The organism is Bradyrhizobium sp. BTAi1 (genome assembly GCF_000015165.1).
GTDB lineage: Bacteria > Pseudomonadota > Alphaproteobacteria > Rhizobiales > Xanthobacteraceae > Bradyrhizobium > Bradyrhizobium denitrificans.
This window is the reverse complement of the sequence record NC_009485.1, coordinates 4,396,886-4,454,556: the sequence shown is the minus strand read 5'-3', so window position 1 is coordinate 4,454,556 and position 57,671 is coordinate 4,396,886. Positions and strand designations below refer to the sequence as shown.

Below are 57,671 nucleotides of genomic sequence, written 5' to 3'. Positions count from 1 at the left end.
GAAGTCCTCGCCCAGCGTCCACTTGTTGAACACGAACTTGATGTCGAAGGCGGTTGGCAGCGCCTTCTCGACCTTGGCGATGGCCTCGTCGGTGAAACCCTTGGCCTTCAAGGTCGTGGCGTTGACGCCGGGGGCGTTCGACAGCGAGCCGTGACCGACCGCATAGGCCTCGATCTCGGCGATCTCGCTCTCGCGATAGCCGAGCACGCGCAGCGCCGCGGGCACCGCGCGGTTGATGATCTTGAAGTAGCCGCCGCCGGCCAGCTTCTTGAACTTCACCAGCGCGAAATCAGGCTCGATGCCGGTGGTGTCGCAATCCATCACCAGGCCGATCGTGCCGGTGGGGGCGACCACGGTGACCTGGGCGTTGCGATAGCCATTGACCTCACCGAGCGCCAGCGCGTCGTCCCAGGCCTGGATGGCGTGGCTGACCAGCGAGACCTGCGGGCAATGAGCGTGATCGAGCGGCACCGGGTTGACCGACAGCGCCTCATAGCCGGTCGCTTCGCCCTTGGCGGCACGGCGGTGGTTGCGGATGACGCGCAGCATATGCGCGGCGTTCTTCTTGTAGCCGGGGAAGGGGCCGAGCTCGCCGGCCATCTCGGCGGAGGTCTTGTAGGCAATGCCGGTCATGATCGCCGACAGGGCACCGCACAGCGCGCGGCCCTCCTTCGAGTCATAGGACAGGCCCATGGTCATCAACAGGCCGCCGATATTGGCATAGCCGAGGCCGAGCGTGCGGAACTCGTAGGACAGCTCGGCGATCGCCTTCGACGGGAACTGCGCCATCAGCACGGAGATCTCGAGCACGACGGTCCAGAGCCGGCAGAGATGCTCATAGGCGCCGACGTCGAAATGCTTGGTCTCGGTGTTGTAGAAGGTCAGCAGATTGGCCGAGGCCAGATTGCACGCGGTGTCGTCCAGGAACATGTATTCCGAGCACGGATTGGACGCGCGGATGTCGCCGGACGCCTTGCAGGTGTGCCAGTCGTTCATCGTCGTGTTGAAGTGCAGGCCGGGATCGGCCGAGGCCCAGGCGGCGTGGCCGATCTTCTCCCAGAGGTCCCTGGCCTTCAGCGTCTTGACGACCTTCTTGTTGGTGCGGCCGATCAGGCTCCAATCGCCATCGGTCTCGACCGCGCGCAGGAAGTCGTCCTTCAGCGACACCGAATTGTTGGAGTTCTGGCCGGACACCGTCAGATAGGCTTCCGAATCCCAATCCGTGTCGTAGATCGGGAAGTCGATGTCCTTATAGCCCTGCTTGGCGAACTGGATCACCCGCTTGATGTAGTTGTCGGGCACCAAAGCGCGGCGCGCGAGCTTGATCTCGCGGCGCAGCGCCGGGTTCTTCTCGGGGTCGAAGCAGTCGTCGCCGGAGCCCTCGCAATTGACGCAGGCCTTCATCACGGCCTTGAGGTGCTTCTGGTTGATCTTGGAGCCGGTGACGAGGGCTGCGACCTTCTGCTCCTCCTTCACCTTCCAGTCGATATAGGCCTCGATGTCCGGATGGTCGGCGTCGACCACCACCATCTTGGCGGCGCGGCGGGTGGTGCCGCCCGACTTGATCGCGCCCGCGGCACGGTCGCCGATCTTGAGGAAGCTCATCAGGCCGGACGAGCGGCCGCCGCCCGACAGCTTCTCGCCTTCGCCGCGCAGCCTCGAGAAGTTGGAGCCGGTGCCGGAGCCATATTTGAACAGGCGTGCCTCGCGCACCCACAAATCCATGATGCCGCCGTCATTGACGAGGTCGTCCTCGACGCCCTGGATGAAGCAGGCATGCGGCTGCGGATGCTCGTAGGAGGACTTCGACTTGGTCAGCTTGCCGGTCTTGTAGTCGACGTAATAATGGCCCTGGCCGGGGCCATCGATGCCATAGGCCCAGTGCAGGCCGGTGTTGAACCATTGCGGCGAGTTCGGCGCGACCATCTGCTTGGCGAGCATGAAGCGCAGCTCGTCATAGAACGCGACCGCGTCCTCTTCCGACGAGAAGTAGTTGCCCTTCCAGCCCCAATAGGTCCAGCAGCCGGCGAGGCGGTCGAACACCTGCTTGGCGGAGCGCTCGCTGCCGTAGCGTTCGGTCTCGGGGAGGGCGGCCAGCGCGTCGGTGTCGGGCACCGAGCGCCACAGCCAGGACGGCACGCTCTCTTCCTCGACCTTCTTCAGGCGCGCGGCGACGCCGGCTTTCCGGAAATATTTCTGCGCCAGCACGTCGGAGGCGACCTGCGACCAGAATTCGGGGATCTCGACATTCTCGAGCCGGAACACCACCGAGCCGTCCGGATTCTTGATCTCGGACGTGGTCAGGCGGAAGTCGATCCCTGCATAGGGTGACTGTCCTTCGGTGGTGTTGCGCCGTTCAATCCGCATCGCGAGCCCCAATTGTTCTTGCCGGACCGCGTTCGCGGCCGGGATCATTGCATCCAAGGGCGGCGGCTGGCGAGTCCCGATCCCGGGACACCCGCCTGCCGCCGCAGTTCAACCGGTCGCCCGGCCCGTCTCTGTTCTGCCTCGAAGGCGGCAGGCCGCCGCGCCGTTGTCCGGCGTCTCGCCCCGTCTTCGTCGTCGGCGCGCGCAGCCCGTCCGCTGCCCGCTCCGCCTCATGTCTCAACGCCTCACGTTCTCGACGCCTCACGCTCACAACGCACCAGGCGCGCCATCCTGCTCCCGTCTCGCTGCAGAGGAGCCCCCACATCTAGTGGGTTCCCCTGCAGGACACCGTCCGCTTCCGTCCCGGCGCGGGACAGCCGAGGCCGCGCACGCCGGGCCTTGTGGCCGGATGACGTGGTTGTCCTCGAACCCTTCTGGGAAGCGGCCGGCGAGACTTCAAACGCGATCAAGCGCCGAACCGGGCCGGAAGCTAGGACGACTCCGCTCCGCCCGTCAAGGACTAGTACGGGTTCCTAAACCAAACACTAAATATGGGGGAAAGTGGGGGATAACAGGCCATTTGCCGGTATCGTGATGGCCGTAACTATCGGCGAGTCCTTGCGGATTCGAAACTGAAAAAATTTGCCGGCGATGTCATCCACAGGGCTTCGCCCCGCTGTTCACAGGGCAGGAATTTATTCGTCTGCGAACGATGTGTTCCGGTTGCATCGGCGCGACTCACGGCCACTTACGGGCTGGTGCGGGGCAGGCATGCCCCACAATCCCTGGTGTGGCCGGGAAAACGCCGGCAAGCTGCAAATCCTGCAGACCGCGCCGGTGATTCCATGACAGACACGCCGAAGGCCAGCGGGCGGATCACGCCCGCCGGGCTGATGTTTCTTGCCGTGACCTCGCTCGGCTGGGGCTTCAACTGGCCCGTCACCAAGCATCTGGTCGGCGTGCTGCCACCGCTGACGCTGCGCGGCAGCACCGGCGTGGTCGGCGCGGCGCTGCTGGCGCTGCTCGCGATCCTCAGGAGCCAGAGCTTGGCCGTGCCGCGCGAGGTCTGGCCGCGGCTGATCATCGCCGGGCTGCTCAATGTCACGGTGTGGATGGTGCTGATGGGGCTGGCGCTGCTGTGGCTGCCGGCCGGCGAGGCGGCGCTGATCGCCTATACGATGCCGGTCTGGGCGTCGATCCTGGCCTGGCCGATCCTCGGCGAGCGGCCGACCTGGCTGCGCGTGCTCGCGCTGCTGCTGGCCTTCGCCGGGCTCGCCGCGCTGATGGGCGGCAACGGCCTGGCGGCCAGCCGCGACAAACTGCCGGGCATCCTGATGGTGCTCGGCGGCGCCTTCGGCTTCGCGCTCGGCGCGGTGCTGGCGAAGAAGCTGCCGATCCGGCTGCCGCCGCTGTCGGCGGCGGCCTGGCAGATCGGCATCGGCTGCGTGCCGATCGTGCTGGTGGGCGTCGTCATCGAACAGTCCGACTGGAGCAGGCTCGACCAGCTCGACTGGGCGCTGATGTTCTACTCGACGGTGATCCAGTTCTGCGTCGCCTATGTCACATGGTTCGCGGCGCTGGCGCGGCTGCCGGCCTCGGTGGCGGCGATCGGCACCATGGCCGTCCCGGTGATCGGCGTGGTCGCCTCGGCGATCGCGCTCCGCGAGCCGCTGGGGGCCGGGCAGCTGGCCGCGCTGGCGCTCACGCTGGCCGCAGTGGCGCTGGCGACGCGGGGCTGAGCGCCCGCCGCACCATCTGCGCGAGCTCGGCGCGGCGATACGGCTTGGTCAGCAGCAGTGCCTCCGAGAGCAACTGGCCGTGCTCGAGGATCGCATTGTCGGTATAGCCGGACGTATAGAGCACGCGGACCGATGGGCGCTTGGCCTGCACCGCCTCCGCCAATTGCCGGCCGCTCACGCCACCGGGCATGATGACATCGGTGAACAGCAGCTCGAACGGCTGGTCGCCATCGACGATCGCCAGCGCCTCGCGGCCGCGCGCGGCCGACAGCGTGGTGTAGCCGAGGCTCTGCAGCTGGGCCAGCACGAAGCTGCGCACCAGCGGGTCATCCTCGACGACGAGGATCGTCTCATGGCCGGTCGGCAGCGCGATGTCCGGCTCGGCGGCGACCTGCTCCGCCGCCTGCGCCGGCGGCAGATACAGCCGGATCGTGGTGCCGCGATGCTCCTCGCTGTAGATCTTGACGTGCCCGCCTGATTGCTTGGCGAAGCCGTAGACCATGCTGAGCCCCAGGCCGGAGCCCTTGCCGGCCTCCTTGGTGGTGAAGAACGGCTCGAAAGCGCGGTTCTGCACCTCCTGCGGCATGCCGCTGCCGGTGTCGCTGACGGCGACCATGATGTAGCGGCCCGGCACCACGCCGGGATTGGCGGCAGCATAGGTCGCATCGAGCGCGGCACTCTGCGTCTCCAGCAGCAGCTTGCCGCCATCGGCCATCGCGTCGCGGGCATTGATCGCCATGTTGACCAGCGAATTGGCGAGCTGCGCCGAATCGACATGGGCGACCAGCTCCTCCTCGGCGAGAATCGCCTTGATCTCGATCTGCTCGCCCAGCGTCGGCCGGAGCAGCTTGGCGATGTCCTGCACGGTCGCATTGACGTCGATGTCGCGCGGCCGCAGCGGCTGCTTGCGCGCGAAGGCCAGCAGATGGCGGATCAGCTCGGTGCAGCGGTCGGCGGCCCTGCTGATCAACGCCGCCAGCTCGGCGGCCGCCGGGCGATCCTGCACCGTGTCGATCAGCACCTCGATCGACCCGGTGATGATGGTCAGCATGTTGTTGAAGTCGTGCGCGACGCCGCCGGTGAGCTTGCCGATCGCATCGAGCTTCTGCGCCTGCTGCAGCAGTCGCTCGGTTTCATGCACTTCGGTGACGTCGTGATACACCAGCACGGCACCGCTGATCGCGCCCGCAGAATTGCGCAACGGCCGCCCGCTCACCATCAGCCGCGCCTGTGCACGACCATCGGCCGGCTTCACCACCACCTCGCGGCGATCGAATGACAGGCCGCGCAGGGCGGTCGCGATCGGCAAGTCGTCGTCCGGGATCGGTGTGATGCCGTCGTTCTCGAAGAACCGGTTCTCGACCACCATCTGGGCGAATGTCCGGCCTGTTTGCGTTCCGAGAAAATCGCCGACGGCCGGGTTCGACAACACGATGGTGCCGTCCGGATCCACCACCAGCACGCCTTCCGCCATGCTGTTGAAGGTGTTCTCCAGGATCGCCGAGGATCGCCGCAGCTCGTCATAGGCGACAGCGAGTTCGCCACGTTGCTGCAGGGCCTGGGCCTCGAGCGACATTGCTGTGGCCTGCGACCGGCTGAGCGACGAGCGCAGCGTTCGATCCGACATGTAGGCGCGCCGAATGAGGTAGGCTGCGATCAGCAGCAGCACCCCGACCCCTGTCAGGTCGATCATCAGCAGCCACGCGCCGGTGCGCTGCGAGGTTTCCGTGCGCGCCGCGAGCAGCCGCCGCTCCTCCGCATTGAAGGCGTCCAGCGTTGCGGTGATCGTCGCCATCGCCGCGCGTCCGGGTCCACCCGCGAGCAGGTTGTCGAGCGCTGCCTGATTGTTCGCGGCCCGAAGCTGGATGAGCCTGCCCGACAAATCGAGGCGGCGCTTCACCACCTCGTCGATGGATGTCAATCGGGTGACCTGGGCCGCGTTGTCGTTCACCGCGTGGAGCAGATCCGCGAGCGCCGCGGGAACCCGTTGTCGCGCATCCTGGAACTCGGCCACGAAACGATCGTCAGCGGTGAGCGCGAAGGCCCGCGAGGCGCTCTCGACCTGGCGCAGCAACAGCCGCAGATCGGACGATTTTTGCAGCACTTCCATGGTGTGATCGACCAGGGCTGCGTCATCGCGCGACTTCAGGTCGAGGGCCACGGAGGCGGATCCCACCGCAAGCAAGGTTCCCAAGCCCAGGCCGATCGCCACGCGCCGGCGTATCATGGCAAGAGCTCTTCAGCGCGCTGCGCGTGGGATCGATCAAGCATTGTTGTGATGGAGGGCTCGCCGCCTCTGCGCAGCTAATAAGGCTATTAGGAATGACGATTCCTAAGCAATATATGGCGCTCTGCCAATTCTTCTTTGCGGTTCCATGCCGATTATCCAGAGCCGGCGCCGATCTGGCGCGACGTCAATTCGCAGCGTGCTGGCCGGGCATCAGCCGGCGAGAGCGCCGCCGACGGCGGCGGGCGGTCCGGCATCCGCGCCCGACAGCAGCGCCAGGCGGACCATCTGCGCGAGCTCGGATTTGCGATAGGGCTTGGTGAGAAGCAGCGCGTCCTGATCGAGGCCGCCATGCTCGATCATGGCGTTATCCGTGTAGCCCGACGTGTAGAGAACCTTCATGCCGGGACGTTGCCGCAGCGTCTCCTCGGCGAGCTCCTTGCCGTTGACGCCACCGGGCATGATGACGTCGGTGAAGAGAAGGTCGAAGGTCTGCCCGGCCTCGATCTTCGCCAGGGCTTCGACTCCGGTAGATGCCGTGATGGTCCGGTAGCCCAGGCTCTGCAGTTGCGCCACCACGAAATCCTGCACCAGCGGATCGTCCTCGACGATGAAAATCGTTTCGGTGCCGCGGGGCGGCGGCGGATCAGGCGCCGTCGGGGCTGCGGGTTGCCCCTTGGGTGCGGGAATATAGAGCCGGATCGTGGTGCCCTTGCCTTCCTCGCTATAGATCTTGATGTGCCCACCGGATTGCTTGACGAAGCCATAGACCATGCTGAGCCCGAGGCCTGAGCCCTTGCCGGCCTCCTTGGTCGTGAAGAACGGCTCGAACGCGCGATCTCGGACCTCTGTCGACATGCCGGTGCCGGTATCGCTGACGGCGACCATGACATAGGCGCCGGGCTCCACGCCGGCATTGGCGGCGGCATAGGCGGCGTCGAGCACGACCCGGCGCGATTCCAGCAGCAGCTTGCCGCCATTGGGCATCGCATCGCGGGCGTTGATGGCCATGTTGACGAGTGAGTTGGCAAGCTGCGCCGAGTCGATATGAGCGATCAGCTCTTCCTCATCGAGGATCGAGTTGATTTCGATCTGCTCACCGAGGGTCGGTCGCAGCAGCTTGGCGATGTCGAGGATCGTGCTGTTCACGTCGCTGTCGCGCGGATGCAGCGGCTGCTTGCGTGCGAAGGCGAGGAGATGCCGGATCAGCTCGGTGCAACGGTCTGCGGCTTGGCCGATCAGGGCTGCGGTGGCGGCGGCAGCTGGGCGGTCTTGAACCTCTTCGGCGAGGGTTTCGATCGTGCCGGTGATGATCGTGAGCATGTTGTTGAAATCATGCGCGACACCGCCCGTGAGCTTGCCGATCGCGTCGAGCTTCTGCGCCTGATACAGCAATCGCTCGGTCTCATGCGCCATCGTGATGTCGTGATAGACCATCGCCGCCCCGGTGATGGCGCCGGCGGCGTCACGCAACGGCCGGCCGCTCACCATCAACCGCAAGAACTCGTCGCGCTCTTGCAGATGGACGATCAGTTCGCGACGGTCAAATGCCTCGCCGCGCAGGGCGCGCGGCGTCGGCAGGTCATGACCTGCGATTTGCGTCACGCCGTCGCTTTCATAGACGCGAAGCCGGGCTCGAACTTCGGACAGCTTCCTGCCGGGACGGTAGCCGAGCAGACGCTCCACGGCGGGGTTCGAGAATACGACCGTGTCGGCGGAATCGATCACCAGCACGCCCTCGGCCATGCTGTTGAAGGTGCTTTGCAGGATCTCGGCGGAATGGCGCAGCTTCTCATGCGCCGCCATCAGATCGCGGTGCTGTTCTTCGGCCTTCTCGGCCAGCGAGACGGCTTCGGCCTCGGAACGGAGCAGGGAGGCGCGGAGCGTGCGGTCGTCCTGATAGGTGCGTCGGATGAGGTATCCAGCGATGAGCAGGAGCACCGCAAGCCCGCACAGGTCGATCGCCAGCAGCAGGGAGCCGGTCGCTTTGGAGGTCGCCGTCCGCTGCGCCAGGAGCTGACGCTGTTCGGCAACGAAGCGATCGAGATTGGCCGTGATCCTGGCCATGATGGCCGGGCCTTCGGCGCGACTGCCAAGCGCGTCGAGCCCGGAGCGATCCGATGCCGCGCGCAGACGGATCAATTCGGCGGCGAGATCAATCCTCCGGTCGATCAGCGCGGCCGTCTCGGCAAACAGGTTCCTCGCGGAGGGACTGTCCGCCGCGCTTCGCTGCAGATCGGACAAAGCCGTGGGAATTTGGGCCCTGACGTCGTTGAACTCGGTGTTGAACTGCTCCGCGCCGGTGAGCCCGAAGCCGCGTGAGGACGCCTCCACCTCGCGCAGGAGCAACCGCAGATCGGATGCCTTCTGCAGAACGTTGAGCGATGAATCGACCCAGGCTGCGTCATGGCGCGACTTGATGTCGAGCGCCGTCGATGCCGCTCCGATCGCAAGCAGAGTTCCCAGCCCGAGCCCCAATGCGAGGCGATGGCCGATCATCCGGTGCGCCCGGTCAGCGACATATCAACCCGGAGGGTGGTCGAATGCCACTGGCGCCTCTTCCGGGCAGCAGGGTGGAGTTGATGTTCGATGCAGCGATGACGTCTTGGCAAGGTGCGCCTCCTTGATGGAAAGTCCGGGCGCGTTCGACGGCGATAGGCGCAAACGCTGAATCGCCGCGGGTGAGAAGGCGCGGGACGGCAGAAACAGTCTGTGCATCGGCAGCAGAGCGATACCCTTGCGAGCAGCCCATTCCCTGAGGAAAGAAGAATCAAGGCCGAATTGGATATTGGACCTGTTCGCTGAATTCATCTGCACGCCGGACGGCACAATGTGGAAATTTCGTTCAAAATCAATCTGCGACGTGGCGGCCTGGACACACAACGCGCAATGATGAGGCACGAGCAACTATGAGGCACTCTACACGCGACAAGGCGGCGGGTGATCACCCCGCCGCCTTGTTAGAGCAGTGCCGTCATTGCCGGACGCTTACGGACAGGGATGACGCAGACCGTCATAGCCCAGATAGGTGCCCGACGCAGGATCGTAGGATCGATAGCGCCGCGCGCAGTAGCTGGGGTCGACGCCTTCCGTCCCGACGACGGCGACAGGCGCAGAGTCGTCATAATAGGAATAGTCGTTGTAGTAGTCCGATCCGTAATAATACGGGTCGTTGTAGTAGGCATAGGAGCCGCCCAGCGCGCCGCCGATGAAGGCGCCCGTTGCTACGCCCGGCCAGAAGCCGCCGCCGCGATGATGCCAGCCACCGCCATGTCCGCCATGCCAGTTGCCTCCGCCGCCATGCCAATTGCCGCCGTTCCAACCGCCACGGCCGCCACCGCCATTGTTGATGGCGACGTTCGCGCCAGCCGCCGGACCACGGCCGGCAAAGACGTTGGCGCCGCCTGCTGCGGCCCGGCCGGCAAAACCGCCGCCGCCCATGCCGCCGGGCCCTGGACCCGCCGAGAAGCCGCGACCGCCACCGCCGATCGCTCCACCACCGCCGCCCATGGCCCCACGGCCGCCACCGCCGCCCATGGCGCCGCCGCCACCACCTCCGCCACCGATGGCTGCGCCGCCGCCCGCACCGCCGGCGTGACCGCCCGGACCTGGGCCTTGCGCAAAGCTCGTGCTTGCTGCCAGCGGCAGGATCAGCGCCACGGCCGCCGCGGCGCTCAATGTCTTCAGGTTCGTCATCGGTGTCGCTCCATCAGGGGAAAAAGATCTAACCGCAGCCGGAGAATGTGGTTCCCCCGGCTGAACCGGCCGGATCGCCGCGGCCGTCAACACTGGACAAGTGGCGGGCGCGGTGGCATCAGAGCCGTGATCTTCACAACACCGGCCCGCGCGCATGAAACAGTTCTTCCTGAAGCTCTTCACGTGGTGGAACGGCCAGACCTTCGGCACGCAGCTGTGGACCTGGCGGTTCGGCGAACTCGTGGGCCAGGACGGGCAGGGGAACCGCTATTACCGAACGGCCGGCGGCAAGATCGATCCGGTCCTGCATTTCGAGCGCCGCTGGGTGATCTATAACGGCCTCGCGGAAGCCAGCCGCATCCCCCCGGAATGGCACGCCTGGATGCACCACATGGTCGACGTGCCGCCCACCGAGGACGGCTACAAGCCGCGCGAGTGGGAGAAGCCGCACCAGCCCAATTTGACCGGCACGCCGCTCGCCTATCGTCCCGCGGGATCGACCCTGGCCAGCGGTCGCCGCCCGAAGGCCACCGGAGACTATCAGCCCTGGACGCCCGGCAGCTGATTCGCTGCAGCCGCTGACCGTGGAATTCGACCCGACCGTCCGGACCTCCGGGCGGTCTTTTCTTGTGGGCAACCTCGAGCGTTCGGCGCTAGCCTGCGGTCCTCGCGAGCCGGCTGGCTGCGCGTTCGGCTGCCTCGACGCGACGCGTCCGGAATGGAGCGATCCGTTCAAGCATCCGTGACAGCACCTCGGGTGGCGCCGTGTCCGGCGAACCAGCCGTGAAGGGCGGCGCTGGATTGTATTCGAGCCGGAGTTGGATGGCTTCGGCCGTCGGCCGGTCGAGCAGTTGCGACACGACCGTCAGCGCGAAATCGATGCCGGCGGTGACGCCGCCGCCGGTGATGCGGTTGCGATCGATGCACACCCGCTCGGTGCTGACCGTGGCTCCGAACAATGCGAGGCACTCGCGCGCGCTCCAATGGGTCGCGGCGCGATAGCCGTCGAGCAGGCCGGCGGCGCCAAGCGCCAGCGAGCCGGTGCATACCGAGGTGATGTAGCTGGCGCCGGCGGCCTGGCGGCGAATGAAGCCGATCACCTCGTCGTCGTTGAGAATGGCGTCCACGCCGAAGCCGCCGGGGATGCAGATGATATCGCTCTGCGGACAGTCCGCGAAGGTCGTCGTCGGCAGCAGCGTGAGCACGGAATCGGTGGGCACTGGCGCGATCGTTTTCCAGGCCAGATGCAGCGTCGCGCCGGGCACGCTGGAGAACACCTGCACGGGACCGGTGAGATCGAGCTGCGTCACATGCGGGAAGAGGACAAAGGCAATGGAAAGCGGTTCGGCCATGGCTGCGCTCGCTGCGATCGGGGTTGACGGTGATCATCCTGCATGATCCGCTCTCTGGCTCATATGCCTAAGTTCCCTCGTTTCCAGACATGGCGGCCGCGGAGCTCCCAGATGATCGGCGTCCTGATCTTTCCGAATTTCCAGTTGCTCGATGCCGCCGGGCCGATCTCGGTGTTCGAGATCGCCGCGCGCTATGCGCGCGTTGTCCCGGCGCTCCGGGTGATGGCGGCGGAGCCGGGGCCGGTGCGCTCCTCGTCGGGCGCCGAGATGCTGGCGCGCAAGTTCGGCCCGGCGTCGGCGCTCTCGACATTGCTGATTGCCGGCGGCGACGGCGTGGAGGCGGCGAGCCGCAGTTCCTGCACGATCAACTTCGTCCGGAAGGTCGCGCAACGCGGCACCCGCATCGCGAGCGTCTGTTCCGGAGCGTTCGTGCTGGCCGAAGCGGGCCTGCTCGACGGCCGGCGCGCCACCACGCATTGGCAGCGAACGCGGCAGTTCCTGCGCAGCTATCCGAATGTAAGGCTGGAGCCGGACAGCATCTATGTTCGCGACGGCCAGGTGTGGAGCTCGGCCGGGATCACGGCGGGCATCGACCTCGCGCTGGCGATGGTGGCCGAGGATCATGGCGAGGAGATCGCCCAGAAGACGGCACGTCAGCTCGTGCTGTATCATCGCCGCAGCGGCGGCCAATCGCAATTCTCCTCGCTGCTCGAACTGAAAGCGCCGAGCGGCCGCTTCGCCGATCTCCTGACCTGGGCACGCGAGCATCTCGATGCGCCCCTGACCGTCGATGATCTCGCCGAGCGTGCCGGCATGAGCACACGGCATTTCACCCGCGCCTTCGTCGCCGAGACCGGCACCACGCCCTCCAAGGCGATCGAACGCCTGCGTCTCGAGGTCGCGCGCGATCGCGTTCAGGCCTCGCACCAGCCGATCGAACGGGTCGCCGAAGCCACGGGCTTTCGCGATCCCGAGCGGATGCGCCGGGCGTTCATTCGCGCTTTCGGCCAGCCGCCGCAGGCGTTGCGGCGGGCGGCGAGGGCGGGATAGTCTTGCGCTGTCGATCGCGGAGATGGCGTGATGGCCGGCAATTCCATGGGGTTTGGGATCATCTTTCCATCCCCTTATGTGATCGAGCTGTCGAAGCTGCGACAGCAGCTCGAGCGGGCGCATCTCGCCTGGGCCATCGAATCGAAGCGGCAGCAGCAGGCGTTCGTGATCGAGAACATCCGCTTCGCGCATGATCCGCGCTGGAACGAGCGTGTCTTCAGCTTGCAGGCGGCGCGTGACGGCAAGACCTGGGTGTGGCGGGCGACCCGTATCGTCCTGACCTGCAGTGGATTGTCGGTCTGAACAGGGGCGTCTGCGGAAGAGATTTGCGGTAGACGATCAGCTCACACAGCTCATTTCCGCGCCGGACTGACCAGGTCCTGATCGCCGTCGACGGTTGACGGCGGCTTGCGCAGCCGTTCGGCGAACGGCCGCAGCAGCTGTGGCGCGAGGTGGATCGGAAACTGACTCATCGCGAAATACAGCCAGGTGGTGCCCGGGATCGCGCCTTCGGTCGCTGCCAGCATCAGCCCCATGTTGCGCAGTGAGACCATCATGCCCAGCGCCATCGCGCGTTCGCGGCCACAGCGGCGGAACAGCAGCATCGTGGTCCCGAGCAGCAGGAAGAACACAGCGAAGGCGAGCGCTGCGAGGCCCAGCATGCGCAACGGAGTTGCGACGAGGTCGGCCAGCACATGGGCCATGATCGCGGACGCGAACACGAACAGGATGCAGATGTTGAAGCCGTCGATCGGCGCGCGATGGCGGCGCACTGCTGCCAAGCCGAAGGCCAGGCGGATGAGCGTGGCGACGACGCCCGCGCCGGCGAGGATGCCGGCGAGCTTCAGCCCAAGCGTTGCGGGTGACAGCGCCAGCGTCTGGCCCAGGAAGACATAGGCGAAGAACGGGGCCGTCAGCGGCACCAGCGCGGTCGAGGTCACCAGCGTGATCAGCACCAGCGTCGCGTCCAGCCCCATCAGGGCGGCGAGCGCGGGCGAGGCCATCATCGGCGAGGCGGTCGCCTGCAGCATCAAGGCGAGATGCAGGTCGGGCGTGCCGGCCTCCACCCCGGTGACGCGCGTGAGCATGCCGACCAGAAGCGGCACGGCGATGGTGGTCCAGGCGGTCGCGGACAGCACCAGCAGCGGCCGGCGCAGATGCGCGCGCAGCATCGCGACGTCGACGCGCATGAAGGAGATGCAGAGCAAGAGGAAGATCGCTTCGGTGACGTAGGGCCGCAGCAGCTCGCCAAGCGGCGGCACCGCGATTGCGGCCAGGAGCACGGCGACGATCGCGCGCGTGCCCTGATTGCCGAGCCAGTTCAGGGCCTGCAGCGGAACAGCGAGTGGCCCGGAATATGGCATCGGATGTCCGACCGATCTGAATCAAAGAACGCGCGAACCATGAAGTGGCCGCGCGCTCCTGCAAAGTCACATCTCTTTACCGATGATGACCGACGACGGCGCCCTGATCGATCGGGCGTAGGCTCTGCGCTATTGCGCCGTCGAGCCGCCCACCACGATCTTTTCGTTGAGCTTGAAATCGACGGTCTGCACCGTCTGGTCGATCTCGGCGCTGGGCATGCCGAGCTGCTGGGCGATCAGCTTCACCAGCAGGTCGACGCGCTCGATGAACGGCGCGCCGGCGGCCACGGCCCGCGCAGCCGAGGACGGCTTCAGCAGGCTCTCGGCCGCCTTGGCGTACTTCTCGAACGGCACCTGGTCGCTCGGATCGGCGCCGAGCTTGCGCGCGATCGCGTCGACATGCTCGTAGATCGCCTTCGAGCGGGCGAGGTCGCCGTGCACGGCATCGCGGATCGCCTGCGGCTCGCCGCGGGTGATGCAGCGGTAGTTGCCGGTCAGCAGCATCGACCATTTCGCCAGCGGAACGAACAGCGAGTCGAACACTTTCAGCTTCACTGGCACGTCATGGCCGTCGAGCGTCACGGCGTCGATATCGCGCTCCAGCTCGCGCAGCAGCGCGGTATGCTTGTCGTCCGCGAAGGCAGCCGCCTTGAAATTGGTCGGCAGGCCGACATGCAGCACGTTGGCAGCTTCCTCCGGCGGGCGGAAGGCCTGCGGATCCGGCGAGCACAAGGTCACGAGGCCCGGCGTGAAGCGCTCCCACACCGCGGCGTTGGTATAGGCCTCGTCGAGATCGCTGTTGGCCAGCGCCGGAATGCGCTTCAGATAGGGCAGCGGCGGCATGTTCATGATCGACAGGCAAGGCAGCTTCGCCTCGGCGATCTTGACCATCAGCATGCGGATCGTGTGGTTGGTGTATTGCGGCTCCTGCATCGCAAGGCCGACGAGGTCGTAGCGCGACAGATCGACTTGATCCGGCGAGGCGGCGTCGAGCTTGCCGGGCAGATCGCGCGAGAAGATCGAGCGATGCGCCGGTTCGTCGCGCAGCTTGATGCGGACCTCGGTACCCTCGCGATTGATCAGCTCGGCGGTCTTCTTGCGGCAGACCAGCGTGACATTGTGGCCGGCCATCAACAGCTTGGTGCCCAGCAGGGAGCCGTAGGAGGCCCCGAGGATCAGAATATTGCGTGCCATACCTTGGTCTCCCCAGAGATTGGTTTTGCGTGCGAGATTTTTTTATTGGCGGCCAGTCGCACCGAAGACTCCGTCGGACGCTCCGAGGAGCGGACGGAGGCGGCAAAGCCTTGCCTCGGCTGCTGGCATACCAGAGCTTCATCACATGGAATGAGCCGTCTGGCAAGTGCAGCGCACCAGAAGCGGGGCGGTGCGGTGGTTCTCCAGGTGGGACTTGGACAGGCGAAGGCCGGTCGCTTCAGCTCAGCGCCATATAACGGCCGGGCTTGTGATTGATCGCGATGATGATGTTCACGATCACGATCCCCAGGATCGACAGCGCCAGCCTGTTCGCCGGGATGACGAAGAACGCGCCGAGCATGATCAGGGTGTCGACCGCGAGCTGGAAATAGCCCGCGCGGATCTTCCAATGCTCCTGCAGATAGAGCGCCAGGATGTTGATGCCGCCGAGGCCGGTGCGATGGCGGAACAGCATGAGCAGCCCGGTCCCGGTGAGGCCTGCCCCGATCACCGTGGCATAGACCGGGTCGATATGGCTGATGTCGATCCAGCCTGTTGTCAGGCGCGAGAACACCGCGACAAGGCCGACGGCGACGAAGGTGCGGATCGTGAACGGCCAGCCCATGCGCTTGATCGCCAGCACATAGAAGGGCAGGTTGAGCAGGAAGAAGCTGATCCCGAACCCGTAGCCGGTGACGTAGCTCAGCAGCAATGACAGGCCGGCGGTGCTGCCCACCAGCAGCACCGTCTTGCTGTAGATCAGCATGCCCAGCGAGACGAACAGCGTGCCCAAGGTCATCGCCATCACGTCTTCGTAGAGCTTGTGACGCTCCTGCACCACCTCAGCCACGCCGTCGGTCCTCTGTCTGCAGCGAGGTCAGAGCGCCTTGAACAGTCCGGCGACGCGCGCCACGTCCGCAAGCTTCAGGCCGGCGATGTTGATCCGGCCGGAGGTCGGCATGTAGACGCCGTGCTTCTCGCGAAGGGCCATGACGTCAGCCGGCGTCACTGGCAGCAACGAGAACATGCCTTCCTGCCGGCCGATGGCCAGGGAGTTCGACCAGCGGTCGCCCAGCGCGTCGGCGAATGCGCGTCGCAGCGTGGCCAGACGTTGCCGCATGGAGTCGAGCTCGCTGCGCCAGTCGTCGTAGAGGTCCGGCGTGCCCAGGATCGTCTTCACGATGGCCGAACCATGGTCCGGCGGCATCGAATAGCTGGTGCGGGCGATGGCGACGAGGTTGGAGCGCGCGGTATCGGCTGCGGCCTGTGCGGCAGCGACGGCGTAGAGCGCGCCGGTGCGCTCACGATAGAGACCGAAGGATTTCGAGCAGGACACCGCGATGAGCGCTTCGGGGATGGCTGCGATCATCGCCCGCAAGCCGGCGACGTCGCCGTCGAAGCCGGCGCCGAAACCCTGATAGGCGGAATCGATCAGCGGCACGAGACCCCGCGCGGCGATCACGGCGGTGACGCGCGCCCAATCCTCGGCGCCGAGCGGGGCCCCTGTCGGATTGTGGCAGGACGCATGCAGCAGGACCGCATCGCCGGGCTCGGCGCGCTGGAGCGCCTCGATCATGCTGTCGAGCTGCAAGCTCTGCGACGGGACGTCGAAATAGGGATAGGTTTCGATCTTGAGCCCGGCGGCGGCGAAAATGCCGGCATGGTTCGGCCAGCTCGGCAGTCCAAGCCAGATCTTGCCGGTGCCGGCCTGGCGGATCAGATCGGCAGCCAGCCGCAATGCGCCGGAGCCGCCGGGGGTCTGCACGCCGGCAGCATGCACCGGCGAGGCGGTGCCGCCGACCATGGTCCAGAGCAGGTCGAGGTAGGTCTGGTCGCCTTCCGGCGCCACATAGGCCTTGCTGCTCTGGCTTTCCCAGATCAGCCGCTCGGCGGCCTTCACGGCGCGGAAGATCGGGGAATGGCCGGCTTCGTCGCGATAGACGCCGACGCCGAGATCGACCTTGTCGGCCCGCGGATCGGCTTTGAAGATGCCGATCAAAGCGAGCAGGGGATCGTCGGGCTGGCGGCTCAGGCGTTCGAACATCGGGGCAATCCTGTCGGAGTAGGGCCCACCGGCCAGCCATGGGCCGTCCTCGCGGGCGACGGGACACTATCTTGGTTGCGGCGCAATAACAGCGGAAATTTCGGTGAGGCTCGGTTTCGTCCGGCGCATGGAAGCTGCCCGTGCCCGTCCGGACGCCTCGCGCGCTCGCGAGGCGTCCGGTGGAAGCTCGGCCGGAGGCCGCTCAGATGCCGCTGGGCCGATCCAGCTGCTTCAGCCAGGCGCCGATGTCGCGCGCCGCGACATTGGCCTGGTCGAGCAGCTTGCCCATGGTGAAGAAGCCGTGGAATTGGCCGGGATGCGTCCGGTGCGTCACCGGCACGCCGGCCTCGCGCAACCGCCGCGCATAATCGTCGCCTTCATCGCGCAGCGGATCGGCGCCGGCGGTCAGCACGTAAGCGGGCGGCAGGCCGGCCAGCGTCTCGGCCTTGGCCGGCGAGGCGCGCCAATCGTGGATGTCGGCGGCGCTGTTGAGATAATGGTCGCGAAACCAGCGGATGACCGAATGGGTCAGCAGCACGCTGGTCTCGGGCTCGCTGTGCGAGGGATGGTTCATCGAGAAGTCGGTGGCCGGATAGATCAGGACCTGGCCCGACAGCTTCGGCCCCTGGCCATCGCGCGCCGACAGCGCGACCACGGCCGCCAGATTGCCGCCGGCGGAATCGCCGCCAACGCTCAGTCGGGTGTCATCGATGCCGAGCGAGGCAGCCTGATCGGCGACCCATCGGGTCGCCGCGACGGCGTCGTCGACCGCGGCGGGAAACTTGTGCTCGGGCGCAAGACGGTAATCGATCGAGACCACGATCAGTTCGCCCTCATGGGCCAGCGCGCGGCAGACCACATCGTGCGAATCCAGATTGCCGATCACCCAGCCGCCGCCATGGAAGAACACCAGCGCCGGTGCGAGGCCGCCATTGTGCCGTATCGTCTTCGGCCGATACAGGCGTGCCGGGATCGCGCCATGCGGGGCGGGGATGGAGAGTTCCTTGACATCGGCGAGCTCCGGCGGCTCCGGATTGCTCACCACGCGGGCGGCCAGATAATAATCCCGCGCCTCCTGGGGTGTCAGCGTTTCATAGGCCGGGCGGCCGGCCTCCTGAAACGCCTTGTAGACGGCGGCAGCATCGGCATCGAGTTGAACGGGCATGGGCAAGTGACCTATCGCGTTGAATGACGTGGTGGATGACGGGTGTTCAGGCCGCGGTGCGGCCGCCATCGACGGTGTAGGCGGCGCCGGAGACGTAGCTCGCATCGTCGGAGGCGAGGAACGCGACGATGGCGGCGACCTCCGAACCCTGGCCGAGCCGGCGCGCGGGGACGCGATCGACGATTCTGTCGATCGGGACGGGCGCGCCGCTGCGGCCTTCGATGATCGCGCTCAGCATGCGGCTGTCGATCAGGCCGGGACAGATGCAGTTCACGCGCACATTCGTGCCGGTGCATTCCCACGCCGCGCTCTTGGTCAGGCCGATCACGGCGTGCTTGCTGGCGCTGTAGACGGCAATCTGCGGCGAGCCGATCAGGCCGGCAATCGAGGCGGTGTTGATGATCGAACCGCGGTTCTGCTGCAGCATCACCGGGAGAACGTGCTTGAGGCCGAGGAACACGCCGACGACATTGACGTCGAGCACGCGGCGGAACGCCTCGAGCGGATAGTCGGTGATCGACTTGATCTCGCCCTCGATGCCGGCATTGTTGAAGAACACATCAATGGTTCCGAACTGGTCACAGGCCCGCTGCACATAGGCCGCCACCTGCGCCTCGTCGGTCACGTCGGCGGCGATTGCGAGGGGCTCGGCGCTGGCGGGCAGGGCCGCGATGGCCGCGTTCAGATCCTGTTCGCGCCGGTCGATGGCGACGATGCGGGCGCCGCGCGCGGCCAGCAGACGCATGGTCGCGGCGCCGATGAGTCCGGCCGCGCCGGTGACGACGGCCACCCTGCCGTCGAGACGAATCGAATCGGTCATTCGTTTCCTTCCTTGCCGGCCGATCGGGACGCGGCCTTGCTGCGTGTTGGTTTCACGCTATCTGTTGGTGGTCCGACTATCTCATTGGATGAACCGGATGACCACCTCGCGGTGCGCTGGTAAGTCGCCCTTTCCCCGCCGTATTCGACATGTTAACGGGAGGGCTGATCGAGAGCGGCGGATGGGTCATGACGCGATTTGATTGTCCCGAACCCCGATTCGCCTGATAAAGCCGCGCGAGATGCACCGAACAATCGTCCTGACCGGTATCGCGGCAATGCTGGCCGCAACGTCCCTCGCGCTGGCCGTGCCTGCACGCGCGCAGATCGGGACTATTTTTTCAGATCCCGTTCCTCGGCCGCCCGGCAACATTCCGCGTCGCGGAGAGCCGATTCCGCCGCCCGAGGAAGAGGAGGAAGTTCCGGAACTGCCGCAGGGCCGCGTTCTGCCGGCACCGACCCGTCCAGCGCCTGGGCCGGGGGCTGCCCTGCCGGGCCCGGTGCAGTCGCAGCCGCTGGCGCCGCCTCCGGGGACGGCCGTGCCCCCGACCAATGCTCCCGTCGCAGTCGCTCCGCCTCCTGGACAGCCCGGCGCGGCGCCGCCGGCCGGCGGCCAGCGGCAGCCGCCGCGCGGTGCGCCCCAGAATGCAGCGGTTCCGCCGAATGGCGCCGTGCCGCAGACGCCGGCGACCCTGCAGCCGGGCGACGAGGTCGTGACCGAGCCGCCGGCGCAGAAGATCGTGAATAAGAAGGCGAGCTTCTCGGGCCTGGACAAGATCACCGGGCGCATCATCAATTTCGACGAGGATATCGGCGAGACGGTGCAGTTCGGCGCATTACGGGTGAAGACCGACGCCTGCTACACGCGTCCGGCCACTGAGGCCGCGAACACCGACGCCTTCGTGCAGGTCGATGAGATCACCCTGCAGGGTGAGGTGAAACGCATCTTCTCGGGATGGATGTTCGCCGCGAGCCCGGGCCTGCACGGTGTCGAACATCCCATTTACGACATCTGGCTGGTCGACTGCAAAGAGCCGCAGACGACCGTCGTGAGCACCGCACCCGACCAGAAGCCGGCGGCGCAGCAGCCGGCCCAGAAGCGGCCGCCGCAGCAGCGCCAAGCTGCCCCGCGGCCGCAGGCACCGCCGCAGCAGTATCAGACGCAGCAGATGCCGCCTCCGCCCCCGCCGCCTCAGGCGGGCGGACCGTTCGGCGGTGTGTTCAGATAGCGCCTGTTCAGATCTCGCCTGTTGCGATGGCGGGGCTCAATGGCGCTCGGCAATGATGGCGAGCGCCTCCGTGCCTGAGATCGGCTGGTCAATGGAGAGCCGCGTGAAATTGGCCGCGGGCCCGGTCAGCGCCTTTTCCAGCAGGCCCGTATAGCGGCGGCGGGGAATCTCCACCGCGCCGAATGTCTTGAGATGCTCGGTGACGTATTGCGTGTCGAGCAACTCGAAGCCGCCTGCGATCAGCCGCGCGACAAGATGCACCAGCGCGACCTTCGAGGCGTCGCGGGCGCGGTGAAACATGCTTTCGCCGAAGAAGGCGCGGCCCAGGCTGACGCCATAGAGCCCGCCCACCAGGTCCCCGTCCTGCCAGCATTCGACGCTGTGGCAATGGCCGAGCGCGTAAAGGCCGCTATAGAGCTCGCGGATGCGCCGGTTGATCCAGGTGTCCTCGCGCCCGGGCTGCGGCTCGGCGCAGCCGTCCATGACCGCCGTGAAGGCCTGGTTGACGGTCACCGTGAAGGCGTCCGACCGCACCGTCCGCGCCAGACGCGACGACACCCGGAAACCTGTCAAGGGAATGACGCCGCGCAGCTCCGGCTCGACCCAGAACAATGACGGGTCGTCGGCACTTTCGGCCATCGGGAAGATGCCGCAGGCATAGGCACGCAGCAGGACCTCGGGCGTGATCTCGGACGCTGCGGAGTCGCGCGAATTCATGAGAGGACCTTAGCAGGAAGCCGCCGTCGAGGCGATGGTCCGTTGGTCGCGTCCGCTGGTCGCCCGAGAGCTGTCAGCCCACCGCGGCCGCCGCCGGCTTGGGAACATCCTTGGTCAGGCGGAACCGGACCAGGATCTTGGTGCCGTCATGGCCCGGATCGGGGGCCACCGTCGCATCGAGCTTGGTGGCCATCGCGCTGACGATGCGCTGGCCCATGCCGGTCGAACGCGGATCGCTGGTGGCGTTGAGGCCGACGCCATTGTCGGCGATCGAGAGCAGAACGTCGTCGTTCGCGAGCTTCAACTCGACGTGGATCGGGCCGGGCCCGTCGGGATAGGCGTATTTGACCGCGTTCATCACCAGCTCGTTGACGACGATGCCGATGGCGACCGCCCGATCCGGGTCGATCTCGACCGGCTCCGCCTTCAACGTCAGGCGCGACATGCGATTGCCCTCGGCCGAGCGGCGGAGGTCGTCGAGCAAGGCGTCCAGATACTGGTTGAGCAGCACGCTCTTGAGATCGTGCGAGGTGTAGAGCCGGCGGTGGACCTGGGCGACCGCGGCGACACGGCCCATGGCATTGGTGAGCGCGGCCTTCACGTCCTCCTGCGAGCTCGAATTGGCCTGCAGGTGCAACAGCGAGGCGATGATCTGCAGGGAGTTGCCGACGCGGTGGTTGACCTCGCGCAGCAGCACCTCGCGCTCGGCGGCCAAGGCCGCGTAGCGGTCGCGCGATGCGCGCACTTCGGCCTCGGCCTCGTCGCGGGCCTTCTGCAGCCGCGCCTGCCGCAGCGCGCCTTCGGCAGCGACCTGGAGCAGGGGAACGAATTCGCCCTGGAGATCCTTGACGAGGTAGTCGGCGGCCCCCGCCTTGAGCGCGGTCACGGCGATCTTGGAATCCTGGGAGGCCGTGACGAACACCACGGGAGGCGCTTCGGGCAGCGCCATGATCCGCTCCAGCGTCTCCAGGCCATCGAGGCCCGGCATGTACTGGTCCAGCGCGACGACGTCGATCCCACCGTGCTGGATCCGTTCGAGGCCCGCGGCGCCGTCAGGCGCGTGCTCGACCGTGAACCCCAGCCGCTTGAGCCCGCGCTCCACCAGCCGCGCCAGGGTGGCGTCGTCGTCGATATAGAGCAGCGTGGGTGCGGCGGAGCTCATACGGCGGGCGGAACCTGGATGACGGAGAAGAACAGACCGAGCTGGCGGATGGCGTTGGCGAAACTCTCGTAATTGACCGGCTTGGTGATGTAGACGTTGCAACCGAGCTCGTAGCAGCGCTTGATCTCCTGCGAGTCGTCTGTGGTGGTGAGGATCACCACGGGAGCGCTCTTCAGGAAGCTATTCTGCTTGACCATTCTGAGGATGTCGATGCCGGTCATGTCCGGCAGGTTCAGATCCAGCAGAATTAACAGGGCCCGGCCCTTATGATCGAGCCCGGTGCCGTCAGTACCAAGCAGATATTTCACGGCGTCTGTACCGTTGGTGAACGGCATGATCTCGTTGTTGACGCCGGAGCGGCGAATGTTCCGCTCGATCAGGCGGGCGTGTCCTTCGTCGTCCTCGATCATGATGATCGTTACGGGCATGGTCATCGGTCTGAGTTCCGGTTTGAGGCATTCCATTTGATCGGAAGCGTGATGGTGAAGGTGCTGCCCTGGTCGAGTTCCGAGGCAACCGACATGGTTCCACCGAGCCGCCGCACCAGCGCGCGCACATGGGCGAGCCCGATTCCCTGGCCCGGACGATCCTGCGTCCCGGCGCGGCGGAACAGGTCAAAGATACGTTGGTGATCCCGGGGATCAATCCCCCGGCCATTGTCGGTGATTTCGAAGATCGCGAAGCCCAGCTTGGTGCGGGCGCGGATGGCGATATCCCCTGGCACTCCGGGCTTCAGATATTTGATCGCGTTGTCGATCAGGTTGGAGAAGATCTGCTCCAGCGCCAAGCGGTCGCTGATGATTGCGGGCAGCGGCTCGATGCGGATGGTCGCCTGCGCTTCTTCTGCCTGATGGGCGAGCGTGGAGACGATCGCCTCGATCAGCTCGCGCGTTTCGATCCGCACCGGAACGAACTCACGTCGTCCTTCGCGGGTCAAATTGAGGATGGCTGAGATCAGCCGGTCCATCTTCGCAATCGAGGATTTGATGAAGCCCAACGCCTCCGAGAAATCCTCGGAGAGCTGCTTGTCGGCGCCTTCCAGCTCCGGTTCGGCGCCCTCGGCGGGAGGCGGCGAGTCGGATACCGCGCGCGCCAGCGCCGCGATGCGGCGGAAGATATCGTTGCGCAGCTCGTCGAGCTCGCTGGTGAAGCCCATGATGTTGACCAGCGGCGAGCGCAGATCGTGGCTGACGATGTAGGCGAAGCGCTGGATCTCCTCGTTGGCTTCGCGCAGATCCGCGGTGCGCTCGTCGACGGTCGCCTCCAGGTTCAGGTTGCTCTCGCGCAGCTGCGCCTCGGCATCATCGCGGGCGCGGGTGGAGCGGCGCACCAGCAGCACCGAGATGACCGCAAGCACCACAACGAGGGCTGACCCCGTGATGGTGACGATGGCCGCCAATTGCTGGCTGGCATCGGCATTGGCGGTCCGCAAAGCCAGCAGGCGTTCCTCCTCGAGGCGCATCGTCTCGGCGGTGTTGCGCATCATGTTGCTGCTGTCAGTCGATCCGGCATCGCGCACCAGCGCGACGGCGCCGGGGAGGTCGCCGGATGCAACCAGCGCCTTCTCGCGATCGAATTGGGCCAGCCGGCCTTCGATCACGCTGCGCAGTCGGGCGAGATTTTCAACCTGCTTCTGGTTGTCGGCGACGAGCGTGCCCAGCTTGTCGAGCAGCGGCCGGAGCGCCTTCACGGCGGCTTCGTGGTCTTTGAGAAATTCCGGGTTCTGCGTCAGCAGATAGGCGCGCACGCCACTCTCGGCGCGCCGGACCTCGAGCAACAAGGCGTTGATCTGGTTCTCGGCCTCGACGGTGTGCACCACCCAGGCGCTATCCCTGCGGGCCTTGTTGACCAGCAGAACCGACGCCGTGCTGACGGCAACCAGCACCACAAAGCCCGCCGACAACAGCAGGATCTGTCCCAGCGTGCGCCTTCGTCTCACCTCAGGCGCCACTGCCCACTCGCACGTCGTTGGTAATCACTGCCCCCTGGCGGAAAAGTTCCGACCAAGCAGAACGCAACTGCAACGGCTTGGTTCCGCCCTGGACGACAGTTTTTCTGAGCGAAGCCGCTCAGTCCGTCTGCTGGCCGGCCAGGTACTGCTCGAGCCAGTGGATGTGATAATCGCCGTCGATGATGGCGGGCTCCCGAACCAGGGCGCGGAACAGCGGCAGGGTCGTCTCGATACCGTCGACCACCATCTCGTCCAGCGCGCGGCGCAGCCGCATCAGGCACTCGACCCGGCTCTTGCCGTGCACGATCAGCTTGCCGACCAGCGAGTCGTAATAAGGCGGGATCACATAGCCCTGGTAGACGGCGGAATCGATCCGGACGCCGAGACCGCCGGGCGGATGGTATTGCAGGATCTTGCCGGGCGAGGGTCGGAAGGTGACGGGGTTTTCCGCATTGACGCGGCACTCGATGGAGTGGCCGTTGATGACGACCTGATCCTGGGTCATCGGCAGGTCGCCGCCGGCGGCGATGCGGATCTGCTCGAGCACGAGGTCGATCCCGGTGATCATCTCGGTCACGGGATGCTCGACCTGGATGCGGGTGTTCATTTCGATGAAGTAGAACTCGCCATCCTCGTAGAGGAATTCAATGGTGCCGACGCCGATATATTTCAGCTCTTGCATCGCCTTGGCGACGGTGTTGCCGATCTTGGCGCGGGCGGCGGCGTCGAGCACCGGCGAGGGGCCTTCCTCCCAGACCTTCTGGTGGCGGCGCTGCAGCGAGCAGTCGCGCTCGCCGAGATGGATGGCGCCGCCGCGGCCGTCGCCGAGCACCTGGATCTCGATGTGACGCGGCTTCTGCAGATATTTCTCGAGATAGACCGAGGCGTCGCCGAATGCCGATTTGGCCTCATTGGCCGCGGTGGTCAGCGCCAGCTGCAGGTCGGCCTCGGTATGTGCGACCTTCATGCCGCGACCGCCACCGCCGGCGGCGGCCTTGACCAGCACCGGGAAGCCGATCTCCTTGGCGATCGCCATCGCGTCCTGGTCGGGCGTCACGGCTCCGTCGGAGCCCGGCACGACGGGAATGCCGAGCCGCTTCGCGGTCTTCTTGGCCTCGATCTTGTCGCCCATCAGGCGGATGTGCTCCGCCTTCGGCCCGATGAAATGCAGGTTGTGATCGGCCAGAATCTCGGCGAAGCGCGCGTTCTCGGACAGGAAGCCGTAGCCGGGGTGGACGGCGTCGGCGCCCGTGATCTCGCAGGCGGCGAGCAAAGCAGGGATATTGAGATAGCTGTCCTTCGACGGCGGCGGACCGATGCAGACGCTCTCGTCGGCGAGACGGACATGCATGGCATCGGCATCCGCGGTGGAATGCACCGCGACGGTGGAGATGCCGAGCTCCTTGCAGGCCCTGAGGATGCGAAGGGCGATTTCGCCGCGATTGGCGATGAGGATCTTGTCGAACATGGTGTCCTACGAAGCGAATGGCGAATAGCGAGTGGCGAGCAGGGAAGCAGCGACCATTCGCTGCTCGCCATTCGCCACTCGCGCCTACTCGATGATCACCAGCGGCTCGCCGAACTCGACCGGCTGGCCGTCCTCAACCAGAATCTGCGTCACCGTGCCGGCGCGCGGCGACGGGATCTGGTTCATCGTCTTCATGGCTTCGATGATCATCAGCGTCTGACCGACCGAAACCTTGCTGCCGACCTCGACGAACGGCTTGGCGCCGGGTTCCGGCGCCCAATAGGCGGTGCCGACCATCGGCGAGGGCACGACGCCCGGATGCTTGGAGAGATCGGCGCCGGCCGAGGCCGAGCTCGCGGCGGCGGCCACGGGAATGCCAGCCGCGGCGGACGGGACGGCCGAGGGAACGGCGGCGGCAATCGTGACGTTGCGGGCGACGCGGATGCGCAGGCCCGCCCGCTCCAGCTCGATCTCGGTCAGGCTGGTTTCATCCAGCAGCGCGGCAAGCTCGCGGATGAGCTGGCTGTCCTGGGATTGAGCGGAGGTCTTGTCGTCGGGCTGGGGCGCCATGATCGTGATCCAGAAACGTTGTGTGACGTGAGGGCGAGGACGTCAGGCTTGCGCCGTGATGTCGGTCTTCGTGTCGGTCGTGGCACCAATCTTTGCAGCCAGGCCAGTGATCGCGAGTCGGTAGCCGTCGATTCCAAAGCCACAAATTGACGCAAACGCGGCCTTGGCCGTGAAAGAATGGTGCCTGAAGCTCTCGCGGGCGTGGATGTTGCTGATATGCACCTCGACCGTCGGGATCTTCACGCCCATGAGCGCGTCATGCAGAGCAATCGAGGTATGGGAATACGCGCCGGCGTTGAGAATGATGCCGGCCACGCCCTTGACGCGGGCCTCATGGACGCAATCCACCAGTACGCCTTCGTGGTTCGACTGACGGCACTCGGCCACCAGTCCGAACCGCGTCGCCGTTTCCACGCACAGACGCTCGACATCGGCCAGTGTCGCGTGGCCGTAGGTCTCCGGCTCGCGGGTGCCCAGCAGATTGAGGTTGGGTCCATTGAGGACGTAAATTGTCTTGTGCGGGTCGTCGGCCATTCCCATCCCGGCGGTGTGGCGGCGGTGGCCGGCGTTATAGGTAACAAAGCTGCCAAGGGGAAGCCTTTCGGCGGCCGGGGTGCCCCGGCTCCGGGACTTGCCCGCCCCGCGAAAAAACGGGGATGTCCTGGAAACGGCGCGTTAACCATCGCCGGGCGCCAGCCGCACGTGCCGATTGTGATTGCGCAGCACAAAGGGGCGGGCATTGCTGCCCGCCCCTTTTTTCTCGCCACCTGCCTGGTCGGGGATCAGGTGTCGAGGACTGCAACGATCTCGTGGGTCCGCGGATCGAGCACGATGATCTGCTCACGAACCAGGATGTAGTCATATCCGCGCCATTCCGGATAGATCGTGACCACTTCGGCCGGGAGCGGGTAGAAGTGGACATCCCGCGGCACCCGGGTGCCGACCGAGATGTTGAAGTTGACGTTGGTCACAGGCTCGACCCGCTGGCTGCGGATCACGCTGGTGATCTTGGTGCGCTGCTCGGTCGAGAGCTTGGCACTGGCGCCGGCCTGCCCGGTGGTGGTCTGCGAGCGATCGCCACCCGTCTTGGTCTCGGCATTGGTGCCGGTCTTGCTGTCGCGTCCTTCCGCCTTCATGTTGTTGTCGCGGCCTTCGCGCCCCTCGGCCTTCATGTTCTTGGCGCCGCCTTTATCGCTCTCGGAGCTCGCGCCCTTGGTGGCCGGGCCCTTCATGCCGTCCTCGGCGTGCTGACCCTTGGTCGCGCCGGACTTCTGGTCCGACTGGCTGGAGCGCATGTCAGAGGAGCCGCCGGCCGACGGAGACGCGCTGTCACGGTTCATGGCGCCGCCGCTCGCACCGCCACTGGTTGCGCCACCGGAAGCGCCACCCGTCGCGCCGCCCTGCATCGCCGCGCCGCCGGACTGACCGCCCGCGCCGCCCGCACCACCGGCGCCTTGAGCGTGAGCGAAACCTGCACCGGCCAGAAGCGCAATTGCAGCAACTGATACCATCAAGCGATTAGTCATCCTCAATCCTCCTCAATCATTGGCACTGCCCGCGCCGACAACTGCAGGACATTGGAGTCGTTCCGTGCGTCGCTGATGGTTCCTCAAATTTGTCGCCGCTCGCGACGATATGAATGAATGCTCATCGTCATGAACGTCGCATGACGATGCAAGCGACCTGTGCCGCGCTTGTCCGAGAGTCGTTTGCGATCAGGTCGCGTGTTCGCCGCGCTCAGCGCTATGGCGTTCCCGTGCGTAGCGCACCAGCGCCATGAAGCGATACAGCCCGTGCACGAACTTGCCATAGGGCAGGGTGATGAACAGCGCGAACACGGCGCCGAGATGCAGCGCCAGGAGCACGCCCATGGCGCTCGTCTCGCGCAGCAGAAGCACAGCCAGGCCCGTCACGCCGGTCAGCACGAGCATCGCGAGGAAGGCCACGTCCATGCCACGACTTGCAGGGTCCATCAGCGCAGCGTCACGCTTGCGCTTCGCGGCATAGAGGCCGATCGGTCCGATCATGATCCCCAGGCCGCCGAGCGTGCCGAGCACGACCGGCAGATCCCAGAACGGGTAGGGCGCTTCGCGATGCAGGAGGTAGTGATAGAGCGTTGCGACGCTGGTCGAGGCGAAGCAGAGCAGAAAGCCGTAGAACGTCAGATGGTGATAGAGGCGCCTGTTGTCGTTCGGCCGCTCGTCCTCATTGTAGCAGCCGACACCGCCGCCATCGAGATAGCGCAGGCTGGCCGCGTCGCGCACCGCCTGCAGCAACGGGCGCGGCCGCGCGAGCGTCGAGGCCTGCTCTCCGATGTCGTTCCAGAACGCGCGGGCGCCGTTGACGAATGCGACGACGGCCCACAGGAAAGCCGCGCCGAACAGCAGCGCCATCATATTGTGCGGCATCAGTGCGTAGAACGATCCCGGGCCGTGCCGACGGGCAAACAGGGCTGCCGAATCGTTGAGGGCCACGAAGCCGAGGATGAACGCTGCGATGCTGAGCACGGTGATCAGGGCGATCGCGAGGCCGTTGCTTCTGAACAGCGGCGCGAGCGCGCGCGGCCAAGCATAGTCGGCATAGCTCTCGCGCCGCGCCTTGGCGAGCACCGCGGGGACACGGACGTCGAATTCATGCGGCGGCGAGAACTGGCAGTCGACGTAGCAGGCACCGCAGGAATGACAGAGATTGGCGAAATAGTTGAGGTCGCCGCTCGTGAAGGCGCGGCGAATTTCCATTGCGGGAAAAACGGCGCACAGACCCTCGCAATAGCGGCAGGAGTTGCAGATCGTCATCAGGCGATCCGCCTCGGTCAATGTCGCGCTACGCTGCATGTCGTGCTGCTCCCCGGCCGGCGATGCGTCCGAACACGCTGCCGATGGTCATGCCGATGCCGGCGGCATAGCCGCGGCCGAGCACGTTGCCGGCCATGATCTCGCCCGCGGCGTACATGTTGTCGGCCGGACCGCCGCCCTTCATCATCATCCTGGCCTCGTGATCGACGCGCACGCCGAGATAGGTGAAGGTGATGCCGGGGCGCACGGGATAGGCGTAATAGGGCCCGGTGTCGATGCGCCGCGCCCAATGCGACTTCGTCGGCGTCAGCCCTTCGGTATGGCAATCATCGAGGATGTCGGGGTTGAACGTGCCGTCCCGCACCGCTGCATTGAACTGCGTGACGGTGGCCGACAGCCTGTCGGGATCAAGGCCGAGCTGGCCGGCGAGTTCGCCGATGCTCGACGCCGCGACAGCCGGGTAGAGCGAGGGCATGAACAGGTTCGCGGATTTCGAATCGAAGATGATGTAGGCGATCTGGTCCGGCTGCGCCGCGACCAGCCGTCCCCAGATCGCGTAGCGCTTCGGCCAGACGTCCTCGCCCTCGTCGTAGAAGCGCTCGGCCTTGTTGTTGACGACGATTCCGAACACGACGCAGTCGAGCCGGGTGATGATGCCGCCATCATATTTCGGCGCCCGTGCATCGATCGCCACGGCGTGGCACTGGGTCGGATCGCCGATGCTGTCGACACCGGCGCCGAGCAGCAGGTCCAGCACGGTGCCGCGGTTGTTGGGGGTGCCGCGGATCAGGAAGTTGCGGGCGATCTCGCCCCAGCCTTCGACCAGCTTGTCGATGTTGGACTCGAAGCCGCCGGCCGCCGCCACCAGCGCCTTGCCGCGGATCCGGATGCACCGCTCACCGCGCCGGACGATTGCGGCGCAAAAGCGAGCCTGGTCGATGTCGAGCGCGACGACCTCCGACTCGTAGTGCACCTCGACGCCCAGCCGTTCGGCGGTGAGATAGAGGGCGTTGAGCATCGCGCGGCCGCCGCCGAGGAAGAACGAGTTGGTGCGGCCGAGGCTCAGCGTGCCGCCGAGCGAGGGCTGGAAGCGGACACCCTGCTCGACGATCCAGGTGAGCATCTCCTTGGACTCGCGGATCATCATCCGCGCCAATTGCTCGTTGGTCTGGCCTTCGGTGACGCGCAACAGATCGTCCCAGAACTCGTCTTCGGTGTAGGGGCCGCTCAATGTCGCCGTCGCGGCATCGTGGGCGCAGCGCATGTTGCGGGTATGGCGGGTGTTTCCGCCGCGATAGAATTTGGATGCTGCCTCGAGCACGATGACGGATGCCCCCGCGCGCCGCGCCGCAATGGCGGCGCAGAGGGCCGCATTGCCGCCGCCTACGACCACGACGTCATAGGCCAGAGAATGGTCGGCGATGTCGCCGTTGCCCGTCATGACGCGATCTCTCTCTGCAACCAACTCAACCGGCTCCCATGCGTGCATCGGCAGCAATGACCAAGCGGACCGGTTTGGCCGGTGTCTGGATCAATCCATTTTTCGTATACTATTGTATACAAAGTTATGCAACAGTCTTTCGCTTTCGGCGGGGCTGTGAGACAGTGGCAGGCATGTCCTCAGATGCGCCTGTACTCACCATCGATCGCGACAATGTTTCGCTCGGAGAGGCGGTGTTCCGCGCGCTGTGCCGGGCGCTCGAACACGGCGTCTACCGCTCCGGCGACCGTCTCCGCGAGGACGAGGTCGCCCAGAAGCTGAATGTCAGCCGCACGCCGGTGCGCGAGGCGTTCGGCAAGCTCGTCGCCAAGGGCTGGGTGCAGCCGGCCGGCGGCCGCGGCCTGATTGTGCGCAGCCTCGACCAGAGCGACATTCTCGAGCTGTACGCGATGCGCGAAATATTGGAGGGCGCGGCGGCGCGGCTCGCCGCGCAATATGCCGCGCCGGCCGAGATTGCGGCGCTGCGCGACATCCATGCGCGGTTTGCGAGTGGGGAAGGGGGCGCAGCCGGGCTCGCCCGGCTGAACCGGCTGCTGCACGGCGCAATCCAGCGTGCCGCCCGCAACCGCTATCTCGACGCCGCGCTCGAGGACATGCACGTCGCCACCGCGCTGTTGGGGACGACGACGTTCGCGGCCGATGGACGGCCGGTGACGGCCGCCGCGGAGCACGGCGCATTGATCGACGCGATCGCTGCGCGCGATTCCGACCGGGCCGAGGCGATCGCGCGTGCCCATATCCGCGAGGCGCTGCAGACGCGGCTGCACATGACGCTGACGGAAGCGGCCAAGGCCCGATCTTGAGCGGCTCTCCGCTCAATGAATCCGCACAATGAAAAAGGCCGGCTGATCGGCCGGCCTTTCGGAGAGAATGTCGCCGAGCGGTGGGCTCAGCAGGTGGCCTTGCCACAACGCGCGGTGCTGATCTTCTCGCGCAGCCCCTCGACGCCGACCGCGCCGATCACGACCTGCTTGCCGATCACGTAGCTCGGCGTGCCGTTCATGCCCATCTCTTCGGCGAGCTTGAAATTTTCCTCGATCGTCGCCTTGGCTTCCGGGCTCGCCATGTCCTTTTCGACGCGGGCCATGTCGAGGCCGAGCTCCTTGGCCACCGCGAGCGCGTGGGCCTTGTCGGCCTGGCCGCGGCCGCCCAGCAGCTTCTGGTGGAAGTCGAGATATTTCTGCGGCGCCTGCATGCGCACGGCGACGGCGACCTGCGCGGCCTCGACCGAGCCCTGGCTCAGCACCGGGAATTCCTTGAGCACGACCTTCAGCTTCGGGTCGCTCTTCATCAATTCCATCATGTCGTTCATCGCGCGCTTGCAGTAGCCGCAATTGTAATCGAAGAACTCGACGAAGGTGACGTCGCCGTCCTTGTTGCCGAGCACGACGCCGCGCGGTGAGTTGAAGATCGTATCGGCGTTCTTGGCGATGCCCGCCTCATGCTTGGCTGCTTCCGCCGCGGTCTGGCGCTTCTGCAGCTCGGCCATCGCCTCCTCGAGCACCTCGGGATGCGAGATCAGGTAGTTCCTGACGATCGTCTCGATCTCGCCGCGCTGGCTGTCGGAGATGCTCTCTGCCGACGCGACCAGCGGGGCGGCGCAGAACGAGAGCGCGAGCAGCGCCGCGGGAACGAGCGTGCGGAATGACGGCATGAAGGTGGTCCTCTTGGTCAAATGATCGGGTCCTTGTCGATGGCTGTGAGCGGTATCTCGATAGTCTGGTCCGATGATAGCAGTAATCTCTTCGTTCTACTGGCCCGACAGCGGCTTTGCCGTGACGATGTCGTCGGCCTTGACCCAGCCCGGCGAGCCCACCGCAAACCGCGTCTTGGCCCGTGACGCGAGTTCGCGCGCCGTCTTGTTGTCGCCTCGCAGGAACGCCGCCTGGGCCGAGGCCAGGTCAGCCTCGGCATAGTCGCCCTTGCGGCCATAGGCCATCGCAAGCTGGGAGTAGCCGAGCGGCGCCTCGGATTCACGCGCGACGGCCGCGCGCAGGATCGAAATCGCCTCGTCAGTGTAGGCCTTGTTCTCGGATGCCACCAAGGCTTGGCCAAGTAACATCTCGATGAGCGGGCCGTTATTGGAGAGCTGAACGGCTTTGCGCAACGGCGCGATCGCCTCGGCCGGGCGGCCGCCTTCGAGCAGAGCCTGGCCGCGCACCTCGTAGAAATAGGGATTGTTCGGCTGGGCCTGGATCAAGGCGTCGATCTGGCTCAATGCGCTGCGCAGGTCGCCATGGAGATAGGTCGAGATCGCCCTCGCATAGCGCGCGGGCAGGCTGTTGTCCGACAGCGGATAGCGCCGCGCGACGGTGTCCGGCCGCTCCATGAACGCCGAGATCTTGGCGCGGACCATGTCGTGGCGCAACTGCAGCGCAGGATCGTCCTTCTTGTCCCAATAGGGGCTCTGCCGCGCCAGCCCCTCCAGCGCCTCGACACGATCGGCGGGCATCGGATGCGACTGCAGATAGGGGTCGGAGCCGCGTGCCGCGAACAGGCTCTCATTGGTGAAGCGCTTGAAGGTGTCGTACATGCCCTTCGGCGACTGGCCGGTGGCGCTGAGGAGCTTCACGCCGGCGCGGTCGGCGTTCTCCTCCTGCTGCCGCTGATAGGACAGCAGCGAGCGGCGGATGACCTCGCCCGGGCCCGACAGCGCGGCGGCCCCGGCATTGGCCAGGCCGCTGTTGCCTCCGCCACGGGCGCCGACGGCGAGCGCGCCGGCACCGAGAATCGTGGCGATGATCATCTGGGTCTGGGCCGTCGCGAGCTGCTGGCGCAGCTTGGCGAGGTGGCCGCCGGCGAGATGGCCGGTCTCGTGGGCGAGCACGCCGATCAGCTGGTTCGGATTTTCCGACTGCATGATCGCGCCGTAATTGACGAAGATGCGGCGGCCGTCCGCGACGAACGCGTTGAAGGACGCGTCGTTGATGATGACCATCTGGATGTTCTGCTTCTCAAGGCCCGCGGCACGCAGGATCGGCCGCGTATATTCACGGAGCAGCACCTCGGTCTCGGTGTCGCGCAGGATCGGCGGTCCCTTGCCCTGCTGCGCCGAGGCAGACTCGAACGGTGCCAGCGCGACGGCAAACGCGACGAGCGCGGCGAATCCACCGGACAATCTCTTATGGAGCGCGATACGGAGCGACATCAGGCGATCTTTGCAATTGGCGCGAGGCTCGATAAGGGCTATTGCCCACCAAACTGCGGAATGCGGCTCATCTGCGGCGAGCGATGTCCGCGACGCAGGCTCGTGCCGGCTCAGAGAGCGGGTCCGAACAGCCGGGTCAATAGCAGATATCGATGGTGGACGCGACAGTGATACCGACAATGGAACAGCGGATCGCAAGCCTGACCGCACCATCCGCGCGCAGCAACGTGCCGCCGTTCATGGTGATGGACGTCATGGCGGCCGCGGAGCGGATCGAGGCCAGCGGCGGTCACGTCATTCACATGGAGGTCGGCCAGCCGGCGGCGCCGGCGCCGCGGACCGCGCTGGCGGCCGCGCATGCCGCGCTCGATCAGGCCCGGATCGATTACACCTCGGCGCTCGGTCTCCCGTCGCTGCGCGGACGCATCGCGCGGCACTATCGCGAGACCTATGGCTGCGACATCGATCCGGGCCGCATCGTGATCACGACGGGGTCCTCAGCCGGCTTCATCCTCGCGTTTCTGGCCATGTTCGAGCCGGGCGATCGCGTGGCCGTCACGGTGCCGGGCTATCCGCCGTATCGTCACATCCTGACCGCGCTCGGCTGCGAGCCGGTTCTGATCGAAACCACCGCCGAGACCCGGCACGCTCTCACCGGCGAGGCGCTGCTGGCGGCCCATCGCAAGACGCCCCTCAAGGGGGTCCTGGTGGCGAGCCCCGCCAACCCGACGGGAACCATGATGTCGCGCGCGGCGCTGGGCGACGTGATCGCGGCTGCGCGCGACGCCGGCATCCGCTTCATATCCGACGAGATCTACCATGGTCTCGACTACGCTTTTCCTGCCGTGACTGCGGCGCAACTGACTGCGGATGCGCTGATCATCAACTCGTTCTCCAAGTACTTCTGCATGACCGGCTGGAGGGTCGGCTGGATGGTGGTGCCGGATGCGCTCGTCCGTCCGATCGAGCGGTTGCAGCAAAATCTCGCGATCTCGGTCCCGACCCTGTCACAGATCGCAGCGGAAGCGGCGTTCGATGGTCGACCCGAGATGGACGGGATCAAGCATGGCTACCAGGAGAACCGTCGGATCCTGATCGAGGGCTTCCCCAAGGCGGGGCTGAGCCGTTTTCTGCCCGCCGATGGCGCGTTCTACCTCTATGCCGACGTCTCCGACTTCACCAAGGACAGCCTGGATTTCGCCAAGCGCATGCTCGAGGAGACCCATGTCGCGGCCACGCCGGGCGTCGATTTCGACCCGATCCACGGCCGCAACTTCGTGCGCTTTTCCTATGCACGTTCGGCTGAGGATATGCGGGAGGCTGTGGCCCGGATCGCACGCTGGCTCGGATAGGGCCGGGCTGGACCGGGCACGACGGGGTATCGGCCGTCGCCCCCATTGACTCCCGTGTCACAATTTGCCTGAGGTGGCGGCTCGCGTGGGCTGGGACACAACGCCCGACGCGGCAAAGGTGGATGAGGAAAGCCCGATGGTGGCAGCAACTGATGCCGGGACGCAGGGTGCCCGGCTGCAAGCAGCGAAGAAGCCCTGGTATGGAATCCTTTATATTCAGGTGCTGATCGCCATTGTGATCGGCGTGCTGGTCGGGTGGCTGTTTCCGAACCTGGCCACCAACGACTGGATCAAGGCGCTCGGCGACGGCTTCATCAAGCTGATCAAGATGGTGATCGCGCCGATCATCTTCTGCACCGTCGTGTCCGGCATCGCGCATATCGAGAGCGCCAGCAAGGTCGGCCGGGTTGGCATCAAGGCGCTGATCTATTTCGAGATCGTATCCACCTTCGCGCTGCTGATCGGCCTGATCGTGGGCAATCTGGCGCCGATCGGACACGGTCTCGCCGAGAAGCAGGATGCGGCTGCCGTCGCCGGCTATGTCAAACAGGCTCAGGCGCAGAAGTCGGTCGACTTCGTCCTCAACATCATCCCGGACAGTGTGGTGGGTGCGCTCGCGCGTGGCGACATTTTGCAAGTGCTGCTGTTCGCGATCCTGTTCGGCTTCGCACTGATGGCGCTGGGCGAACGGGGCCATCGGCTGCGTGACGTCATCGACGACACCGCCCACGCCGTGTTCGGCGTGATCGCCATCGTCATGAAGGCGGCCCCGGTCGGCGCCTTCGGCGCGATGGCCTATACGATCGGCAAATACGGCCCCTCGGCCCTTGGCGACCTGATCGGCCTGATCGTCGTGTTCTACGTCTCGGCTGCCCTGTTCGTGGTCATCGTGCTCGGCCTGATCGCGCGCTTCGTCGGTTTCAGCATCTTCAAGTTCATCTCCTACATCAAGGATGAGCTGCTGATCGTGCTCGGCACCAGCTCCTCGGAGAGCGCGCTGCCGCAGCTGATGGAGAAGCTGGAGCGGCTCGGCTGCTCCAAGCCTGTGGTCGGTCTGGTCGTGCCCACCGGCTACTCGTTCAATCTCGACGGCACCAACATCTACATGACCTTGGCGACGCTCTTCATCGCGCACGCGCTCGGTGTCGAGCTCACATGGGGGCAGCAGCTGACCATCCTGCTGGTCGCGATGCTGACATCGAAGGGCGCCAGCGGCGTGACCGGCGCGGGGTTCATTACCCTGGCCGCGACCCTGTCGGTGGTCAACCCGGCGCTGGTGCCGGGCATGGCGATCGTGTTCTCGATCGACAAGTTCATGAGCGAGGTGCGCGCGCTGACGAACATCACCGGCAATGGCATCGCCGCCGTGTTCGTGTCGTGGTGGGAGGGCGAGCTCGACCATGACCTTCTGCAGAAGCGGCTCAACCGGGAGATCGATCCCTCCGACGTCGAGACCGCGATCACGACCGGCTGAGGCGCCGCCACCGGCGGTGGCCGCGCCCCTTCGACAGCTCTCAGCGAAATGAAAAACGCCCGGCCATCTGGCCGGGCGTTTGCACTTGTGGATGAGTCTGGTGGCGGGGTTTATTGGCCGCCGCCGAAACGGCGCGACCACCAGCCGGCCTTGCGGGGGGCCGCGGGCGCGGCCTCCGGAGCGGGCTCGGTCGCGGTCGGCTCGGTCGTTACCGCCTCCGGCGCCGCAGCAGCCACGGTGGGAGTGCTCTCGGCAACGTTGACCGAGACAACCGCGCTGTCCGGCTTGAGCTCGGTGGATTTGGGCTCGGTGAACAAGCTGACCTTCTCGCGCACGGTCGAGCGACGCGGGGTCTTCTCGGGCTCGGCCTTCGCAGGCTCGGCCGGCTGCGTCTCGGGCTGGATTGCAGCAGGAGCTGCCGGTGCGACGGGCTGCTCGGCCAAGGCGACTTCCGCTGCGGGGGCAGCCTCGACCGGGGCTTCCGGCTCGTCACCATGGGGGACGCCGTTGCCGTCGAAATCGGCGACGGCGGCCTCGGCCTCGGACGCAGAGGCCGGTGCAAGATCGTCGCTGATCGATGCGGCCAGACCGTCATCGATGCCGCCGCGCCGACGGCGACCGCCACGGCGGCCGCGCCGCCGCGGGCGCCGCTCACCATTGGCCTGGTCGCTCGGCTGGTCGCCTGACGCGAAGGCCGGCTGCTCGTCGCTGTCCTCGTCCTCTGTCTCGGCATCCTCGGCCGGCAGTTCGGCCGCGGTGCCCACCTCGAGGGACTCTGCCGCTGTAGCTCCTTCAGGAGTCGCTTCGCGCGCCTCGTTACCGCCCCGGCCGCGGCGGCGCCGACGCCGCTTGCGGCGGGCGCCGTCACGCTCGGTTTCGCTGGCCTCGGCGGCCTCTTCCGACAGGCCCTCGGTTTCCTCGGTTTCGACCTCGGATTCCGTTTCGATGTCGAACGGCTCGTCCTCGTCATAGACCTCGTCGGCCACCAAAGGCGGAGCAGAGGCCTGCGCAGCCAGCAGCGCCTTGGCGGCCTCGAGCGTGTGCACCTGCTCACCGCGATCGATGATGAAGGATTGCTGACCGCTGACGTTCGGATCGGCGATCACGGCCAGCGAGACCTTGAAGCTGTTCTCGAGGTCGCGCAGATGGCCGCGCTTGTGATTGAGCACGTAGAGCGCCACCTCGGTCCGCGTGCGGACCACGAGGTTGTGGGTCGCCCCCTTCATCAGCGTCTCTTCGAGGCTGCGCAACAGCTGCAGCGCCACCGAGGACACCGAGCGCACATGGCCGGTGCCGCCGCAATGCGCGCAGGGCTCGGTCGAGCTCTCCAGCACGCTGGCGCGGATGCGCTGGCGCGACATCTCCAGCAGGCCGAAATGCGAGATGCGGCCGACCTGGATGCGCGCGCGATCCTGCCGCAGACAGTCCGACAGCTTGCGCTCGACGGAGCGGTTGTTGCGCTTCTCGTCCATGTCGATGAAGTCGATGACGATCAGCCCGGCGAGGTCGCGCAGCCGGAGCTGCCGCGCCACTTCCTCGGCTGCTTCCATATTGGTCTTGAGCGCGGTGTCCTCGATGTGATGCTCGCGGGTGGCGCGGCCGGAGTTCACGTCGATCGAGACGAGCGCCTCGGTCTGATTGATCACGATGTAGCCGCCCGAACGCAGCTGCACGGTCGGCGAGAACATCGCATCGAGCTGACTCTCGACACCCATCCGCGAAAACAGCGGCTGGCCATCGCGATACTGCTTCACCGCCCGGACGTTGGTCGGCATCAGCATCTTCATGAAGTCGTGCGCCTCACGGTAGCCGGCTTCGCCGGCAACCAGGATCTCATCGATCTCCTTGTTGTAGAGGTCGCGCAGCGAGCGCTTGATCAGCGAACCTTCCTCGTAGACGAGGGTGGGGGCCTGCGACTTCAAGGTCATGTCGCGGACCGTTTCCCACAGCCGCAGCAAATATTCGAAGTCGCGCTTGATCTCGGGCTTGGTGCGGTTGGCGCCGGCGGTGCGCAGGATGACGCCCATGCCCTCGGGCACGTCGAGGTCCTGCACCACTTCCTTCAGGCGCGAGCGGTCCTGCGCCGAGGTGATCTTGCGGCTGATGCCGCCGCCACGCGCGGTGTTCGGCATCAGCACGGCATAGCGGCCGGCGAGCGACAGATAGGTCGTCAGCGCGGCGCCCTTGTTGCCGCGCTCTTCCTTGACGACCTGCACCAGCATCACCTGGCGGCGCTTGATGACCTCCTGGATCTTGTACTGGCGACGCGGACGGAAGGTGCGCTCGGGCACTTCCTCGAGCACGTCGTCGCCGCCGACGGATTCGACGACCTCTTCCTCGATCTCCTCGCCGTCCTCGTCGTCGTCGTCGTGATCCGCGACGGCCGGCTCGACACCATTGTCGTCGCCCGGAACGATCGTGACCTCGCCATCATCATCGTGCTCGGCGACGGGCGAGAGATCGGCGGAGTCCTCATGCCCATGCTCGTCATGATCCTCGTGATGATCATCGTCGTGATGGTCATCGTGATCGTGATCGTGATGGTCGTGATCGTGGTGGTCGTGATCGTGCGCCTCGGCGGCGTCGTCGGCCTCGGACGAGGCAACCTCGCCGCTCGACGCGGCCGCTGCGACCGCAGAAGGGGACACCGGGAGGTCGGTGCCGCCCTGCGCGGGCTCGGAATCCGCAACCGCCGGCGCATCCGAACCGTGATGCGGCTGCGCGTCGTGGGTCCCTTCGTCATGGGCGGCGTGCGTTGGAGCCTCAAGCGGCGCCTCGGCGAAGCCTGCTGTCTGTGCAGGGGTCTCCGCGCCCGCATCATCGGCGGGGTGGTTGTCCTGCGCGTAGGCGGCGTCCGGCGCCTCGAATGCGCCGTGATCGCCCTCATGCGTCTCGCCGTGAGGCGCCTGGCTGGCGTCGGCGGCCTCGATGATCTCGCTCTGAACGCGCTCGCCGCTGCCGCGGCGCCGCGAGCTGCGGTGCCGGTTGCGCCGGCGATTGGACCGGTTCTCGCTCTCTTCCTCGGCCTCGCGGTGGGCGCGCTCTTCCGCCTCGATCAGCGCCTGACGATCGGCGACCGGGATCTGGTAATAATCAGGGTGGATTTCGCTGAACGCCAGGAAGCCGTGGCGATTGCCGCCATATTCAACGAAGGCCGCCTGGAGCGACGGCTCTACCCGGGTGACCTTGGCGAGGTAGATGTTGCCGCGGAGTTGCTTGCGCTGGGCAGTTTCAAAATCAAATTCCTCGACGCGGTTGCCGCGGACGACAACGACCCGGGTCTCTTCCGGGTGGGTAGCATCGATCAACATCTTGTTCGGCATATTGGAACTCTTGGAGGCGACGGACGCGATTGGCCGCGAGCGCGTGGCGCGCTGTCGGATGACGCGACGGTCCACCTGATTCGGGGGTGAGGGGAAGGCCTAAACACGTAGGGTTGCGCCGTGCCGGCCGTGGCCCCGGCGGTACGATGTGCCGAGCGAGGGTCTGGCCCCGCATCGGCGCGGTTCGTCCGCTGGTCATGGCTGGCAGTTTCGTTTGGCGCATCAAGCGTCGGCCCGTCTGGAACACGTGGGCGGCTGAGGAGGCCACCTTGTCTCTTGCTGAAGACCAGATTGCGCCGGAACGCTCGCCTTGGTCGCATACCGCACCCATCAAGGATGTGGTATCAGGCTATGCCGTGCGTGACTGGTGCCCGGGCGGCCTCAGCTGAGGAGGCGCCCTGAAACCGGCGCCACTCGGCTCGTGACCGCAACTCCATTGCGCCGCGCGGGAGCGCGCAGGTTCGATGGAGCGTCGGAAAGGCGCAGGAGTCTCCGAAAAGATCGAGTATTCGATCACGGAAATTCCGGCGTTTCACCGGGAGGTTGAACGCGACACAACCGGCAGTAAGTAACAGCCTTCAGCCCTTCGTACATACGAGGATTGGGCTGGCCGTGCAAGGGAAGCGTCGCGGAACCGCAACAATCGGCGGCCTTTAACGAAAATGCCCAAATTTGGCGATTAACCCCGTCGATTGGTTGCGGTAAGAGGGTCCCGCGGAGACACGGATTTGGCAGCTGGCCGGGCAAAACACCTAACTTTGCTGGGATGCGCGTGGCTGTGCGTCACGCAATTGTTATGGACGACCGTGCTTCCGGCGCAGGCTCAGGGCGTGCCGGCGGCGCAGACTCCCGCGGTAAGCGTCACGCCAGGGTTTCCGATTGCGTCCGACGCGCGTCTGGCGGGCGATTCTCGACAGACGCGATTCGTGCTCGACCTCGACAAGGCGGTTCCGTTCCGCGCCTTTCTGCTCAGCGAGCCCTATCGCGTCGTGGTCGACCTGCCGCAGGTTAGCTTCCATCTTCCTGCGGGGGCCGGAACCAGCGGCCGTGGCCTGGTGAAGGCATTCAGGTACGGCATGGTCATGCCCGGCGGCTCCCGGATCGTGTTCGATCTGACGGGGCCGGCGCGAATCGCCAACTCTTCGGTGCTGGATGCCGCCAACGGGCAGCCGCCCCGGCTCGTGCTGGAACTCGAGGAGGTCGACGAAGCGACCTTCGCGCGGGCGATCGGCACCGACAACCGTCCGACGCTCAAGCCCAGCTTGGCCGATTCGAGCCCTTCGGCGGCGCTGGCGGCGGCGTCTCCCAATCCGTTGGCGGTGCGCCCCCCGCCGACCACGCCTGCAGGAGCTCCGGCGGCGCCAAATGCGCCCGCGGACACGCGGCCGGTGGTGGTGATCGATCCGGGACATGGCGGTATCGACTATGGAACCCAGGGCGGCGAGATCCCGGAAAAGAATCTGGTGCTGGCGTTCGGACAGGCGCTGCGCGATCGCCTCGAGCGCGCGGGCAAGTTCCGCGTCGTCATGACCAGGGATGATGACACCTTCATTCCGCTCGGCGACCGGGTCCGCATCGCCCAGAAGCAGGGCGCGGCCCTGTTCGTGTCGATCCATGCCGACGCGTTACCGCGCGGCGAGGGCGATGCGCAGGGCGCGACGATCTACACGCTGTCGGACAAGGCCTCCGACGTCGAAGCGGAGCGGCTCGCCGAGGCCGAGAACCGCGCCGACCTGATCGGTGGCGTCAACCTGACCGAGGAGCCAGCCGACGTGGCGGATATTCTGATCGATCTGGCCCGGCGCGAAACCCGCACCTTTTCCAACAGGTTCGCCCGCGTCTTGATGAACGACATGAAGACGGCGGTGCATATGCATAAGCGGCCGTTGAAATCGGCCGGGTTCCGCGTGCTGAAGGCGCCCGACGTGCCCTCGGTGCTGGTCGAGCTCGGCTATGTCTCGAACAAGGGCGACATGGGGAACCTGGTGTCGGAAGCCTGGCGGTCGCGCACGGCCGACGCGATGGCCCGCGCGATCGATGTCTTCCTGACCAAACGCGTTGCAAATGCTGGTGCCGAGCGGCCGGAGAAGCCGGCGCCCGCCCGTGCAAAGCCCTAGTTTGGCCACAGCAACATCCGTATAAACCTGCTGCGAGGCACCTGGAATCGGGAGATGATTCCTTCTCGGCGGACTTGTGGTAAGCTCGGCCGTCGACAGGTTGGACCGTGCGGTTCTCCGGCATGGGTCATGTGGCATCACGGCCGACCGCATGATTTTGGCGGCAGCGTCTTCGGGATGTGCCGCGTCCAAGCCGAGAGATGAACAGAAGTGGGAACGGATATTCGCCGATGCGCTTTGTAGTGCGGTTTTTGGGCTTCCTGTTCGCAGCCGGCACCGTCGTCTTCCTCGTCGGTGTGGCGGCGGCGGCCGGCCTGATCTGGCATTTTTCCAAGGACCTGCCCGACTATTCGCAGCTGCAGGATTACGAGCCCCCGGTAATGACCCGCGTCCATGCCGTCGATGGCTCGCTGGTCGGCGAGTACGCCCGGGAGCGCCGGCTCTATCTGCCGATCCAGGCGGTGCCCAAGCTCGTGATCAACGCGTTCCTCGCCGCCGAGGACAAGAACTTCTATGAGCATGGCGGCATCGATTTCACCGGCATGGCCCGCGCCGCGGTGGTCTACGCTCAGAACTTCGGCTCGAATCGCCGACCGCAGGGCGCCTCGACGATCACCCAGCAGGTCGCCAAGAACTTCCTGCTGACCAACGAGGTCTCGTTCGCGCGCAAGATCAAGGAAGCGCTGCTGGCGATGCGCATCGAGCGCACCTATTCGAAGGACAAGATTCTCGAACTCTATCTGAACGAGATCTATCTCGGCTCCGGCGCCTATGGCATCGCCGCGGCGTCGCTGGTGTATTTCGACAAGTCGGTCAACGAGCTCACGGTGGCCGAGGCCGCCTATCTGGCGGCATTGCCGAAGATGCCGGGCAGCCTGCATCCGATCCGCAACCGCGATCGCGCCATCGAGCGCCGCAACTACGTCGTCGACCGTCTGCTGGAGAACGGCTGGATCAAGCAGGCCGACGCCGAGAAGGCGCGCAAGGACCCGCTGACGATCGCAAGCCGCAACACGGGCGCGCACATTTTCGCAGGCGAGTATTTCGCCGAGGAAGTCCGCCGCGACATTTTCGAACGTTATGGCGAGAAGAAGCTCTATGAGGGCGGGCTGTCCGTCCGCACGACGCTCGATCCCAAGATCCAGGTCATGGCGCGCAAGGCGATGGTCGCCGGTCTGGTGCGGTATGATCAGGAGCAGGGCTATCGCGGACCGGTCTCAAAGCTCGACATTTCCGGCGATTGGGGCCTGAAGCTCGCCGAGATCAAATCGCTCTCCGACATCTCGCCGTGGCGGATGGCGGTGGTGCTGGAGACCAGCGATCAATCCGCCCGCATCGGCTTCCAGCCGCCGCGTGAGCTCGGCGGTGCCGTGAGCAAGGAGCGTCAGACCGGCCTGATCACGCTCGACGGCGTCAGATGGGCGCGCGCAGCGACGGGCAATGGCCGCGGCAAGACGCCGACCTCGGTCGCGCAGGTGCTGCAGCCGGGCGACGTGATCTATGCCGATCCGCTGTTCAAGGAAGGCAATCCGGTCGAAGGCCAGTATCGTCTCGAGCAACTGCCTGAAGTCTCGGGCGCGATGGTCGCGATGGACCCGAACACCGGGCGCGTGCTCGCGATGGTCGGCGGCTTCTCCTTCGACCAGAGCCAGTTCAACCGGGCGACGCAGGCGTACCGGCAACCCGGCTCGTCATTCAAGCCGATCGTCTATTCGTCGGCGCTCGATAATGGCTATACGCCGTCGACCCAGGTCGTCGATGCGCCGATCGAAATCGATCAGGGGCAGGGCGGTCAGGTCTGGCGCCCCGACAACTTCTCCAACGGCAAATATCTCGGTCCCACGACGCTGCGCAACGCGCTGCGGCTGTCGCTGAATACGGTGACCGTGCGGTTGGCGCAGGACGTCGGCATGCCCTTGATCTCCGAATATGCACGCCGGTTCGGTGTCTATGACGAGCTGCCGAATTACCTCTCTTACGCACTCGGCGCCGGCGAGACCACGGCCATGCGCATGGTCACGGCCTATTCGATGATCGCCAATGGCGGCCGCCGGGTGAAGCCGACCTTGATCGACCGGATCCAGGACCGCTACGGCCACACCATCTTCAAGCATGATGCCCGCGAGTGCCGCGGCTGCGACGCGCCTGAGGGCTGGAAGAACCAGACCGAACCGCAGCTGGTCGATCGCCGCGAGCAGGTGCTCGATACGATGACCGCCTATCAGATCACCTCGATGCTCGAGGGCGTCGTGCAGGCCGGTACGGCGACCGTGCTCAAGGAGGTCGGCAAGCCGATCGCCGGCAAGACCGGCACCACCAATGAGGCCAAGGACGCCTGGTTCGTCGGCTTCTCGCCGGATCTCGCGGTCGCGATCTATATGGGCTACGACAAGCCGCGGCCGCTGGGTAAGGGCAATGCCGCGACCGGCGGCCATCTGGCCGCGCCGATCGCCAAGGACTTCATGAAGCTCGCGCTGGCCGACAAGCCCGCGACCCCGTTCAAGATCCCCGCGGGAATCAAGCTCGTGCGCGTCGATGCCAAGACCGGGCTGCGCGCAGGTCCTGGCGATACCGGCCGCACCATCATGGAAGCCTTCAAGCCGGGCACTGCGCCGCCGGACAACTACTCGGTCATCGGCGTGGCCGATGCCGATGGCCGGATGATGCCGTCGCAGAGCGGCGGACAGCCTGATGCCGGCAGCTTCATCATTCGTCCGGGGACTGGCAGTCTCTATTGAGCTGGTGAAATTGAGCTGGCGAAACTCGCCACCTCCCGGTGCAGGCGATTGCGCTTTGCGCCGCGCGCCGCTACATCCCTGACGGACATCATGCTGCGGCCCCCTCGGCCGCGGCCGGAAGAGAGCGATATGCGCGCCGAAATCGAAAAAATCGTAGAAGAGATCAAGCAGTCGGTCGGGCTGCTGAGGAGGCATCTTTGACGTCGATGCATCGACGGCAAGGCTGGCCGAGCTGAACAAGCTCGCCGAAGATCCAAATCTCTGGAACGATCCCCAGAAAGCTCAGAGGCTGATGCAGGAGCGGACCTCGCTGGAGGATTCGCTGACGGGCATCGGCAAGGTCGAGCGTGACCTCAGCGACAATATCGAGATGATCGAGCTCGGCGAGGCCGAGAACGATGCCGGCGTTGTCACCGAGGCCGAGAACGCGCTCAAGGCCTTGAAGAAGGATGTCGCTCGCCGCGAGCTCGAGGCGCTGCTGTCCGGCGAGGCCGACAAGTTCGACACCTATCTCGAGGTGCATGCCGGCGCCGGCGGCACTGAGAGCCAGGACTGGGCGCAGATGCTCTTGCGCATGTACACGCGCTGGGCCGAGAAGCACGGCTTCAAGATCGAATATCTCGAAGAGACCCAGGGCGAAGAAGCGGGCATCAAGTCGGCGACCATCCAGATCTCCGGCCACAACGCCTATGGCTGGCTGAAGACCGAGGCGGGCGTGCACCGCCTTGTCCGCATCTCGCCGTTCGATTCGAATGCGCGTCGGCACACCTCGTTCTCGTCGGTCGCGATCTTTCCGGTGGTCGACGACAGCATCAAGATCGATATCAAGGAATCCGACGTCCGCACTGACACGATGCGCTCGGGCGGGGCCGGCGGTCAGCACGTCAACAAGACCGAATCGGCGGTGCGCCTCACGCACATTCCGACCGGCGTGGCGGTGGTCTGCCAGGCCGGCCGCTCGCAGCACAAGAACCGCGCCCAGGCCTGGGACATGCTGCGCGCGCGGCTCTACGAGATCGAGCTGAAGAAGCGCGAGGAGAAGGCCGCCGCCGACCAGGCTGCCAAGACCGAGATCGGTTGGGGCCACCAGATCCGATCCTATGTGCTGCAGCCGTATCAGATGGTGAAGGATCTGCGCACGGGCGTGCAGACCTCCGACACCGCCGGCGTGCTCGACGGCGATCTCGACGAGTTCATGGCGGCGACCTTGGCGCAGCGCGCCTTCGGCACCACGCCAGGGGCTGCGATCGAGGACGTGGACTGACCGGTGACGCGCGTCGCCTTCATCGGCCTCGGCCGCATGGGCCATGGCATGGCCGGGCGTTATCTCGACGCCGGCTATTCCGTGGCGGTCTGGAATCGCAGCGAGGCCAAGGCCGAGGACCTGCTCGCGCGCGGTGCGCGCTGGTCGACCTCGCCGGCTGACGCTGCGATCGATGCCGATGCGGTCGTCACCATGCTCGCCGATGACGATGCCTCGCGCGCGGTGTGGCTCGGGCCCGACGGCGCTGCCGCCACCATGCGGGTCGGAACCATCGCGATCGAATGCTCGACGGTCTCGCGCGATCATGCGCTGCGCCTGTCGCGCGAGCTGAATGCGCGTGGCGTGACCTATATCGATTGCCCGGTGACAGGCCTGCCTGACGCCGCGGCAGCCGGCAAGCTCACCTTGCTGGTCGGCGCCGACGCCGCCGACCTCGCGCGTGCGCGACCGTTTCTTGCGCCGATCGGCTCGACCATCCGCCATTTCGGCGCCGTCGGCACCGGAACGGTCTACAAGCTGATCAACAATCTGTTGGGCGCGATGCAGATCGCAGGTCTCGCCGAAGGCCTTGCGATCGCCGAGCAGGCCGGGCTCGACATGAACCTCGTGTTGGAGGCGATCCAGGGCGGCGTCGCGGCGAGCCCGCAAGTTCTGCGTCACGCGCCGCGCATGGTCGCGCGCAACTTCGCCGACGCGAGCTTTACCGCCGCGCTCCGCCACAAGGATGCAGCCTATGCGCTGCAACTCGCAGAGCAACTACTTGGTGAGCGTCCCGTGATGGCCCAGGCGGCCGTGGATTCATATGCGCGGGCGAAGGCGGCGATGCCGGATGAGGACGAAGGCCGCATGATCGAGCTGGTATCGCGGCCGAAGGATCCGTCCTAGTCGGGCGTCAGCGCGAACGGAAAGCGGGTGGACCTTGCTCCGCTTCATCTGCAACGTTCACGCGCACATTGAACACGGTTGCGGTGATGACATCCCCGAACGACAGCGTGGACACACGGGATTGGTGGCTGCTCGGCCTGCTGTCGGTGCTGTGGAGCGGATCTTTCATCTTCAACGGGCTTGCCTTGAAGGAATTGCCGCCGCTGACCCTGGTGTTGTTGCGCATCGTGCTGGCGGCCGCGATCCTGTTGCCGGTGGCCCGACTGCGCGGGCTCGGCTTTCCCAAGGGCATTGCCGGCTGGCGAGCGTTCTTTGCGGTGGCGCTATTCAACAACGTCGTGCCGTTCTGCCTGATCGTGATAGGCCAGACGTTCATCACCTCGGGCCTTGCTGCCGTCCTCAATGCGACGACGCCGCTGTTCACGATCGTGGTGATGGCCGCCGCGGCTGAGGAAAGGCTGTCGGCCCGGCGGGCTGCGGGACTGATCCTTGGCCTCGTCGGCGTCGTGATCCTGCGGGGCGGGCCGGGGCTCGATGGCTCGGCGGGCGGCTACGGCATTCTGTTCGGTCTCGGCGCGTCGCTCAGCTACGGCATCGCCGCGCTGCTGGTGCGCCGCCATCTTGCCCATTCGCCGCCGCTCGCGACCGCCACCTTCCAGCTCTCGGCGTCCAGCGTGATGATGCTCGCCGTCGCCGCTGTCGTTGACCAGCCATGGCGTCTTCCACTTCCCGGACTGCACACCTGGCTCGCGGTCATCGGGCTTGCGGCGCTGTCGACGGCGTTCGCCTACATCGTGTTCTTTCAAATCCTGCGTCGCTCCGGCGCAACCAATGTGACGTTGGTGACACTGTTGATCCCGTTGACGACGATCCTGCTCGGGTCGCTGGTGCTCGGTGAAAGCATCTCGTTGCTGGAGGCCGCCGGTGCGCTGGTGATCGGGAGTGCGCTGCTGGTGATCGACGGCCGCATCTTCAACGTCATTCGTCCGTTCCCGCGACCGTCCCGCTGAACCGTTCGCGCACGCTCATTTCGTGCCGAACATGCGGTCGCCGGCATCGCCGAGACCCGGCACAATATAGGCGTGGTCGTTCAGCTTCTCGTCGATCGCCGCGGTCCAGATCGGAATGTCCGGATGTTCCTTTCCGAACTGCGCGATGCCTTCCGGCGCGGCCAGCAGGCAGACGAAACGGATGTCCCGGGCACCGCGCGCCTTGAGCAGTTCGGCCGCGGCGCAGGCCGAGTTGCCGGTCGCCAGCATCGGGTCCATCAGGATCACGGTGCGGTCGGTCAGGTCCTGCGGCGCCTTGAAATAGTATTCGACCGCCTGGAGCGTCGTGGGGTCGCGATAGAGCCCGATATGAGCGATGCGCGCCGATGGCATCAGCGCCAGCATGCCGTCCAGGAAGCCGACCCCCGCGCGCAGGATGGGGGCGAGGGTCAACTTCTTGCCCGCGATCTTCGGCGCCTTCATCGGCGCGATCGGTGTTTCGATGTCGACCAGTTCGAGCGGCAGGTCCCGTGTGACCTCATAGGCCAGGAGCATGCCGATCTCGTTCAACAGCTCACGGAAGCCCTTGGTCGAGCGGTCGCGCTCGCGCATCAGGGAAAGCTTGTGCTGGACCAGCGGGTGATCGACGACGTGGACGTGGCTGCTTGTCATGAGACTGCTTTAGCGGGATCTCGGCGGTAGTTCCAGTTGGGAAGGGGGGAGGTTCACGGGAGAACCTCGCGGCGGTCGGCCAGCAGCGCCTCGACTTCCTGACGGCGGTCGGACAACAGGCCGGCGCTGGCGTCCTGGATCAAATTGAGCAGCACCTGGGCATCGCTGAGCCGCGGCACGGTCACATAGTCCGCGCCGGCATTGTAGAGATCGTTGACGTCGGCAAGCAGGTCGGCGGTCGCGACGATCTTGGCGGTCGCGTTGATGCTGCGGACGTGCCGCACCAGCTTCTCGTTGTTGGCGCCCTTGAGGAGCGAGTCCGGGATGCTCAGGATGATCAACTCGGCCTGGCCGACCCCGGCATGGACCAGCGTATCGACATTGCTGATATCGCCATAGGTCACCTGGATGCCACGATCGGACAATGTCCGAAATACCACAGGATTGAAATCAACGACCCCGATGCGTTCCAGGAGCTCCGGCTGGTTGCGCTCGATCTCGCTCAGCAGAGCGCTGGCGGTTCTAAAAAAGCCGAGCAGCACGATCGGGCGTGTAGCACCATGGCCTCCGTCGTGGCCGGCCTCGCCGTCCTTGGTCGCGTCGAGATCCCGCAGGCCGAGCCGCTTCAGGAGCGGGATGCCGCGCCGTACGATCGGGTCGGAGCGCACGATCACGAAGGTGGAGAGCACCGCAAGCAACACAAAGGCAAAGGATGCCGCGCTCGACGTGCCGGTCTTGAGATGGCCGGCGGCGGCGCCGGTCTGGATGACGACCAGCGAGAACTCGCTGATCTGGGCGAGGTTGAGCGCCGGCAGAAGGCTCGCACGCAGGCCCTGCCGCATCATGTAGAGAGGCGTGAAGGTGGTGAGCAGCCGGCTCGCCACCGTGAACAGGGCGATGACCAGCGCCAGCCCCACCACCGACATCGTCGGGATCGGGATGGTCATGCCGAGTGCGACGAAGAACAGCGTGATGAAGAAATCGCGCAAGGTCGTCACCTTGGCGGTGACGTCGAGCGCATAGGGGAAGGTCGAGAGCGACACGCCGGCGATCAGAGATCCCATTTCGCGCGAAAGATGCAGCCGCTCCGCAATCTCACCGATCAGGAAGCACCAGGCCAGTGCGCCCAGCAGGATCAGCTCGGGGGTGCGCGCGATGCGGTGGAACACCGGCGGCAGCACATAGCGGCTGAGCAACAGAGCGATCGCGACCAGCGCACCGGCGCGGGCGAAGGACAGCAGGATGACGCCAAAATGCAGGTCGTCGAGGCTCGGCTGCACCGCGAGGAAAAGGATCGCGAACACATCCTGCAACACCAGCACGCCGAGGGTGATGCGGCCGGGCAGGGTGTCGAGCTCGCGCTTTTCATAAAGCACCTTGACGATGATCACGGTGGACGACAGCGCGCAGGCGACGCAGAGATAAAGCGCATCGTAGCTCTCGGCCCCCATTCGCATGCCGATGGCGACGAAAAACAGGATACCGAGCGCAGCCCCACCAAGCAGCTGGACGCCGCCAGCGATCAGAATCACCGGGCCGGCACGGATGATCTTCTTCAGGTCGATCTCGAGTCCGATCATGAACAGCATGAAGATCAGGCCGAGTTCCGAAATCACCGAAATCGATTCCTGGGACTTGACCCAGCCGGTGCCGAAGGGGCCGATGGCGAAGCCCGCGACCAGATAGGCGAGAATCGAGGGCTGGCGCCAGTAATGCGCCGCCAGTCCAAGCACCCACGCAAACAGGATGCAGAGCGTGATGTCGCCGATCAGTTCATGCATGAAGCAACCCCCGGGCGGCAACTTATGTCGCTGCGCCCGGCAAGGAAACCCGCAATCTGTCACATCGTGTGATCGTGGCTATCGGCTTGCTCGCGGCGCGATGGTGCCGGTGCGCACGATCTGCTGTTGCAGTCGCACGCCAATGATCCAGGGTGCAGTCGGAGGACGCCCAGCACGTAGCTGTCGACCGGCACGATCCGGCTGCAGCCGCCGACGACCGAGCAGTCGTGGTGATAGTCGCCGCCGGCAGGGGGCAGGAGACCAGGCCTGCGCGATCGCATTCCAACGCGACCACGAACGGATCGCCGGCTCAGGCGCTCGGACGACAATGATGTTGGTGATTGGCCCTTCCCAAATGGAGGATGCGAGCCGAGTCCGCATAGCCAGCGCCGGCGGCGGGGCGGGTTCAGAGTGGCCGGCGGTTGGGGAGGACTGTGGACGAATTCTGTAACGTCTTGATCGCGGACGGGGGCTGGACGCGCGGGCCGGACTGCTGCCATTGCCTGACGTTGACGAGGATTCCGGCGAGCAACAGCGGCGCGACGGCGGCGACGGCCATCAAGGACGATAGCGGCTTGGGAGTGATCATCTCCAGAACCATCTCGGAGACCATCCATAACGTCCCGAACACCACCGCGTAATCGAGCGGAGGGATGCGCAGCCAATAGAGAAAGCCCGCGACGATCACGGCCGGGGCAATCGCCGGGCCGATCATGTAGAAGGTCAGCTCCGGTGGCGTCAGGGCGTCGAGAAGCATGGACGCCAGCAGCCAGAGGCTGAAGAACATCACCGCGCCGTCGACATATCGCATGGATCACCTCCGCCGCGACATTTTGGCGCAATGTTTGGCCAGTTTGTGGCTGGTTCGTCAAGTGGGGAACTTCTCGGACCCTCACTCGAGGGCTGCGGCAGTGCGCCGGACGACGCGGATACCGTCGACGTTCGCCAGGGCCAGCACCGCCTGCTGCAGGTCGAGATGGCCGGCCCGCCAGCGCTGCGCCATCGCCGCGCTTACCGCGGCGGTGATCAGTGACTGTCGCAGCGCCGAGTCCAGGCCGGGCTGGCGCGACGACGTTTAGGAGCAGGTTCTGCGATTCAAGCGCCGCGTTGCGAGCTGATGAGCTTCCCCCGTCTCGGCGGCTTGGCGGGGCTTCCTATACGCGTCGCCAGTTCGATGCGCGGCTTGCTCGATGGGGCCGATCGCGCGCGCAAGACGCGGCGATAGCCCGGCGGTGCGACCAGGATCAGGCGCCGAATGGTCTGATCTCAGGGCTCGCTGCAGCCCGCGATCCAGATATGACCGCCGATGGCGACGTGTGGGCTGTTCGCGCAGCGCGACGGAAAAGCGATGATGACGGCGATGTTGCCGAGCAAGAGGGTGGCGAGCATCACCACAGCGGCGCGGCGCAGGGCTGGTGTCGGAGATGGCATGGGGAGGCCTCGGGATCCTTTTCGGGTCGTCGAGGCCGCGGGCGGGGAGTTCGCAAACCGCGCGCGGCCACGCCTGTGAGGACACGCTGGCGGCGGGGCGGTTTTGCGAAGCTTTCATTTCAGGCTGTGAGATGTTGTTGCGTTGTCCTTTACCGGCATGGAGGTCTCAACGCTCCGCCAGCGCCAGCCGGGCGCCGAGCAGCGCAAATCCGGCGGCGAAGCTGCGGCGCAGCCAGGCCAGGACGCGGGGACGGCTGACCACGCGGTCGCGCACCGCCGCGGCGAACAGGCCGTACAGCACGAACACCGCAAAGGTCATCGCCATGAATGTTGCCGACAGCTCGAGCATGGTTGCGAGCGGATGCGCGTCGTCGGCCGAGATGAACTGCGGCAGGAACGCGAGGAAAAAGATCGACAGTTTCGGATTGAGGATGTTGATCAAGAAGCCGGTCAGCACCACGCGGCCGGCCGATCGCGCATCCCCCTGGGCTTCAACCGCGAGCGCGCCGCGCTCACCGAGCGTCTGCCAGGCCATGTAGAGCAGATAAGCGACGCCGCAATATTTCAGCGCGGCAAACGCCAGCGCGCTGGTGTGCAGCACCGCCGCAAGGCCGACGATGGCAGCGAGCATCGCCGGAATGATTCCGAGCGTGCAGCCGAACGCGGCCGCAATGCTCATGCGGGATCCCCGCGTCAGCGCCACGGCGAGCGTGTAGAGCACGCCGGTGCCGGGGGAGGCCACCACGATCAGGGAGGTCAGGAGGAAGGCTGCGGACATCGACACATTCCTTGCTTCGCGCTGCGCCCAGCATCGCTCATTCTCAATCCGCCGAGAAGCCGAACGGGATCGACGAGGTGCGGAAATCGTCGGGCAGGATCTCGCGGCCGATCGGCGGCGCCGAACGTGCCGCGCATTTCGGCCGGTGGCAGACCCGGCAGGCGGTGCCGATCGGGGTCGGTTCGTCGGCGCGCGGGCCGTGGCCGTCGCGGGTGTAGATCAACTGGCCGGCATGCTCGGCCGCGCAGCCCACCGCAATCGCGCGCTCGACGCGGACGGCGCCATAGGAGCCGCCGCCGGCGGTCACCGTGCGCGCGATCGAGAAGAAGCGGCGGCCGTCCGGCAGTTCCAGCCATTGCGTCACGATCTGGCGCGGCGTCTTGAAGATGCCGTGCACGGACCACAGCGGGCAGGCGCCGCCATGACGTGCGAACGGAAAGCCGGCGCCGTCGAGCAGTTTCGAGACGTTGCCGGCGGGATCGACGCGGATCAGGAAGAACGGGATCTTTTCGGCGCCCGGCTTCTGCAAGGTCGTGACGCGGTGCGCGGTCTGTTCGAAGCTGGTGCCGAACTGCCGCGCCAGCGCCTCGAGGTCGTAGGCCCTGGTATCGACGGCTTTGGCGAAGATCGAGTAGGGCATGATGATCGCCGCCGCGGCGTAGGCCGCGAGCGCACGGCGCGCCAGGAGCTCCGCGGTCTTGCTGGCGAACTTGCCGTCCTCCAGCGCTGTGCCGATCTCATTGTCGAGCTCGAGATAAGCGAGCTGCCGTGCCAGCTCGAACTTCAGGCTCGCGCTGTCGAGCGAGTCCTCGATCAGCAATTGCCGCCGGTGCAGATCGAGCCGTCGTAGCGAGCCGAGCATCACGTTCGGCGGCATGTAGCGGACCTGCAGATTATGCCGCGTGCGAAACCGCTCGATGAAGCCCGAAGGGCTGGCCGAGACCTGCGCCGAGCCGGTCGCCGAGCCCTGGACCATCGTCTGCGCCAGCCGCTCGGCGGCGTCGTCGAGCTGGGCGAAATTGTTGCGGCGTGCCGCCAGGAACCGTCGCACCTCGGCGACGGGATCGTTGGCGTCGAAACCATCCACTCCCGGCCCGGATGCGCTGCCGGCGGGCACCGGCGCGCGCTGCTCGGCCAGCGCCAGCTGCTCCTCGCGATAGGCCGTATAGAGCCGCAGGAAGGCCTCGGTCATGCCGGGATAGCTGACGGCGAGGTCGGAGATCTCCAGGGCGGGGATGTCGATGTCCGAAAACATCGGGTCCTTGAGGATCGACTGCATCCGCGCGGTATGGTCTGCGCCGCCGTCGCCAGCGAGATCGGCGAGGTCGATCTTGTAGGTCCGGGCGAGCCGCAGCAGCATGTCGGCGGTTACCGGCCTCTGGTTCCGCTCCAGGAGCGCCACGTAAGGTGCTGATATTTCAAGGTCCGCGGCCATGTCGGCCTGGGTGAGGCCGAGCTCGCGCCGGAGGCGGCGCAGGCGCGGGCCCATGAAGATCGAGCGCGCAGTGGTGGTGGTCATGGCCTGTCGTCTCGTGACTGTAATCTCCTTACAGCTATACACGAGAGATTTGTAAAGTGTGACAAGTTTTCCGCGCAATGTCTGGTCCGCTCGCGGCGAGCGCTTACAACAGGTCCCAGGTTGTCCTTAACCAAGGGATCACGGACATGAACTTTCAACCGCGTGGATTGAACGACCAAGCTCTCCAGGGCCCCGCGTCCTACCAGGCCGAGGTCGAGGCGGCGCGCGCGCTGCTCGAAACCCACCCGACATGGAACGGCGTCACCGCCGAGGCCGTGGCGCGCATGCGCCTGCAGAACCGCTTCAAGACCGGTCTCGACGTGGCCCGCTACACCGCGGCGGTGATGCGCGCCGACATGGCCGCCTATGACGAGGACAGCACCAAGTACACCCAGTCGCTCGGCTGCTGGCACGGCTTCATCGCGCAGCAGAAGCTGATCTCGATCAAGAAGCATTTCGGCAAGACCGACCGCCGGTACCTCTATCTCTCGGGCTGGATGATCGCGGCGCTGCGCTCGGAATTCGGCCCGCTGCCGGACCAGTCGATGCACGAGAAGACCTCGGTGCCCGCGCTGATCGAGGAACTCTACACCTTCCTGCGCCAGGCCGACTCGCGCGAGCTCAATGATCTGTTCCGCAGCCTCGACGCGGCCCGCAAGGCCGGCGACAAGGCGAAGGAGACGGAGATCATCGCCAGGATCGACGGTTTCCAGACCCACGTCGTCCCGGTGATCGCCGACATCGACGCCGGCTTCGGCAATGCCGAGGCGACCTATCTCTTGGCCAAGAAGATGATCGAGGCGGGCGCCTGCGCGCTGCAGATCGAGAACCAGGTCTCGGACGAGAAGCAGTGCGGCCATCAGGACGGCAAGGTCACCGTGCCGCATGACGTGTTCCTGGCCAAGATCCGCGCCTGCCGCCACGCCTTCCTGGAGCTCGGCGTCGAGGACGGCATCATCGTCACCCGCACCGACTCGCTCGGCGCCGGCCTCACGCAGCAGATTGCCTTTTCGAGCCAGCCGGGCGATCTCGGCGACCAGTACAACAGCTTCCTCGATTGCGAGGAAGTGACGCCCGGGAACGCCCGCAACGGCGATGTGATCATCAACCGCGACGGCAAGATGCTGCGTCCGAAGCGGCTGCCCTCCAACCTCTACCAGTTCCGTCCCGGCACCGGTGAGGACCGTTGCGTGCTCGACTGCATCACCTCGCTGCAGAACGGCGCCGACCTCCTGTGGATCGAGACCGAGAAGCCGCATATCGAGCAGATCGCCAAGATGGTCGACCGTATCCGCAAGGTGATCCCGAACGCCAAGCTCGCCTACAACAATTCGCCGTCGTTCAACTGGACCCTCAACTTCCGTTGGCAGGTCTATGACGCGATGAAGGAGGCGGGCCAGGACGTCAGCCGCTACAACCGCGCCGAGCTGATGAAGGCGGAGTATGACGACACCCCGCTGGCGAAGGAAGCCGACGAGCGCATCCGCACCTTCCAGGCGGATTCGGCCAAGCGCGCCGGCATCTTCCACCACCTCATCACCCTGCCGACCTACCACACCGCGGCGCTCTCGACCGATAACCTCGCCCGCGAATATTTCGGCGAGCAGGGCATGCTGGGCTACGTCAAGAACGTCCAGCGCGCCGAGATCCGCCAGGGCATCGCCTGCGTCAAGCATCAGAACATGGCCGGCTCCGACATCGGCGACGACCACAAGGAATATTTCGCCGGCGAGAAGGCGCTGAAGGCCGGCGGCGCGCACAACACGATGAACCAGTTCAGCTGAGATCGGCCTGGTCGATCGCAATTTCAAGAAACCCGCCTGGTGCAGACCGCGCCAGGCGGGTTTCGCTTATTGCGGCATGGCCTCCGCGCTCAGGCCAGCAGGATGTCATGGCTCGACAAGGTCGGGTGGTTCTGCAGCGTCGCGATCAGCTCATATTGGTTGGCGACCGAGCCGAACGGCTCGGCATACCAGAGTTGGCCGGTCGTGGTCTGGTAATAGAACTGGTAGCGCGCATCGCCCACCTCGGGGCCCGCGGTGCCTGACGTGAACGACACCACGCCGGGATCGTAGACCGGCGCGCCGACGGCATTGATGAAGGCGGTGTGATCCAGCACCAGCTGATCGGCATTGGGCTTGAAGTCGGTGATCGTCGCGCCCCAATTGAAGCCGGAGACGTGAAACAGGTTGTCGCCGGCGCCGCCGGTCACCGTCGCGCCGCCGGACTGGATCACGAATGTGTCGCTGCCGTCGGTTCCATAATAGGCGTGAGACTGGTCCGCGTTGATGACCACCCCCGAGCCGGCGCCATTGGCGACCGTGCTGTTCGGGCCGGCATTGATGGTGGTGACGTTCGTTGCCGTCGGTCCCAGCATGGACAGGACCTGCACGGCGCCGGTGCTGGTGTCGCGGATCACGAGGCTGCTGCGGCCGCTGCCGTCGAAGGTGTCGACGGCATCTTCCACGATCTGCGTGGCGCCGAGCAGCACCTGATTGCCATTGCTGTCGTGAACATAGTCGACCGAGAAGATGCCGCCCTGGATGTTCATCGTCCACGTCACGAGATTGCCGCCGACATTCCACAGCAGGTCGGAGATCCCGTCGCCATTATAGTCGCCGTCGGCGCTGATCAGGGTCGCATGGGCGGAGGGGGAGACGTTGCCGATGATACTGACCGTCGGATGGCCGTCATGCATCAGCCATTCGACGACGTTGCCGCTGTCGTGATCGTACCAGAGGAGGTCGTGGGTGCCGTCGGCGTTGAGATCGGCCTTGGTATCGAGGAGGCTCACGGAGGTCGGGATCTTGCCGAAGTCGATGCGCTGGGTGATCTCGCTGCCGTTCATCGCCCACAGCGTGGTCTGGCCGTCATCCATGCCGCGGAACAGGATGTCCGACTTGCCGTCGCCGGTGAAATCGCTGGCGCCGTCGACGATACTGTAGCTGGTGGGGATTTGTCCCAGCGGCGTGTAGGCCTTGATGTAGGAGCTGTTCATCTGCCACATCATCAGCTGGCCGTCGGTCTCCCCGCGCCACAGCAGATCGGAGTTTCCATCGGCGGAATAGTCGCCGGTGCCGACGACGTCATAGCCGGTCCGCATCCAATTATAACTTGGGTTGCCCACGACGACGCCATTCGCGCCGGTCAGCCAATCGATCGCGATATCGTTGCTGAGGCTGTGGAACAGCACATCGGTGGTGCCTGAACCGTCGAAATCGCCGAAGCCCGTGATCTTGTAGGTCGAGGGATAAGTCTCCGCGACATGATAGGTGATCGTGCTGACCGGCGCGCCGTTCTGCATCAGCAGCGTCGTCACGTCGCCGGTGGTCTCGTCCTGCAGGATCAGGTCGGAAATCCCGTCGCCGTTCAAATCCACCTTGCGTATCGACATGCAGCCCCTCCACGTCTGCGGTCCTGAACCGATATGGCCGACCTGGCATCAGCGGACCGCGCGATCAGCAGCTTAGCGGGCCACTCATCAGAAGGCCACCTCCTGTGAGATGTTTGCGTGGCTTCGCGATGCTTGCTCCGGTTGCGGAAGGGGCGAGCCGCTGTCCAACACGATCGGCCATCAGACGAAATCATAATGGTGGGCGACCGTCTTCCATGTGGCGTCAGGGATCGAGCCGATCTGCGGGCCGGCCAGCACCTGGGCGCCGTCCATGGTCCATTCCGCCAAGGTGCCGCTGTCGTTGCGCCAGAGAATGTCGGTCTTGTGGTCGCCGTTGAAATCGCCGGTGCCGATGACATGCCAGGACAGGTCGGGGGTGGAGGCGATCTGCGGGCC

General features: G+C 65.8%; 46 protein-coding genes (2 of these 46 running past the window's edge). 14 read left to right on the top strand and 32 right to left on the bottom strand.

The genetic code is table 11. The annotated features are described in order from the left end of the window. Nucleotides 1–2,367, bottom strand: partial view of a vitamin B12-dependent ribonucleotide reductase gene (locus BBTA_RS19830; protein WP_041751532.1) — the 5' portion only. Its footprint begins 1,398 nt before the window's first position; only the first 2,367 of its 3,765 coding nucleotides appear in the window; it begins with the start codon at nucleotides 2,365–2,367; the stop codon falls past the left edge of the window. Nucleotides 2,368–3,212: 845 nt separating this feature from the next. Between BBTA_RS19830 and BBTA_RS19825 the strand changes: the two genes are divergently transcribed. Then, nucleotides 3,213–4,106 (top strand): DMT family transporter, encoded by an 894-nt coding sequence (locus tag BBTA_RS19825; RefSeq protein WP_012044290.1) that lies wholly within the window; start codon nucleotides 3,213–3,215, stop codon nucleotides 4,104–4,106. Here BBTA_RS19825 and BBTA_RS19820 read toward each other — a convergent pair. From BBTA_RS19820 to BBTA_RS19810, 3 genes are all read right to left on the bottom strand, one after another. Beyond that, nucleotides 4,069–6,333: a CHASE3 domain-containing protein gene (locus BBTA_RS19820; protein ID WP_012044289.1), complete on the bottom strand. Its 2,265-nt coding sequence runs from the start codon at nucleotides 6,331–6,333 to the stop codon at nucleotides 4,069–4,071. The genes BBTA_RS19825 and BBTA_RS19820 overlap by 38 nt on opposite strands. A gap of 213 nt (nucleotides 6,334–6,546) precedes the next feature. Further along, the gene (locus tag BBTA_RS19815) at nucleotides 6,547–8,832 is read right to left on the bottom strand and encodes a CHASE3 domain-containing protein (protein WP_012044288.1); all 2,286 of its coding nucleotides are present in this window, start codon (nucleotides 8,830–8,832) and stop codon (nucleotides 6,547–6,549) included. A 489-nt stretch (nucleotides 8,833–9,321) separates the two neighbouring features. Continuing rightward, a complete protein-coding gene (locus BBTA_RS19810; RefSeq protein ID WP_012044287.1) occupies nucleotides 9,322–10,029 on the bottom strand; it encodes a BA14K family protein in 708 nt (235 codons plus the stop codon). A 154-nt stretch (nucleotides 10,030–10,183) separates the two neighbouring features. Here BBTA_RS19810 and BBTA_RS19805 point away from each other — a divergent pair, with 154 nt between their 5' ends. Further along, a complete protein-coding gene (locus BBTA_RS19805; protein WP_012044286.1) occupies nucleotides 10,184–10,594 on the top strand; it encodes an NADH:ubiquinone oxidoreductase subunit NDUFA12 in 411 nt (136 codons plus the stop codon). A gap of 88 nt (nucleotides 10,595–10,682) precedes the next feature. Here the strand turns inward: BBTA_RS19805 and BBTA_RS19800 are convergent, their stop codons facing one another. Next, nucleotides 10,683–11,381 (bottom strand): DJ-1/PfpI family protein, encoded by a 699-nt coding sequence (locus BBTA_RS19800; RefSeq protein ID WP_012044285.1) that lies wholly within the window; start codon nucleotides 11,379–11,381, stop codon nucleotides 10,683–10,685. 111 nt (nucleotides 11,382–11,492) lie between these two features. Between BBTA_RS19800 and BBTA_RS19795 the strand changes: the two genes are divergently transcribed. Next, a complete protein-coding gene (locus tag BBTA_RS19795; protein WP_012044284.1) occupies nucleotides 11,493–12,431 on the top strand; it encodes a GlxA family transcriptional regulator in 939 nt (312 codons plus the stop codon). A gap of 30 nt (nucleotides 12,432–12,461) precedes the next feature. Then, on the top strand, nucleotides 12,462–12,734 hold the full coding sequence (locus BBTA_RS19790) for a hypothetical protein (RefSeq protein WP_041750781.1): 273 nt from the start codon (nucleotides 12,462–12,464) through the stop codon (nucleotides 12,732–12,734). A gap of 50 nt (nucleotides 12,735–12,784) precedes the next feature. Here the strand turns inward: BBTA_RS19790 and BBTA_RS19785 are convergent, their stop codons facing one another. The 6 genes from BBTA_RS19785 to BBTA_RS19760 all read right to left on the bottom strand — a co-directional run bounded on the left by BBTA_RS19785 (nucleotide 12,785) and on the right by BBTA_RS19760 (nucleotide 19,018). Continuing rightward, complete coding sequence (locus tag BBTA_RS19785; protein WP_012044282.1) at nucleotides 12,785–13,795, bottom strand: Na+-dependent transporter; 1,011 nt, start codon at nucleotides 13,793–13,795, stop codon at nucleotides 12,785–12,787. Nucleotides 13,796–13,924: 129 nt separating this feature from the next. After that, nucleotides 13,925–14,989, bottom strand: coding sequence for a ketopantoate reductase family protein (locus BBTA_RS19780; RefSeq protein WP_012044281.1), 1,065 nt, complete (start codon nucleotides 14,987–14,989; stop codon nucleotides 13,925–13,927). Nucleotides 14,990–15,227: 238 nt separating this feature from the next. Further along, on the bottom strand, nucleotides 15,228–15,839 hold the full coding sequence (locus BBTA_RS19775) for a YitT family protein (RefSeq protein ID WP_012044280.1): 612 nt from the start codon (nucleotides 15,837–15,839) through the stop codon (nucleotides 15,228–15,230). A 27-nt stretch (nucleotides 15,840–15,866) separates the two neighbouring features. After that, nucleotides 15,867–17,033: an amino acid aminotransferase gene (locus tag BBTA_RS19770; RefSeq protein ID WP_012044279.1), complete on the bottom strand. Its 1,167-nt coding sequence runs from the start codon at nucleotides 17,031–17,033 to the stop codon at nucleotides 15,867–15,869. A gap of 202 nt (nucleotides 17,034–17,235) precedes the next feature. Further along, entirely contained in the window at nucleotides 17,236–18,198 is a 963-nt protein-coding gene (locus tag BBTA_RS19765) for an alpha/beta hydrolase (protein WP_012044278.1), read from the bottom strand. A 46-nt stretch (nucleotides 18,199–18,244) separates the two neighbouring features. Next, entirely contained in the window at nucleotides 18,245–19,018 is a 774-nt protein-coding gene (locus BBTA_RS19760) for an SDR family NAD(P)-dependent oxidoreductase (protein WP_012044277.1), read from the bottom strand. Nucleotides 19,019–19,259: 241 nt separating this feature from the next. On the opposite strand from BBTA_RS19760, the gene BBTA_RS19755 reads away from it, so the two are divergent. Next, complete coding sequence (locus tag BBTA_RS19755; protein ID WP_041750780.1) at nucleotides 19,260–20,246, top strand: DUF2155 domain-containing protein; 987 nt, start codon at nucleotides 19,260–19,262, stop codon at nucleotides 20,244–20,246. 36 nt (nucleotides 20,247–20,282) lie between these two features. On the opposite strand, the gene aat is transcribed toward BBTA_RS19755, so the two are convergent. The 10 genes from aat to tcuA all read right to left on the bottom strand — a co-directional run bounded on the left by aat (nucleotide 20,283) and on the right by tcuA (nucleotide 30,350). Then, on the bottom strand, nucleotides 20,283–20,963 hold the full coding sequence (aat, locus tag BBTA_RS19750; RefSeq protein ID WP_012044275.1) for a leucyl/phenylalanyl-tRNA--protein transferase: 681 nt from the start codon (nucleotides 20,961–20,963) through the stop codon (nucleotides 20,283–20,285). A 73-nt stretch (nucleotides 20,964–21,036) separates the two neighbouring features. Beyond that, nucleotides 21,037–22,125, bottom strand: a complete 1,089-nt coding sequence (locus BBTA_RS19745; RefSeq protein ID WP_012044274.1) for a sensor histidine kinase — start codon at nucleotides 22,123–22,125, stop codon at nucleotides 21,037–21,039. Beyond that, nucleotides 22,122–22,559, bottom strand: coding sequence for a response regulator (locus BBTA_RS19740; RefSeq protein WP_012044273.1), 438 nt, complete (start codon nucleotides 22,557–22,559; stop codon nucleotides 22,122–22,124). Before BBTA_RS19740 ends, BBTA_RS19745 begins: the two co-directional genes overlap by 4 nt. After that, on the bottom strand, nucleotides 22,556–24,076 hold the full coding sequence (locus BBTA_RS19735; RefSeq protein WP_012044272.1) for a CHASE3 domain-containing protein: 1,521 nt from the start codon (nucleotides 24,074–24,076) through the stop codon (nucleotides 22,556–22,558). The genes BBTA_RS19740 and BBTA_RS19735 overlap by 4 nt, the downstream gene beginning before the upstream one ends. 118 nt (nucleotides 24,077–24,194) lie before the next feature. Beyond that, complete coding sequence (gene accC, locus BBTA_RS19730; RefSeq protein WP_012044271.1) at nucleotides 24,195–25,544, bottom strand: acetyl-CoA carboxylase biotin carboxylase subunit; 1,350 nt, start codon at nucleotides 25,542–25,544, stop codon at nucleotides 24,195–24,197. An 84-nt stretch (nucleotides 25,545–25,628) separates the two neighbouring features. Then, nucleotides 25,629–26,114 (bottom strand): acetyl-CoA carboxylase biotin carboxyl carrier protein, encoded by a 486-nt coding sequence (accB, locus tag BBTA_RS19725; protein WP_012044270.1) that lies wholly within the window; start codon nucleotides 26,112–26,114, stop codon nucleotides 25,629–25,631. 42 nt (nucleotides 26,115–26,156) lie between these two features. Beyond that, on the bottom strand, nucleotides 26,157–26,648 hold the full coding sequence (gene aroQ, locus BBTA_RS19720) for a type II 3-dehydroquinate dehydratase (protein ID WP_012044269.1): 492 nt from the start codon (nucleotides 26,646–26,648) through the stop codon (nucleotides 26,157–26,159). Nucleotides 26,649–26,896: 248 nt separating this feature from the next. Further along, nucleotides 26,897–27,640 (bottom strand): DUF1236 domain-containing protein, encoded by a 744-nt coding sequence (locus BBTA_RS19715; RefSeq protein WP_041750778.1) that lies wholly within the window; start codon nucleotides 27,638–27,640, stop codon nucleotides 26,897–26,899. Nucleotides 27,641–27,829: 189 nt separating this feature from the next. Further along, on the bottom strand, nucleotides 27,830–28,948 hold the full coding sequence (gene tcuB, locus BBTA_RS19710) for a tricarballylate utilization 4Fe-4S protein TcuB (protein WP_012044267.1): 1,119 nt from the start codon (nucleotides 28,946–28,948) through the stop codon (nucleotides 27,830–27,832). After that, on the bottom strand, nucleotides 28,938–30,350 hold the full coding sequence (tcuA, locus tag BBTA_RS19705; RefSeq protein ID WP_012044266.1) for an FAD-dependent tricarballylate dehydrogenase TcuA: 1,413 nt from the start codon (nucleotides 30,348–30,350) through the stop codon (nucleotides 28,938–28,940). Before tcuA ends, tcuB begins: the two co-directional genes overlap by 11 nt. 173 nt (nucleotides 30,351–30,523) lie before the next feature. On the opposite strand from tcuA, the gene BBTA_RS19700 reads away from it, so the two are divergent. Beyond that, entirely contained in the window at nucleotides 30,524–31,213 is a 690-nt protein-coding gene (locus tag BBTA_RS19700; RefSeq protein ID WP_012044265.1) for a GntR family transcriptional regulator, read from the top strand. Nucleotides 31,214–31,299: 86 nt separating this feature from the next. On the opposite strand, the gene BBTA_RS19695 is transcribed toward BBTA_RS19700, so the two are convergent. Continuing rightward, on the bottom strand, nucleotides 31,300–32,064 hold the full coding sequence (locus BBTA_RS19695) for a DsbA family protein (protein ID WP_012044264.1): 765 nt from the start codon (nucleotides 32,062–32,064) through the stop codon (nucleotides 31,300–31,302). A 96-nt stretch (nucleotides 32,065–32,160) separates the two neighbouring features. Further along, nucleotides 32,161–33,558 (bottom strand): M48 family metalloprotease, encoded by a 1,398-nt coding sequence (locus BBTA_RS19690; protein WP_012044263.1) that lies wholly within the window; start codon nucleotides 33,556–33,558, stop codon nucleotides 32,161–32,163. Nucleotides 33,559–33,710: 152 nt separating this feature from the next. On the opposite strand from BBTA_RS19690, the gene BBTA_RS19685 reads away from it, so the two are divergent. Further along, nucleotides 33,711–34,910 carry a pyridoxal phosphate-dependent aminotransferase gene (locus tag BBTA_RS19685; RefSeq protein ID WP_041750777.1) on the top strand — a complete coding sequence of 400 codons (1,200 nt, stop codon included), beginning with the start codon at nucleotides 33,711–33,713 and terminating at the stop codon, nucleotides 34,908–34,910. 136 nt (nucleotides 34,911–35,046) lie between these two features. Then, complete coding sequence (gene dctA / locus BBTA_RS19680) at nucleotides 35,047–36,384, top strand: C4-dicarboxylate transporter DctA (protein WP_012044261.1); 1,338 nt, start codon at nucleotides 35,047–35,049, stop codon at nucleotides 36,382–36,384. A 110-nt stretch (nucleotides 36,385–36,494) separates the two neighbouring features. Here dctA and BBTA_RS19675 read toward each other — a convergent pair whose 3' ends face one another. Beyond that, nucleotides 36,495–39,707: a ribonuclease E/G gene (locus BBTA_RS19675; protein WP_012044260.1), complete on the bottom strand. Its 3,213-nt coding sequence runs from the start codon at nucleotides 39,705–39,707 to the stop codon at nucleotides 36,495–36,497. 776 nt (nucleotides 39,708–40,483) lie between these two features. On the opposite strand from BBTA_RS19675, the gene BBTA_RS19670 reads away from it, so the two are divergent. The 5 genes from BBTA_RS19670 (at nucleotide 40,484) to BBTA_RS19650 (ending at nucleotide 47,721) form a co-directional block, all read left to right on the top strand. Next, nucleotides 40,484–41,824 (top strand): N-acetylmuramoyl-L-alanine amidase, encoded by a 1,341-nt coding sequence (locus BBTA_RS19670; protein WP_371260211.1) that lies wholly within the window; start codon nucleotides 40,484–40,486, stop codon nucleotides 41,822–41,824. Between the two features lie 230 nt (nucleotides 41,825–42,054). Continuing rightward, complete coding sequence (locus tag BBTA_RS19665; RefSeq protein WP_012044257.1) at nucleotides 42,055–44,562, top strand: penicillin-binding protein 1A; 2,508 nt, start codon at nucleotides 42,055–42,057, stop codon at nucleotides 44,560–44,562. A 129-nt stretch (nucleotides 44,563–44,691) separates the two neighbouring features. Continuing rightward, nucleotides 44,692–45,826, top strand: a protein-coding gene (gene prfB, locus BBTA_RS19660; RefSeq protein WP_148221479.1) for a peptide chain release factor 2 whose coding sequence is annotated in 2 segments (ribosomal slippage) — nucleotides 44,692–44,760 and nucleotides 44,762–45,826 — 1,134 coding nt in all. Because the reading frame shifts where the segments join, the coding sequence is not laid out codon by codon here. 3 nt (nucleotides 45,827–45,829) lie between these two features. Next, the gene (locus tag BBTA_RS19655; protein WP_012044255.1) at nucleotides 45,830–46,711 is read left to right on the top strand and encodes an NAD(P)-dependent oxidoreductase; all 882 of its coding nucleotides are present in this window, start codon (nucleotides 45,830–45,832) and stop codon (nucleotides 46,709–46,711) included. 86 nt (nucleotides 46,712–46,797) lie between these two features. Next, entirely contained in the window at nucleotides 46,798–47,721 is a 924-nt protein-coding gene (locus tag BBTA_RS19650) for a DMT family transporter (protein ID WP_012044254.1), read from the top strand. A 15-nt stretch (nucleotides 47,722–47,736) separates the two neighbouring features. Here BBTA_RS19650 and upp read toward each other — a convergent pair whose 3' ends face one another. From upp to BBTA_RS19625, 6 genes are all read right to left on the bottom strand, one after another. Continuing rightward, nucleotides 47,737–48,372 (bottom strand): uracil phosphoribosyltransferase, encoded by a 636-nt coding sequence (gene upp, locus BBTA_RS19645; RefSeq protein WP_012044253.1) that lies wholly within the window; start codon nucleotides 48,370–48,372, stop codon nucleotides 47,737–47,739. Between the two features lie 53 nt (nucleotides 48,373–48,425). Further along, on the bottom strand, nucleotides 48,426–50,153 hold the full coding sequence (locus BBTA_RS19640) for a cation:proton antiporter (protein ID WP_012044252.1): 1,728 nt from the start codon (nucleotides 50,151–50,153) through the stop codon (nucleotides 48,426–48,428). A gap of 406 nt (nucleotides 50,154–50,559) precedes the next feature. Continuing rightward, a complete protein-coding gene (locus tag BBTA_RS19635; RefSeq protein WP_012044250.1) occupies nucleotides 50,560–50,940 on the bottom strand; it encodes a hypothetical protein in 381 nt (126 codons plus the stop codon). Between the two features lie 479 nt (nucleotides 50,941–51,419). Beyond that, on the bottom strand, nucleotides 51,420–51,542 hold the full coding sequence (locus BBTA_RS41650; RefSeq protein ID WP_256374661.1) for a hypothetical protein: 123 nt from the start codon (nucleotides 51,540–51,542) through the stop codon (nucleotides 51,420–51,422). 208 nt (nucleotides 51,543–51,750) lie between these two features. Beyond that, complete coding sequence (locus tag BBTA_RS19630; protein ID WP_012044248.1) at nucleotides 51,751–52,362, bottom strand: LysE family translocator; 612 nt, start codon at nucleotides 52,360–52,362, stop codon at nucleotides 51,751–51,753. 43 nt (nucleotides 52,363–52,405) lie between these two features. Further along, a complete protein-coding gene (locus BBTA_RS19625; RefSeq protein ID WP_012044247.1) occupies nucleotides 52,406–53,881 on the bottom strand; it encodes a short-chain fatty acyl-CoA regulator family protein in 1,476 nt (491 codons plus the stop codon). A gap of 146 nt (nucleotides 53,882–54,027) precedes the next feature. On the opposite strand from BBTA_RS19625, the gene BBTA_RS19620 reads away from it, so the two are divergent. Then, on the top strand, nucleotides 54,028–55,665 hold the full coding sequence (locus BBTA_RS19620) for an isocitrate lyase (RefSeq protein WP_012044246.1): 1,638 nt from the start codon (nucleotides 54,028–54,030) through the stop codon (nucleotides 55,663–55,665). Nucleotides 55,666–55,754: 89 nt separating this feature from the next. Here the strand turns inward: BBTA_RS19620 and BBTA_RS19615 are convergent, their stop codons facing one another. Both BBTA_RS19615 and BBTA_RS41740 read right to left on the bottom strand, forming a co-directional pair. Then, nucleotides 55,755–57,275: a VCBS repeat-containing protein gene (locus BBTA_RS19615; RefSeq protein ID WP_012044245.1), complete on the bottom strand. Its 1,521-nt coding sequence runs from the start codon at nucleotides 57,273–57,275 to the stop codon at nucleotides 55,755–55,757. Between the two features lie 180 nt (nucleotides 57,276–57,455). Beyond that, nucleotides 57,456–57,671, bottom strand: partial view of an FG-GAP-like repeat-containing protein gene (locus BBTA_RS41740; RefSeq protein ID WP_012044244.1) — the 3' end only. 2,067 nt of this gene lie beyond the right edge of the window; only the last 216 of its 2,283 coding nucleotides appear in the window; its start codon lies beyond the right edge, outside the window — the gene reads right to left on this strand; its stop codon occupies nucleotides 57,456–57,458.

Excerpts from the sequence above, each read along its gene's own strand:
- BBTA_RS41650 (WP_256374661.1), bottom strand. The coding sequence starts at position 51,542 with ATGCTCGCCACCCTCTTGCTCGGCAACATCGCCGTCATCATCGCTTTT.
- BBTA_RS19630 (WP_012044248.1), bottom strand. The coding sequence starts at position 52,362 with ATGTCCGCAGCCTTCCTCCTGACCTCCCTGATCGTGGTGGCCTCCCCC.
- BBTA_RS19690 (WP_012044263.1), bottom strand. The coding sequence starts at position 33,558 with ATGTCGCTCCGTATCGCGCTCCATAAGAGATTGTCCGGTGGATTCGCC.
- accB (WP_012044270.1), bottom strand. The coding sequence starts at position 26,114 with ATGGCGCCCCAGCCCGACGACAAGACCTCCGCTCAATCCCAGGACAGC.
- BBTA_RS19740 (WP_012044273.1), bottom strand. The coding sequence starts at position 22,559 with ATGACCATGCCCGTAACGATCATCATGATCGAGGACGACGAAGGACAC.
- BBTA_RS19800 (WP_012044285.1), bottom strand. The coding sequence starts at position 11,381 with ATGGCCGAACCGCTTTCCATTGCCTTTGTCCTCTTCCCGCATGTGACG.
- aat (WP_012044275.1), bottom strand. The coding sequence starts at position 20,963 with ATGAATTCGCGCGACTCCGCAGCGTCCGAGATCACGCCCGAGGTCCTG.
- BBTA_RS19635 (WP_012044250.1), bottom strand. The coding sequence starts at position 50,940 with ATGTTCTTCAGCCTCTGGCTGCTGGCGTCCATGCTTCTCGACGCCCTG.
- BBTA_RS19805 (WP_012044286.1), top strand. The coding sequence starts at position 10,184 with ATGAAACAGTTCTTCCTGAAGCTCTTCACGTGGTGGAACGGCCAGACC.
- BBTA_RS19790 (WP_041750781.1), top strand. The coding sequence starts at position 12,462 with ATGGCCGGCAATTCCATGGGGTTTGGGATCATCTTTCCATCCCCTTAT.
- dctA (WP_012044261.1), top strand. The coding sequence starts at position 35,047 with ATGGTGGCAGCAACTGATGCCGGGACGCAGGGTGCCCGGCTGCAAGCA.
- BBTA_RS19695 (WP_012044264.1), bottom strand. The coding sequence starts at position 32,064 with ATGCCGTCATTCCGCACGCTCGTTCCCGCGGCGCTGCTCGCGCTCTCG.
- BBTA_RS19765 (WP_012044278.1), bottom strand. The coding sequence starts at position 18,198 with ATGCCCGTTCAACTCGATGCCGATGCTGCCGCCGTCTACAAGGCGTTT.
- BBTA_RS19620 (WP_012044246.1), top strand. The coding sequence starts at position 54,028 with ATGAACTTTCAACCGCGTGGATTGAACGACCAAGCTCTCCAGGGCCCC.
- BBTA_RS19780 (WP_012044281.1), bottom strand. The coding sequence starts at position 14,989 with ATGGCACGCAATATTCTGATCCTCGGGGCCTCCTACGGCTCCCTGCTG.
- BBTA_RS19665 (WP_012044257.1), top strand. The coding sequence starts at position 42,055 with ATGCGCTTTGTAGTGCGGTTTTTGGGCTTCCTGTTCGCAGCCGGCACC.
- BBTA_RS19650 (WP_012044254.1), top strand. The coding sequence starts at position 46,798 with ATGACATCCCCGAACGACAGCGTGGACACACGGGATTGGTGGCTGCTC.
- upp (WP_012044253.1), bottom strand. The coding sequence starts at position 48,372 with ATGACAAGCAGCCACGTCCACGTCGTCGATCACCCGCTGGTCCAGCAC.
- BBTA_RS19770 (WP_012044279.1), bottom strand. The coding sequence starts at position 17,033 with ATGTTCGAACGCCTGAGCCGCCAGCCCGACGATCCCCTGCTCGCTTTG.
- tcuB (WP_012044267.1), bottom strand. The coding sequence starts at position 28,948 with ATGCAGCGTAGCGCGACATTGACCGAGGCGGATCGCCTGATGACGATC.
- BBTA_RS19755 (WP_041750780.1), top strand. The coding sequence starts at position 19,260 with ATGCACCGAACAATCGTCCTGACCGGTATCGCGGCAATGCTGGCCGCA.
- BBTA_RS19625 (WP_012044247.1), bottom strand. The coding sequence starts at position 53,881 with ATGACCACCACCACTGCGCGCTCGATCTTCATGGGCCCGCGCCTGCGC.
- BBTA_RS19785 (WP_012044282.1), bottom strand. The coding sequence starts at position 13,795 with ATGCCATATTCCGGGCCACTCGCTGTTCCGCTGCAGGCCCTGAACTGG.
- BBTA_RS19675 (WP_012044260.1), bottom strand. The coding sequence starts at position 39,707 with ATGCCGAACAAGATGTTGATCGATGCTACCCACCCGGAAGAGACCCGG.
- tcuA (WP_012044266.1), bottom strand. The coding sequence starts at position 30,350 with ATGACGGGCAACGGCGACATCGCCGACCATTCTCTGGCCTATGACGTC.
- BBTA_RS19810 (WP_012044287.1), bottom strand. The coding sequence starts at position 10,029 with ATGACGAACCTGAAGACATTGAGCGCCGCGGCGGCCGTGGCGCTGATC.
- BBTA_RS19685 (WP_041750777.1), top strand. The coding sequence starts at position 33,711 with ATGGTGGACGCGACAGTGATACCGACAATGGAACAGCGGATCGCAAGC.
- BBTA_RS19640 (WP_012044252.1), bottom strand. The coding sequence starts at position 50,153 with ATGCATGAACTGATCGGCGACATCACGCTCTGCATCCTGTTTGCGTGG.
- BBTA_RS19700 (WP_012044265.1), top strand. The coding sequence starts at position 30,524 with ATGTCCTCAGATGCGCCTGTACTCACCATCGATCGCGACAATGTTTCG.
- BBTA_RS19820 (WP_012044289.1), bottom strand. The coding sequence starts at position 6,333 with ATGATACGCCGGCGCGTGGCGATCGGCCTGGGCTTGGGAACCTTGCTT.
- BBTA_RS19795 (WP_012044284.1), top strand. The coding sequence starts at position 11,493 with ATGATCGGCGTCCTGATCTTTCCGAATTTCCAGTTGCTCGATGCCGCC.
- BBTA_RS19825 (WP_012044290.1), top strand. The coding sequence starts at position 3,213 with ATGACAGACACGCCGAAGGCCAGCGGGCGGATCACGCCCGCCGGGCTG.
- BBTA_RS19715 (WP_041750778.1), bottom strand. The coding sequence starts at position 27,640 with ATGACTAATCGCTTGATGGTATCAGTTGCTGCAATTGCGCTTCTGGCC.
- BBTA_RS19760 (WP_012044277.1), bottom strand. The coding sequence starts at position 19,018 with ATGACCGATTCGATTCGTCTCGACGGCAGGGTGGCCGTCGTCACCGGC.
- BBTA_RS19615 (WP_012044245.1), bottom strand. The coding sequence starts at position 57,275 with ATGTCGATACGCAAGGTGGATTTGAACGGCGACGGGATTTCCGACCTG.
- BBTA_RS19745 (WP_012044274.1), bottom strand. The coding sequence starts at position 22,125 with ATGAGCTCCGCCGCACCCACGCTGCTCTATATCGACGACGACGCCACC.
- BBTA_RS19815 (WP_012044288.1), bottom strand. The coding sequence starts at position 8,832 with ATGATCGGCCATCGCCTCGCATTGGGGCTCGGGCTGGGAACTCTGCTT.
- accC (WP_012044271.1), bottom strand. The coding sequence starts at position 25,544 with ATGTTCGACAAGATCCTCATCGCCAATCGCGGCGAAATCGCCCTTCGC.
- aroQ (WP_012044269.1), bottom strand. The coding sequence starts at position 26,648 with ATGGCCGACGACCCGCACAAGACAATTTACGTCCTCAATGGACCCAAC.